Raw genomic sequence first — 57304 nt, forward strand, 5'->3', positions numbered from 1 at the left:
TCCAGCCCCGCCACGCCGTGTAGCAAGAAGTTGCTCACCCATTTGTTGACACTTGTGCGGCTGACTTTGAGAAAGCGGGCAATGTCAGTTCTGGAATGACCTTCTTGAAAGTGTGCTAACGCCAGGAATCGCATGCGTTTCCTGGCGTTGGTTTCTGCCTTGGCGAGGGCCAAGAAATCGATTGGATCGGACATACTGAGTACAGTGAAACCAGAATAGAGCAATTAGATCACATCTTTAATCTGATTGGTATGACCAGTTTTTGCAGCGCTTCGAGTTCGCGCTGGGCTTCCAGCAACTCGGCCTGGGACTCCTCCAGCTTGGACTGCTTCTTGGCAATCTTGTCCGGCTTGCCCGATACCCGTGCGCTCTGCAACTCGGCCAGCCGCTCTTCCACTTCTTCCCTCTGCTTGACCACCTTGCGTTGCTGCTCCTCAAGGAGCCCAGCATCGGTACAATGGGCCTCCAGGTTGCGCAGTGCCCGCTCAAGGCCGGCTACCTGCTCCTGGTTGTTGTGCGCCCTGGCGAACGCAAGCTGATCCGTCACGGCCTGCTGTCTGGCCTTGCAGCCGATGTTTTCACTACCATAGGCTTGTCCGGCCAACAACAATAAGCCTATTCCGGCGATCTTCCACATAACAACCTCTTTGTTCTGTCATACTGGATGGCCGTCCATGAGACCTGACTCCCTGTGTGAGGTCAAGACACACGGGGCCGGGCTACGACAGAGTGTGCTCTGCATCATGCCGGGCCGCTTTCGCCAAAGCTACAATGGCCCTTTCAATCAGGAGAGCCACATGACCCAACACATTCTCATCATTGCCAACGGCGCCCCCTATGGCAGCGAGTCCCTGTTCAATGCTCTGCGCCTCGGCATCGCCCTCAAAGAGGAGGCGAAGGTAGACCTCAACCTCTTCCTGATGTCGGATGCCGTCACTGCGGCTCTGGCCGGGCAGGCTCCGGCCGAGGGCTACAACCTGCGCCAGATGCTGGAGATACTGCTGGCTCAGGGCACCCGGATCCGGCTTTGCAAGAGCTGCACCGATGCGCGCGGCATCACCCCGCTGCCCCTTGTCGAGGGCATAGAGATAGGCACCCTCCCCTTGCTGGCTCAATGGACTCTGGCCGCCGACAAGGTGCTGACCTTCTAGCCGTCAGGGCCCGGCCCGGACCAGCGCAGTGCGCGAGGTCCGGGTACTCAGACCATAGAGCATCAGGATCACCAGGCAGAGCAGCGCCATCAGGGCATAAAGCCAGCTCCCGCCCCAGTGGGCCAGCACCTAGCCTCCCAGCAAGGCCCCCATGGCCACCCCGAGTCCGGAGATGGAGGCCGCCCCGAAATAGCTCCCCTTCAAATGACCAGCGGGCAGTCAGGTGCAGCAGGGGGAACTGCAGCATCACTATGGTCAGCGCGTTGGTCGTCACCAGCCAGCCGATGAGCCGCTCCACCTCCGGCGTCCCCGCGCGGGTCAGATACTGGATGAGGGGCGACTCGAACTGGGCATAGACCAGCATCAGCAGCAGATTGGCCATGATCAGCAGCAGAAACCCCCTGTCTTGCCAGAGCACCCGCAGCACGGCGCGCATGCCGGGCCCGGCCGCCTGGCTGGTGTGGCAACCTGCCAGCCTGAACCCGATGACAAAGACGATGCCAAGCAGCAGATAGCTGGCACTGAGCAACAGGAAGGTCTCCTGACGCGCGCTCAGGCCATAGGTGACGCCGAGCAGAGGACCGATGGCCGCCCCCAGGTTGAGCAGGAAATAACGCAGGTGCAGCGCCAGCTCACGGGCTTTGGGCTCGGCCAGATTGTCGGCCATCAGTGCCTTGCCCGGTGAGTCGATGAGTCCGTAGGAGAGTCCGCTGCCGATCACTCCGAGTGCCAGCCAGCCCACCTGATGGGAGAGGCCGAGCAGGGCCACACTGGCGGCGGAAACCAGGCAGCCGAACAGCAGGATGTTGCGCCGCCCCCATTTGTCCGAGAGCCAGCCGCCATAGAAGCTGACAAGAGTGGAAAGCGCCGCCGTGGCCCCCAGGATCAGGCCTATCAGGGTCGCCGAAAGTCCGTAGTCACGGTAGAGCAGGATCGAGAGAAAGGGCCAGACCATGAAGAAGGTGGTACGCACCATGAAAGTGCCCAGGATGACGATCCAGACCAGGGAAGGAAACTGCCTGAGGTAGGCCCATGACATGCTGCAATTCCTTTTGCCAACGAAGCGGGGTCGTCCCTTATATCAAGGGGCGCCAAAAGGAACAAGGAGACAATCTGCGCCATGCCGGGCGACAGGCACAAAAAAGCCGACCCAAGGGTCGGCTCTTTCACATACGGCAGCCTTATTCGGCAGCCGGCTCTTCGACGGCAACGGCAGCAGGAGCAGCAGGAGCAGCAGCCGCTTCGGTCGGTGCGTTCGCTTCCTTGATGGAGAGACGTACACGGCCCTGACGGTCCACTTCCAGTACCTTCACCTTCACCACGTCACCGATTTTCAGGAAGTCGGCCACGTTCTGCACGCGGGCATCGGTGATCTGGGAGATGTGCACCAGACCGTCTTTACCCGGCAGGATGTTGACGAAGGCGCCGAAGTCAGCCAGGCGCACGACCTTGCCTTCGTAGATGCGGTTCACTTCGATCTCGGCGGTGATGGCCTCGATGCGGCGGATCGCTTCCATGGCGGCTTCGTTGGCCACGGCGGAGATGCGAACGGTACCGTCATCATCCAGCTCGATGTTGGTGCCGGTCTCTTCGGTCAGTGCACGGATCACGGAACCACCCTTGCCGATCACGTCCTTGATCTTCTCAGGATTGATCTTGATGGTGTGGATGCGCGGTGCGAAATCGGAGATCTGGGCACGGGGAGCCTGGATAGCTTCGTCCATCACTTTCAGGATGTGCAGACGAGCGCCACGAGCTTGCTTCAGCGCAATCTCCATGATCTCTTTGGTGATGCCTTCGATCTTGATGTCCATCTGCAGCGCGGTCACACCTTCGCTGGTACCGGCTACCTTGAAGTCCATGTCGCCCAGGTGATCTTCGTCACCCAGGATGTCGGACAGCACGACGAAACCTTCTTCTTCCTTCACCAGACCCATGGCGATACCGGCAACGGAGGCCTTGATCGGCACACCGGCATCCATCAGCGCCAGGGAGGAACCACAGACAGACGCCATGGAGGAGGAGCCGTTGGATTCGGTGATTTCAGAGACCACGCGCACCACGTACGGGAACTCGGCGGCGCTCGGCATCACGGCAGCAACGCCGCGCTTGGCCAGACGGCCGTGACCGATCTCACGACGCTTCGGGCTGCCCATCATGCCGGTCTCGCCGACGCAGTAGGGCGGGAAGTTGTAGTGCAGCATGAAGCGATCGGCGCGATTGCCGGTCAGCTCGTCGATGTTCTGGGCGTCACGCTCGGTACCCAGCGTGGCGACCACGATGGCCTGGGTTTCACCACGTGTGAACAGGGCAGAACCGTGGGCACGGGGCAGGATGCCGGTACCGACAGAGAGGGCGCGGATCATTTCCGGATCGCGACCGTCGATACGCGGCTCACCACGTACGACGCGACCACGGACGATGCGGCTCTCCAGGCTGTGGAACTCTTCGCCGATCTTCTTGGCATCTTCTTCCACGCCGGATGCGATGACTTGCTCGACCACGCGGCCCTTGATGGCAGCGATGGTTTCGTAACGAACAGCCTTCTCGGTGATACGGTAGGCTTCACCCAGTTCAGCTGTGGCCAGTTCGGCAACTTTGGCTTTCAGCGCTTCGTTGACGGCAGGCGGGGTCCAGTCCCAGGGCTTGGTACCGACGTCGGCAGCGAATTCATTGATGGCGTTGATCACGGTCTGCATCTGCTCGTGACCGTAGACCACGGCGCCCAGCATCACCTCTTCGGAGAGGATGGCCGCTTCGGATTCCACCATCAGCACCGCATTGGCAGTACCGGCAACCACCAGATCCAGATCGCTCTGGGGCAGTTCGGTGGTGGTCGGGTTCAGCACGTACTGGCCGTTCATGTAACCCACGCGGGCTGCACCGATCGGGCCGCCGAACGGGATACCGGAGATGGCCAGGGCCGCGGAGGCACCGATCATGGCAACGATGTCGGGAGAAACGGCCGGGTTCACGGACATGACGGTGGCAACCACCTGAACCTCATTGAGGAAGCCTTCCGGGAACAGCGGACGGATGGGACGGTCGATCAGACGGGAGATGAGGGTCTCACCCTCGCTCGGACGGCCTTCACGACGGAAGAAACCACCCGGGATACGACCAGCAGCATAGGTACGCTCCTGATAGTTGACGGTCAGCGGGAAGAAATCACGGCCGTGATCGGCCTCTTTCTTGCCAACGACAGTCACGAAGACACAGGTATCGTCCATGCTGACCATGACGGCCGCAGTGGCTTGACGGGCCATCACACCGGTTTCCAGTGTGACGGTGTGTTGACCGTACTGGAATGACTTTACAATAGGATTCACGTGAATTTCCTTTTAACAATTTGGCGCTTTAAATTCGCGTGCAAGTATACTTGATTCGCATCAAAAGGTAAGCGCGGACGTCAATTCTGTGAGGCAGGCAACGGCCTGCATCCTGTTTGAAACGGGCAATAAAAAAGGGGAACCTCGCGGTTCCCCTTTTTTGCGAAATCTGATGGTCGATTAACGACGCAGACCCAGCTTGGCGATCAGAGCAGCGTAACGCTGAACGTCTTTACGCTTCAGGTAGTCCAGCAGCTTACGACGCTGGGAAACCATGCGCAGCAGACCGCGACGACCGTGGTGATCCTTGGCGTGCTCCTTGAAGTGACCTTGCAGATGGTTGATCTGGGCAGTCAGCAGGGCAACTTGCACTTCGGGGGAACCGGTGTCGTTGGCGCCACGAGCGTTGTCGGCAACGATTTGAGCTTTGATCTCAGCATTTAGAGACATGGTATTACTCCAGTAGAGTGTTTAAAGGTTCACAGCCAATCTCTAATTCAGCCGTGAAATGAGGGCGGTATCATAATCGTCCCCGCCCCTTTTCGCAACGGGAAAGACGCGTGACAGACCGATACCGCCTGAGGATCACTCCTCGTCGTGGTAGCGAACAAGACGCTTGGGCGCCACGCGCCCCTCGTCATCGATCTCGCCAACCCCGATGAATTCGCGCTCCGGGCCAACCGTCATGCGGACCTGGCCGCTTTGGGGGCTACCTGCGACCTGCACGGCCTGACCCTGGTTCACATAGGCGGCCACGGCGACCAGCATGTTCACCTCGGGCAGAGAGGCCACGGCGGTGTCCATCGGCAGCAACAGGGGATCCAGCTGCTCCCGTGGCGGAATGCTTTCGGCCTTGGCCTGCTCGAAGATACACTCGAGCTGCTCCAGGGTCAGCATCCGCTCGTAGGGGTAGCTCGCCACCTGGGTGCGACGCAGCTGGGTGACGTGAGCGCCACAGCCCAGCACTTCCCCCAGATCGTCCACCAGGGAGCGGATATAGGTACCCTTGCTGCAATGCACTTCCAGCTTCACCTCGTCCCCCTCGAAGCCGAGCAGCTTGAGTTCGAAGATGGTGATGGGACGGGCTTCCCGCTCGATCTCGATCCCTTCACGGGCATATTCGTAGAGCGGGCGGCCGTTGTGCTTGAGGGCGGAGTACATGGACGGCACCTGCATTATGGGGCCGCGGAACTGGTCCAGCGCCTCGATCAGGGTGCCCACCGCCACGTTCACCGGGCGGGTGGAAACCACCTCGCCGTCGGAGTCGCTGGTATTGGTGCGCTCGCCCAGCTTGGCGGTCACCTCATAGCGCTTGTCCGCTTCCAGCAGATACTGGGAGAACTTGGTGGCCTCCCCGAGGCAGATCGGCAACATGCCGGTGGCCAGGGGGTCCAGGGCGCCGGTATGGCCAGCCTTGGCGGCGTTGTAGATCCGCTTGACCTTCTGCAACACATCGTTGGAAGTCAGGCCGGTCGGTTTGTCCAGCAGCAGGATGCCGTGTACGTCACGGCCTTTGAAACGACGTCTACGAGACATCTCAGGCGTTATCCTCAGTCGTGTCATCCGGTGCGGATTGCTCTTCGTCACGACCGGCTTCAGTCATGCGACGCTTGTCTTCACGCACAGTGTTGGTCACCAGGTTGGAGAGGCGCATCCCCTCGACCAGGGTCTGGTCGTAGTAGAAACGCAGCTCGGGCACCACCCGCAGACGCATGGCGCTACCCAGCAGGCTGCGGATGTAACCGGCAGCCTCGGTCAGGCCCTTGAGCCCTTCCTTGATGCGCTCGGCGTCATTCTCCAGTTGCAAGAAGGTGACATAAACCTTGGCATAGTTGAGGTCCTTGGAGACCTCCACGTCGGAGACGGTCACCATGCCGATGCGCGGGTCTTTCACCTCGCGCTGCAGGATCAGCGCGATTTCACGCTGGATCTGCTGTCCGACCCGACGGGTCCGGCTGAATTCTCTGGCCATATTCTATCCTGCGATAAAAGGGGGCCGCGGCCCCCTATTTTGTCTAACTCTCGGCTTACAGAGTCCGTTGGATTTCAACGGTCTCGTACACCTCGATCTGGTCGCCTTCGCGCACGTCGTTGTAGTTCTTGACCGCGATACCACACTCGTAGCCGTTGCGAACTTCGTTGACGTCATCCTTGAAGCGGCGCAGGGATTCCAGCTCGCCTTCATAGATAACCACGTTGTCACGCAGAACGCGAATGCGGTTGGAACGCTTGACCACACCTTCGGTGACCATACAGCCAGCAACGGCGCCGAACTTCGGCGACTTGAAGACGCTACGCACTTCAGCCAGACCGATGATCTCCTGACGATACTCAGGAGCCAGCTTGCCGCTCATGGCCTGCTTCACTTCGTCGATCAGGTCATAGATGACGGAGTAGTAACGCAGATCCAGGCTCTCGGATTCGATGACCTTGCGCGCAGAAGCGTCGGCACGGACGTTGAAGCCCACCAGGATGGCGCTGGAAGCCGCGGCCAGGGTCGCGTCGGTTTCGGTGATGCCACCTACGCCGGAACCCACGATCTTCACCTTCACTTCGTCGGTGGAGAGTTTGACCAGCGCATCGCAGATCGCTTCCACAGAGCCTTGTACATCGGCCTTGATCACCACGTTCACTTCGGACACTTCGCCCTCGGTCATGTTGGCAAACATGTTTTCCAGCTTGGCCTTCTGCTGGCGGGCCAGCTTGACTTCGCGGAACTTGCCCTGACGGTAGAGCGCCACTTCACGGGCTTTCTTCTCGTCACGCACGACCGTGGCTTCGTCACCGGCAGAGGGAACGCCGGACAGGCCGAGGATTTCCACTGGCAGAGAGGGACCTGCTTCCTTGATCTCGCGACCCAGTTCGTCACGCATGGCGCGAACCCGGCCGTATTCGAGACCACACAGAACGATGTCGCCCTGACGCAGAGTACCTTCCTGTACCAGCACGGTGGCAACCGGACCACGACCTTTATCCAGGAAGGATTCGATCACGACGCCGTTGGCCATGCCGTCAACCACCGCTTTCAGCTCCAGGACTTCGGCCTGGATCAGGATGGCTTCCAGCAGGTCGTCGATGCCTTCGCCAGACTTGGCGGAGACGTGCACGAACTGGCAATCGCCACCCCAGTCTTCGGACATGACGTTGTAACGGGCCAGCTCGGTCTTGACGCGATCCGGATCCGCTTCAGGCTTGTCGATCTTGTTCACCGCAACAACCAGCGGCACACCGGCCGCCTTGGCGTGCTGGATAGCTTCGATGGTTTGCGGCATCACACCGTCGTCAGCTGCAACAACCAGAACAACGATGTCGGTCGCCTTGGCACCACGAGCACGCATGGAGGTAAACGCCGCGTGACCCGGGGTATCCAGGAAGGTGATCATCCCGCTGTCGGTCTGGACGTGGTACGCACCGATGTGCTGGGTAATGCCACCGGCTTCGCCCGCCGCGACCTTGGCTTTACGGATGTAGTCCAGCAGCGAGGTCTTGCCGTGGTCGACGTGACCCATGATGGTCACGACCGGCGCACGCGGCTTGGCTTCGGAGGTCTCGTCACGATCGGACAGTACCGCCTCTTCCAGCTCGTTCTCACGGCGCAGCACTACCTTGTGACCCATCTCCTCGGCGACCAGCTGAGCGGTCTCCTGGTCGATCACCTGGTTGATGGTGGCCATGGCACCCATCTTCATCATCACCTTGATGACTTCAACGCCCTTGACGGCCATCTTGTTGGCGAGCTCCGCCACTGTGATGGTCTCGCCGATGACGACGTCACGGTTGACCACGGCAGCCGGCTTGTTGAAGCCGTGTTTCATGGCGTTCGGCATGGCCATCTTGCCACGCTTGCCTTTGCGGGCACGCGGATCGCGGGAGTTGCGGTCATTGCGGTCGTCTTCGCGACGGCCGACTTTCTTCGGCGCCTTGGCAGCGGCAGCCGTGCGACGGCTGGTCTCTTCCTTACGATCCAACTCATCTTCGGCCGCTTGCGCGTGCTTGTTGGTGGTCAGATGGTAATCGCTGCTCTCTTTGGCGCGAGCCGCTTCTTCTTCAGCCCAGCGGGCCGCATTCTGTTCCGCCATGATGCGAGCCTCTTCGGCTTTCTTCGCGGCGAGTTCTTCAGCTTTTTGCAAAGCTGTCTGTTCCTGTTGGCGCTTCAGTTCTTCTGCTTCGCGCTTGGCCATCTTTTCTGCCTCTTGCTGAGCTGTGCTACCGGCTGCTTTGGCGGGCTGTTGAGCCTGTCGAGCCTTCTGTTGTGCCTCGATCCGCGCCTTTTCCTCAGCTTCACGACGAGCCTGCTCAGCCTCACGGCGAGCCTTCTCTTCAGCGTCGAGGCGGGCCTTCTCTTCGGCCTCGCGACGAGCTTTTTCTTCTGCTTCCAAACGCGCTGTTTCCTCGGCTTCCGCCTGGCGCTGTTCATCTTCCAGCGCCGAGCGTCTTACATAGGTGCGAGACTTGCGCACTTCTACCTGCACTTCCTTGTTCTTGCCACCAGTCCCCTGAACACTCAGAGTGCTCTTGGTCTTGCGCTGCAAGGTCATGCGAGCAGGTGCGGTGACCTCGTCACCTCCATGCTGTTTCTTCAGATGTGCCAGCAGAGTCTGTTTCTCAGACTCGCTGACCATGTCGTCGGCCTTGCTCTTCACGATGCCGGCATCGACAAACTGCTGGAGAAGACGATCAACCGGCGTGTCGATGTCAGTGGCAAGTTGCTTAACTGATACTTCTGCCATTCATTTTCCTCCGTTTGACCTTATTCAGACTGCTCTTCTCCGAACCAACAGATATTGCGAGCAGCCATAATGAGCTCACCAGCCTTCTCGGCGGTCAACTCTTCGATGTCGGCAAGGTCATCGATACCTTGCTCTGCCAAATCTTCCAGGGTGCCGACACCGCGAGCGGCCAGGGCATAGGCCATTTCACGACCGAGGCCGGAGAGATTGAGCAGTTCTTCGGAAGGCTCGACGCCTTCAAAGGATTCTTCTTTGGCCAGGGCCTTGGTGGTCAGGGCATCCTTGGCACGCTTGCGCAGCTCTTCGACCATGTCTTCATCCAGACCGTCGATGGCCAGCAGCTCGTTGACCGGGACGAAGGCGATCTCTTCCAGAGTGGAGAAGCCCTCTTCCATCAGCAGGCCGGCGAAATCGTCGTCGATATCTAGGGTGCTGGTGAACAGCGTCAGGATGCGGTCGTTCTCGGCCTGGTGCTTGGCACGCATGTCCTCGACGGTCATCACGTTCAGTTCCCAACCGGTCAGCTGGGAGGCCAGACGCACGTTCTGACCGTTGCGGCCGATGGCCTGGGCCAGGTTGGCGGCTTCCACGGCGATGTCCATGGTGTGGTTGTCTTCATCAACGATGATGGAAGCCACATCGGCTGGCGCCATGGCGTTGATCACGTATTGGGCCGGGTTGTCATCGTACAGCACGATGTCGGCACGCTCACCGCTCAGCTCGGCGGAGACGGCCTGAACGCGGGCACCACGCATGCCGATACAGGCACCGATCGGGTCGATACGACGATCGTTGGTCTTGACCGCGATCTTGGCGCGGGAACCCGGATCACGGGCGGCGCCCATGATTTCGATCATCTCTTCGCCGATTTCCGGCACTTCGATGCGGAACAGCTCTTTCAGGAAGTCCGGGCTGGAGCGGCTGACGAACAGCTGGGAACCACGGGCTTCCGGACGCACGGCGTAGAGCAGGCCACGGATACGGTCGCCGGGACGGAAGGTCTCACGGGGCAGCATGTCGTCACGGAAGATCACGGCTTCGGCATTGCTGCCCAGATCCAGGATCACGTTGTCGCGGTTGCTCTTCTTGACCACGCCGCTGATGATGGTGCCTTCCTTGTCCTTGAACTGGTCAACGACCTGGGAACGCTCAGCCTCGCGCACTTTCTGCACGATGACCTGCTTGGCGGTCTGGGTGGTGATACGGTCGAAGGTCACAGAGTCAATCTGGTCTTCAACATAGTCGCCGATCTGGATATCCGGCTGCTCGATCTGAGCGGCTTCGAGAGTGATTTCCCCGTACGGGTTCTCCATGGAAGCCTGATCGGCCACCACGACCCAACGGCGATAGGTGTCATAGTCACCGGTCTTGCGATCGATCTCGACACGCACTTCAATCTCGCCTTCGTATTTTTTCTTGGTCGCAGTCGCCAGCGCAGTCTCCAGAGCCTGGAAAATCTTCTCGCGGGGGACAGCCTTCTCGTTGGACACAGCGTCAACGACCAGCAAAATCTCTTTATTCATATCCGATAGCCTCGTTAACCAAAGTTCGGCACTATGTTCGCTTTTTGGATATTGGTGAAAGCCAACACCTCGTCCTTACCATCTACCGTCAGAGTGATCATGTCCCCCTGCACGGCTTTGATTACGCCTTTGAACTTGCGGCGGTTGTTTGTTGCCATCCGAAGCGTTACCGCCGCCTCCTGGCCAACGTATTTTTCGAACTGGGCGACCTTGAACAGTGGACGATCCAAACCCGGGGAAGACACCTCAAGGTAGTACTCCTCGGTGATGGGATCTTCGACATCCATGATGGCGCCGACCTGGCGGCTCACCTCGGCACAGTCTTCCACCGTCACGCCTTGCTCCGAGTCGATGAAAACGCGCAAGGTCGAGTGCTTACCCGCACGGATAAACTCGATACCCCACAGTTCAAAACCCAAGGCAACGACCGGAGCCTCGAGCAGATCGGTCAAACGTTGTTCCAACGTAGCCAAAGTCACCCTCCGAAAAACGAAAAAAGGGCATATAGCCCAGATAGAAATAGATTCAGAGTAAATTGCACATAACAAAAAGCCCCGATGTCAAATCGGGGCTTGGCGCTTTACCCTGATTGTCGCCTCGCAGCGACCGCCTTCCTGAGCGTAGGAAATGCGTGAAATTTGGTTGCGGGGGCCGGATTTGAACCGACGACCTTCGGGTTATGAGCCCGACGAGCTACCATGCTGCTCCACCCCGCGTCCGAAATCGTGCGAGATTATAGCCACTTCACTCTCGTGAGACAAGACTCAGCGGCTATAACATCCCGGTTACCCGGGTTCACTACTTAATTGGTGCCGTGGGCGGGACTCGAACCCGCACACCCTAGAGCACTACCCCCTCAAGATAGCGTGTCTACCAATTCCACCACCACGGCAAAACTCTTATTCGGGAACGTCAGTATCTTTCTTCACTGGCGCTTTGCTCTGCTCAACTTGTTGAGTCTGTTGCAGATTTTCCCATTCACTACCCTGTTTGACCTTGTTGCTGGACATGGAACCCAGAACCAGACTAATCAAGAAAAACAGAGTAGCCAAAATCGCTGTTGTGCGGGTCAGGAAGCTGCCTGAACCACCGGAGCCGAATACAGTATTCGATGCCCCTGCGCCGAAGGAGGCGCCCATATCAGCGCCTTTACCTTGCTGAATCATCACCAGACCAATCAGAGCCAGCGATACCAGAAGATAAACGACCAAAAGAATCTCGTACATTTAACTTGCACCCTTTGCCGCTTCAACTATTCCTAAAAACGCCTCGCCATCAAGACTTGCTCTGCCTATCAGACCGCCATCAATATCGGGCTGCGCAAACAAATCTTGTGCATTGGCCGGTGTCACGCTCCCACCATAGATGATTCTAACTTTCTCACCTATTACCGGAGTATCCTCCGCCAAGCGACCGCGAATAAAGGAATGAACCTCTTGTGCCTGCTCGGGTGTGGCGCATTTACCTGTACCTACAGCCCAGATTGGCTCGTAGGCGATGATAGCATTATCGAAAGCCATCGCGCCATTTTTCTCTATGACGATATCCAGTTCCTCAGCAATCACCTCAAAGGTTCGTCTTGCCTGCCTCGCCGCTCCTGACTCACCCAGACAAAGTATGGGTATCAGACCTGCTGCTCTGACTGCCGCAAACTTCTCTGCGACGATGAAACTGGTCTCACCAAAGAGACGCCTGCGCTCGGAGTGGCCAACAAGTACATATCGGCAACCTGCCTCGACCAGCATCTCACACGAGATTTCACCCGTATAAGCGCCTTGCCTGTGCTGGCTCACGTTCTGAGCCCCCAACTTCACCCTCCCCTGCTCACCGAGCAGTTCGGCCGTGAAACCGAGATGCACATGGGATGGACACAAGACCACATCTACGTCTTCATCAATGCACTCTGTGCACTGACTCGTAAACTGCTCTAACTGCGACCTACTACCGTGTAACTTCCAGTTGGCTGCTACAAACGGCTTGCGATGTCCCATCGGCAACTCCCTTGCGAAAGCGGGGCTGATAATATCCAGAGGATGCTCAGCTGACAAGTGCTATTTTCAAATTTTCTAATCGTTTGAACAAGATACAACCAAGGCGACTAAAAAGCCGCCTGGTTGTTCATTAAAACGCCGATTCGACCTGTTTGGCGATGCGCTCTGCCATATCGCGCACCTGCTGTTCGTATTCACCTTCGACCATGACCCGGATCAGGGGCTCGGTGCCAGATTTGCGCAACAGCACCCGGCCACGGCCGGCCAGTTCCTGCTCCACTGCCGCCACTTCCTGCTGAACGACACTGGAGGTCAGCGGATCCTTGCCTTCGGCGAAGCGCACATTGACCAGTACTTGCGGGAACTTGCTCATGCCCGAACGCAATTTGGCCAGCGGCATCTCGGCACTGCGCATGGCCATCAGCACCTGCAGGGCGGCGACGATACCATCCCCCGTGGTGGTCTGATCCAGGCAGATGATGTGACCGGAGTTTTCGCCTCCGATGCGCCAGCCCTTCTCGTTCATCATCTCAAGCACGTAGCGGTCACCCACCTTGGCACGGGCAAAGGGGATGCCCAGGGTCTGAAGTGCCAGCTCCAGTCCCATGTTGGCCATCAGGGTGCCCACAACACCGCCCTTGAGGCGGCCATGGCGCAGGGCATCCCGGGCGATGATGTAGAGGATCTCATCCCCGTCGATGATGTAACCTGTGCTGTCCACCATCACCAGACGGTCGCCGTCACCATCGAAAGCGACGCCGAGATCGGCTTTGCACTCCTGGACCTTGGCGGCCAGCGCCTCCGGTGCGGTGGAACCGACGCCGTCATTGATGTTGAGCCCATCCGGGCTGCAGCCGATGGCGATGACTTCGGCACCCAGCTCGCGGAAGACGGAAGGGGCGATGTGATAGGTGGCGCCATGACCGCAATCCACCACCATTCTCAGCCCTTCCAGGCTCAGATTGGAGGGGAAGGTGCTCTTGCAGAATTCGATGTAACGACCGGCCGCATCATCGATGCGCAGCGCCTTGCCAAGCTCCGCGGACTCTACACACTTGAGTTCGTTGTCGAGCTCGGCTTCGATGGCCAGCTCGACATCATCGGGTAGCTTAGTGCCGTCGGCGGAGAAGAACTTGATACCGTTGTCGTAATAGGGGTTGTGGGATGCACTGATGACGATGCCGGCTTCGGCACGGAAGGTGCGAGTCAGGTAGGCAACCGCCGGGGTGGGCATGGGTCCCATCAATATGGCTTTGAGACCGGCGGCGGAGAGCCCCGCCTCCAGTGCCGACTCCAGCATGTAACCGGAGATACGGGTATCCTTGCCGATCAGCACCTTCTTGGTCCCTTTCTTGGAGAGCACCTTGCCGGCGGCCCAGCCCAGTTTCATGACGAAATCCGGGGTGATCGGGTATTCACCCACCTTGCCGCGCACGCCGTCGGTGCCGAAGTACTTTCTGGTCATTGTCTGTTTCTCGTTTTTCTATTTGGATATGAAATCTTGTCCCGTCATGGTCATCCAGCCTGTACGCAAGACATCCATGGTGGCCCGCACGTCGTGCACCCGGATGATCCTGGCGCCATGTTGCAACCCGATCAGGGCACAGGCCAGACTACCAGCCAACCGCTCGGCTACCGGGCGGTCAAGCAGGTTGCCTATCATAGACTTTCGTGACATGCCCACCAAGAGCGGAAGTTGGTAATCGAGCAGTGACGCCTGCTGTGCCAGCAGCTGATAGTTGTGCGCCAGCGTCTTGCCAAAGCCATAGCCTGGATCCAGTACCAGATGCTCACGCGGGATACCGGCCCCCAGACAAGCGGCAATCCGCTCGTCAAAGAAGGCTCTCACCTCCCCCAGCAAATCGTCATAGTGCGGCTCCACCTGCATGGTACGGGGCTGCCCCTGCATGTGCATGAGGCATACCGGTACGCCAGCCTCGGCCGCCGCGCCCAGCGCTCCCGGCTCTTGCAGAGCGCGGACATCATTGATGAGGTGACCACCTGCAGCACAACCCTCCCGCATGACAATAGCCTTGGAGGTATCGAGGGAGATCATCACATCCAGCTCGGAGACCATGCGCTCCACCACGGGGATGACCCTGTCCAGCTCCTCCTGCTCGCTCACGTCGGGGGCGCCCGGGCGGGTCGACTCGCCACCTATATCGATAAGGGTGGCCCCATCGGCCACCATGTCGCGGGCATGACCCAACGCCAGATCGATCTGCTTGAAGCGGCCACCATCTGAAAAGGAGTCCGGCGTCACATTGAGAATGCCCATGACATGGGGACGGTCGAGAGAAAGGGTACGTCCCTTGCTGATTAACTGCATTGCTTCAACTACCTCCAACAAGAGCGGCAAACTCTTCGTGCAAAGAAAAACCCCGGGCAAGCCCGCAATGCTGTTCACTTAAGAGAATTTGAGTTCCAGTCCACGTAGTATCAGGGCTAAAAAATGAGGGAGGCATGATGCCTCCCTCTTTCTATTGCAAGCCACGCTGGATAAAGGCTGAAGGAACATCGACTGGAAACAGCCTTGCTCCCCCAACTCAAGTCGCATTTATGAATAATTAGTCAAAAATGTGCTTATCTGAACAGCATTGCGGGCAAGCCCGGGGTTTGTATCATGACAACTTATTTGGCCGGGACATCGTTCGCCTTGTCGATGTCACTCAGAGGTGCACTGCCCTCTTCAGCCGGCGCCTTGGCCTCCGGCTCGTTGTTCACGCTGGCACCACCTTGCGGGGTGTCACCGTGCTCATCATGCCAGTTGCTGGGAGCACGGACCTCGCGACGCGCCATCAGATCATCGATCTGCTTGGCATCGATGGTCTCGTACTTCATCAATGCATCTTTCATGGTGTGCAGCACATCCATGTTGTCCAGCAGGATCTGCTTGGCACGATCGTAGTTGCGATCGATGACCTGCTTGACCTCTGCATCGATGATGCGGGCGGTATCGTCAGACATGTGCTTGGCCTTGGCCATGCTGCGGCCGAGGAAGACTTCACCGTCCTCTTCTGCGTAAAGCATGGGGCCGAGACGCTCGGACATGCCCCACTGGGTCACCATCTTGCGGGCGATGTCGGTGGCACGTTCGATGTCGTTGGATGCACCGGTCGATACCTTCTCGGCACCGTAGATCAGCTCTTCCGCCAGACGACCGCCATACAGGCTGGAGATCATGGACTCCAGATGCTGCTTGGAGTGGCTCCAGCGGTCCTGTTCCGGCAGGTACATGGTCACACCCAGCGCACGGCCGCGCGGAATGATGGAGACCTTGTAGACAGGGTCATGATCCGGCACCACGCGACCAATGATGGCGTGACCCGCTTCATGATAGGCCGTCATCTCCTTCTCGGACTCTTTCATCACCATGGAGCGACGTTCCGCCCCCATCATGATCTTGTCCTTCGCCTTTTCGAACTCCAGCATGGAGACCACTCGGCGGCTCTCGCGAGCAGAGAAGAGGGCAGCCTCGTTCACCAGGTTGGCCAGATCGGCACCGGAGAAACCAGGGGTACCACGGGCAATCAGCGCCGGATTGACGTCATCCGCCAGCGGTACCTTGCGCATGTGCACTTTCAGGATCTGCTCACGACCGCGAACATCCGGCAAGCCGACCACGACCTGGCGGTCGAAACGACCTGGACGCAGCAGCGCAGGATCCAGTACGTCGGGACGGTTGGTGGCGGCGATGACGATGATGCCTTCATTGCCTTCAAAACCATCCATTTCAACCAGCATCTGGTTCAGGGTCTGCTCACGTTCGTCGTGACCACCACCCAGACCGGCGCCACGCTGGCGACCGACCGCATCGATCTCATCAATGAAGATGATGCAGGGGGAGGATTTCTTGGCCTGTTCGAACATGTCACGCACCCGGGAGGCACCGACACCCACGAACATTTCCACGAAGTCCGAACCTGAAATGGTGAAGAACGGCACCTTGGCCTCGCCTGCAATGGCTTTGGCCAGCAGGGTCTTACCGGTACCGGGAGGACCTACCAACAGGACGCCGGTCGGGATCTTGCCACCCAGCTTCTGGAATTTGGTCGGGTCACGCAGATAGTCGACCAGCTCCTTGACCTCTTCCTTTGCCTCGTCACAACCGGCTACGTCGGCAAAGGTAGTTTTGATCTGATCTTCGCTCATCAGGCGAGCCTTGCTCTTGCCGAACGACATGGCACCCTTGCCGCCGCCGCCCTGCATCTGACGCATGAAGAAGACCCAGACACCGATCAGCAACAGCATCGGGAACCAGGAGATGAAGATGGACGTGATCAGAGATGGTTCTTCCGGCTTCTCACCCATCACTTTGACGTTATGGTTGAGCATGTCGTTGAGCAGTTGGGGATCCGGCGCAGGAATGATGGTGGTGAAACGTTCACCGGTGCGCTTGACGCCATTGATGACCTTGCCATCCATCCGCACTTCACGGATCTGCTCCTGGGTCACTTCTTTCACGAAGCTGGAATAGTCCAGCTGGCGACTGGTGGTATCGCTGGGGCTGAAGCTATTGAACACCGACATCAGCACGACGGCGATGACCAGCCACAGGATTAGGTTTTTCGCCATGTCACTCAAATCAATGACCTCGCAGACTGACAGTTAACGATGAGGGTTAGGGTACTACAGTTTAAAACCGGTAGCCACAATGTAGACTTCTCGTGAACGGGCACGGGACGAGTCTGGTTTTCGAATCTTGACGACAGAGAAAAGTCTACGTATTTCATTGAGATAGGCATCAAACCCCTCCCCCTGGAACACCTTGACTACAAAACTGCCATTACTGCTAAGGACCTGATTGCACATGTCCAGCGCCAGTTCCACCAGGTACATGGCACGGGCTTGATCCACCTGCTGGGTACCGCTCATGTTGGGCGCCATGTCGGACATGACGACATCCACCTTATCGGGGCCGACTCGCTCCAGCAAGGCGCCGAGTACAGTTTCCTCCCGAAAGTCCCCTTGCAGGAAATCGACACCGGCAATGGAATCCATCGGCAAAATATCACACGCAATGACGCGCCCCTTGTCACCGACCTGGTCGATAGCAAATTGGGACCAGCCACCGGGAGCAGCCCCCAGGTCCACTACCGTCATCCCCGGCTTGAGCAGCCGGTCTTTGCCCTGGATCTCGTCGATCTTGAAAACGGCGCGAGAGCGCAGTCCCAACTTCTGGGCTTTCTTGACGTATTGGTCGTCGAAATGTTCTTTTAACCAGCGGGTTGAACTGGGGGAACGTTTTTTCTGGGTCATGATTGTCGACTTTAAAAAACCACAAGGGTTATTAGTATTAAGGGCTAAGTGGGGGTAGAATACGCCCCTTTCAACCCTGACTTATGAAGAAATTGCCATGATTCTCAACAATAAACAGAAACAGTACCTCAAGGGCCTGGCCCACAGTCTGAAGCCGGTCGTCCTGCTGGGACAACACGGTCTGACCGAAGGGGTGCTGGCCGAGATCGATCTGGCGCTGAACCACCACGAGCTGATCAAGGTTAAGGTTGCGTCTGAAGATCGTGAGATGAAACAGCTGGTGATGGATGCCATCGTTCGCGAGACCGGCGCCATCAAGGTACAGAGCATGGGCCATGTACTGACCATCTACCGTCAGGCCAAAGAGCCCAAGATCCAGTTGCCGCGCAAGTAACAGGAAAGAGCATTCGCTCTTTCCTTCATTTCCCTTCTTCCCAAGTCGCTTGCCAAAATAGTTGCCAGGCCCTTAACCTGCGATGAATAGCCGTGGACACCCACTATGGACAAGCATCAGCTCCTCACCGATGAAGAACTGGCCATGCTGCGGGACCTGGGAAACGATGAAGACATTGCCACCAGCCAATACCTACGCGGCACCCTGCCCCTTCCTCTCCAAAGCCTGTTGCAGCGAGCCAAGCCCCTGACACTCGAAGCCCGCATCGCCGGCTACCAATTGCGTTTCCCGCTCCACTGCACCCAGGCAGAGGAGGGCCACGCCGAGCTGCGCATCGCCGCGCCGACCATTACCGAGCTGGGTTCGCCCCATCTGCGCGCCTGGCGACTCGACGAAAAGGCCGTGCTTTGCACCGAAGACGCGGAGTACGAGGTATACAGCCTCTCCCTTGGAGGTCTCATCGTGGCCGGCTTGCCGGACGCCTTTGCCAAGGGAGATCCACTTGGCGGATACCTTCGCATCGAGGATCTCCCTCCCTTGGCCATGACAGGCACCCTCGTCAGGCACGTGGATGCCAATCCACATCGCCATGACTGGGCCGTCCAGTTCCGGCTGGGCAAGGAGGATCAGGAACAATTGCGGGACTGGCTCTTCCAGCGCCACCAGGACGCCTTCGTCCAGGCCTATCAGGGTGACTAAAGACAACAGGGGAGCCCGGCTCCCCTGTCTCTTTCCCCGACGTTCAATCAGAGATAGGCAACTTCCAGGATCTCGTACTCCACATCGCCACCCGGCGTCTTGACGATGGCAACGTCATCCACTTCCTTGCCGATCAGGGCTCGGGCAATGGGGGAGTTCACGGAAATCATGTTCTGCTTGATGTCCGCCTCGTCGTCTCCCACGATGCGGTAGATCACTTCCTCTTCCGTTTCACTTTTGAGCAGGGTCACGGTTGCGCCGAAGATGACACGGCCATTGTTGGCAATCTTGGTGACATCGATAATCTGGGCATTGGAGAGCTTGCCTTCGATTTCCTGAATGCGGCCTTCACAGAAACCCTGCTGCTCGCGGGCGGCATGGTATTCGGCATTTTCTTTCAGATCGCCATGTTCACGGGCATCAGCAATCGCTTCGATAATCTGGGGACGCAGCTCGGTCTTGAGATAATCGAGCTCTTGACGCAGCTTTTCAGCGCCGCGAACAGTCATCGGAGTATGATTCATAGTCGAAACCTGGGTTGCTTTATAAAGAGAAGCTGCGGCAATCAAAAGAGAGCCGCAGCTGTCGGTTCGGATGGGGCATCTTAATATGAAGCCGCCACAAAATCCATGTCAGCCCCTGCGAGCGGGATCCCGCTTTGGGCCAGCGTTACTTGGATTCCGAGACGCCAAGCGGAGCCGACACCGTCGGTTTGCCCTGCATGATGGCGATCTCGACACGTCGGTTCATGCGCCGATTCTCCGGGCTGTTGTTGGGCACCAGCGGCTGGGAATCCGCCATCCCTTGCACCACCAGACGATTGCCGTCAAAACCGGGCACCTTGATCATCTGGTGGGCAACCGCCACCGCCCGCTGGGATGAAAGCTCCCAGTTGGACTGAAACAACTCGTCCTCGGTGGCCACATTGTCGGTGTGGCCGGAGACGGTGATCTCCCCCGGCACATCCTTGAGCAGCGCAGCCACCTTGCGGATCACCGGCCAGAACTGGGGTTGCAGGAAGGCGGATCCCGCCGGGAACGCCGCTTTCTCGCGAATGCGAATGATGATCTGCTGACCCAGCGCCTCTATCTCGATGGCCCCATCCTGGATCTGGGCCTGCATCTGCTCCGCCAGTGCCTTGGCCAGGGTGTTGGACTGTTCCTGCGCCTTCTGGGCCTCCTGGGCGGTATCGCCACCGCTCTGCTGGCCTTCGGTCTTGTCATGTCCACCCGCCTTGTCCGCATCCCCAGGCTGGAAATCCAGCTCGGTCTGGGTCATGTCGATGGTCTGCTGCATGATGGTGTCAATAGGGGTCGGCTCGGGGCGACCAGGACGAAACTCCTGGGCGATGACCGAGGTTCCCTTGGGGATATCCTTGACCTCCAGGATGTTCTGCACCACGAACGCCTTCTCCATGGAACCGGCGATCTGCTTGAACTTCTGCACATCCATCTCGGCAAAGGAGAGCAAGAGCACGAAGAAGCACATCAGCAGAGACATGAGATCCGCGAACGTTCCCATGTAACCGGGCAATCCGGGAGGCGGGCACTTGCACTTTGCCATCTGTGCGCTCCTATTCGGTCCCGTTGTTGCGTTTGGACTGATTCAGGTAGTTCTGCAACATGGCCTGGATCACCCTCGGGTTCTGTCCATCCTGGATCCCCATGATGGCGTCGAGGATCAGGGTGCGACTCAACTGTTCCTCGCCACTGCGCAGTTCCAGCTTGTCCGCGATGGGGATGGCAATCATGTTGGCCTCGATGGCGCCATACAGGGTCGTCAGCAAGGCCACCGCCATGGCCGGACCGATGGATTTGGGGTCGCTCATGTTGGCCAGCATGGCCACCAACCCCACCAGGGTACCGATCATGCCCATGGCCGGACCGAGATCCCCCAGGGAGCGGAACACCTTGATGGCCGTGGCGTGACGCTCGGACGTCAGTTCGATGTCCTTCTCCATCACCGCACGCACCACGTCGGCATCATGGCCGTCCACCAGCATGTCGATGCCCTTCTTCATGAAGGTATTGGGGATCTCCGCCGCCTCCAGAGCCAGAAAGCCCCCCTTGCGGGCCGCATCCGCCAGTTCCACCGCCTTGGTGATGAGATCGTCGAGCTTGTCCCCCTTGTACATGAAGGCCTTGCCCGCGACCTTGAAGGCCATCAGAAACTGGCCGAGGTTGAATTTCATCATGCAGATGAACACGGACCCCAGTATGGTGATGTAGACCGATGGCATGTCCACATACATGCTCATGGGGCCGCCCAGCAACATGCCGTACACCACGACCCCGAACCCCAGCACTAAGCCTATCAGACTCCCTAAATCCACATCCCTACTCCTGTCGCCGAACGTGCCGTCTAATTATATTGCGTTGAATTTTCTGCTATTGCGTCCCCGGCAGCAAGCCCGGTACACCGCAATCGCCGATCGGCAATGCGTGGTTGCATGCCCGTTCTTATCGGCCAGGGTCAGGATAGTTTGAGGACGCCGCGTTTTTCTGCCTCCCCCCTGTGGCCGGTCGATGTTAAGATGAGCCGTTTTTTTCAATCCCCGAGGATGGACATGGCCAGTAAAAAAATCGACCGTCTGAGTTTTGATGCCACCCTGGAAGAGCTGGAAACCATAGTGCATCAACTCGAACAGGGCTCGCTCCCCCTCGAGGAGGCACTCAAACAATTCGAACAGGGCATCCATCTGGTGCGTGCCGGCCAGCAGAAGCTGGAACAGGCCGAACAGAAGATCCAGATCCTCCTGACCCAGGCCGATGGCAGCGAGCAAGCGGTCCCCTTTCGAGCAGAACAAGGAGAGGAGTGAGTGACCCTGGACGATTTCTCCCGCCTGCATCGGCGCCGCATCGACGATTGCCTCTCGGCACAGCTTGACGCCCTGCCCGCCATGGCGCCACGTTTGCGGGACGCGATGAAATACGGCCTGCTGCTCGGTGGAAAACGGGTGCGCCCCTTCCTGGTCTATGCCGTTGGCGAGATGCTGGGCGTCAAGAGCGAACTGCTGGATGGCCCCGCCGCCGCCGTGGAGTGCATTCACGCATACTCCCTCCTGCACGACGACTTGCCCGCCATGGACGACGACGACCTGCGTCGTGGTCAGCCCACCGTACACAAGGCCTTCGATGAAGGCACAGCCATCCTGGCGGGCGATGCCCTGCAGACCCTGGCGTTTTCCATTCTGGCCGACCACCCCATGCCCGATACATTGATGGCCAACCGGGTGCGGATGCTGAGTGCCCTGGCCCGCGCGTCCGGCTATCTCGGCATGTGCGGCGGTCAGGCACTGGATCTGGACGCCGAAGGGCGCCGGATCAGCCTCGCCGAGCTGGAGCAGGTGCACCGCCACAAGACCGGGGCCCTCATCGAGTGCGCCGTGACCCTCGGCGCCCTGTGCAAGGCTGACGTGGACCCCGCCACCCTCACCGCCCTGCAAACCTATGCCGCCGCCATCGGACTCGCCTTCCAGGTGCAGGACGACATCCTCGACATCACGGGCGATACTGCCACCCTGGGCAAGCCGCAAGGCTCGGATCTGGCGCTGGAAAAGAGTACCTATCCGGCCCTGCTCGGACTCGACAATGCCCGTGAGCTGGCTCGCGAACTGCATGACAAGGCCTTAACAGCCCTGCAATCCTTGCCCTACAATACCGACATTCTGGAAGCGTTTGCCGATTACATCATCGAGCGAACCCACTAAACGCTGGATAACAGTAACAATATGAGCGTTGATATTAGCGATTTCCCCAACCTGGCCCTCGCAGACACGCCGGTCGATTTGCGATCCCTCCCCTTCGAGCGGCTGCCCGTGGTGTGCAACGAGCTGCGCGAGTATCTGCTGCGCTCGGTGAGCCGCTCCAGCGGCCACTTCGCCTCCGGCCTTGGCACCGTCGAGCTGACGGTTGCCCTGCACTATGTCTACAACACCCCCTTCGATCGGCTGGTGTGGGACGTAGGCCACCAGGCCTATCCCCACAAGATCCTGACCGGACGACGGGAGCGCATTCACACCATTCGCCAGAAAGATGGCCTGCACCCCTTCCCCTGGCGGGAAGAGAGCGAGTACGACGTGCTCAGCGTGGGCCACTCCAGCACCTCCATCGGGGCAGCGCTCGGCATGGCGGTGGCGGCCGAGAGCGAAGGGCTTGGCCGCAAGGTGGTCGCGGTCATCGGTGATGGCGCCATCACCGCCGGCATGGCCTTCGAGGCCCTCAATCACGCCGGCGATGTCCACAAGGACATGCTGGTGGTGCTCAACGACAACGAGATGTCCATCTCCGAGAACGTGGGAGCCCTGAACAATCACCTCGCCAGGCTGATGTCCGGCAAGCTCTACACCACCATTCGCGAGGGAGGCAAGAAGGTGCTGGCGGGTCTGCCGCCGGTCAAGGAGCTCGCCAAGCGGGCCGAGGAGCACCTCAAGGGCATGGTGGTGCCCGGCACCCTGTTCGAGGAGTTCGGCTTCAACTACATCGGCCCCATCGACGGTCACGACATCCATGCCCTGGTCGAAACCCTGCGCAACATGCGCAACCTCAAGGGTCCCCAGCTGCTGCACGTCAAGACCAAGAAGGGCAAGGGCTACGAGCCGGCGGAAAAAGATCCCATCGGCTATCACGCCGTCCCCAAATTCAACCCGGATGACTGTGCCCTGCCCAAGAGCGCCGGTGGCAAACCCACCTTCTCCGCCATCTTCGGTCAGTGGCTGTGCGATATCGCCGCCAAGGATGAGCGCGTGGTCGGTATCACCCCCGCCATGCGCGAAGGCTCCGGTCTGGTGAAATTCAGCCAGCAATATCCGGATCGCTACTTCGACGTGGCCATCGCCGAGCAACATGCGGTCACCTTCGCCGCCGGTCTCGCCATCGCCGACCAGAAACCCGTGGTCGCCATCTATTCGAGCTTCCTGCAGCGGGCCTACGACCAGCTGATCCACGACGTGGCGCTGCAGAACCTGCCGGTGCTCTTCGCCATCGACCGGGCCGGTCTGGTGGGGGCCGACGGCCCGACCCATCAGGGGGCGTTCGACATCAGCTTCCTGCGCACCGTGCCCAACATGGTGGTGATGACCCCGTCCGACGAGAACGAGTGCCGCCAGATGCTCTACACCGGCTATCTGTGCAACGGACCAGTGGCGGTGCGCTACCCCCGTGGTAGCGGCACCGGTATCCAGGCCGAGAGCGAGATGCAGGCCCTGCCCCTCGGCAAGGGACGTGTCGTTCGCGAGGGCAAGGGGACCGCCATCCTGGCGTTCGGCACCCTGCTGCAACAGGCCAGAGCAGCCGCAGAGGCGCTGGATGCCACCCTGGTGGACATGCGCTTCGTCAAACCCATGGACGAGGCGCTGGTGCTCTCTCTGGCCGCCTCCCACGATCAGTTCGTCACCCTCGAGGACAACGCCATCATGGGCGGTGCAGGCTCTGCGGTGAACGAGCTGCTGATGGGCTGCAAGCAGTGCAAACCGGTGCTCAACCTCGGCCTGCCGGATCGCTTCATCGAGCAGGGCACCCAGGATGAGATCTACGCCCTGCTGGGGCTGGACAGCGTGGGCATTCAGACCCGCATCGAGAGCTGGCTGCAGGCCTGACAAGGGTTATTGCAAGTAATAAAAAGGGCGCCTTATGGCCAATGCTGTTCAGATAAGCACTTTTTTGACTGATTATTCATAAATTGGATTTGAGTTGAGGGGGCAAGGCTGTGTCCAGTCGATCTTCCTCCAGTCTTTATCCAGCGGGGCTTGCAATAGAAAGAGGGAGGCATCATGCCTCCCTCGCTTTTTTGTCCTGATACTACGTGGACTGGAACTCAAATTCTCTTAAGTGAACAGCATTGCGCCTTATGGCGCCTTTTTTTTGTTATTCACTGTGCCAGACCAACCCTGCTCACACACTGTCGCGAGAAGGCCGTCAACAAGGTTACAAGCCGCTCAGGAACCGAGACATACATGAGCACTCCTGATTCCACATAAGTGAGCAGCACATGAACCTTGATCACGGCCTCGCAGCCAGTTCGTGGATAGGTTTATCAGCCCTTGTAGATCTTCGGGTTGAACACATCCCGCAGCCAGTCACCCAGCAGGTTGATCACCAGCACCAGCACCACCAGGCAGAGGCCCGGGAAGGCAGTGATCCACCAGGATCCGGAGAAGATGTAGTTGAAGCCCACACTGATGAGCGACCCCAGGGACGGTTGATCAACCGGCATCCCCAGGCCCAGGAAGGAGAGGGCCGCCTCGCTCATGATGGCGTTCGCCACCTGCACGGTGGAGATGACCAGGATGGGTGACAGGCAGTTCGGCAGAATATGGCGGAACATGATGCGCGGGGCGCGGAACCCCATCACCTGAGCTGCTTCCACATACTCCTTCTTCTTCTCCGCCAGCACGGAGGCGCGTACCGTCCGGGCATACTGGGGCCACTCGGCGATACCGATGATCACCACCAGCATCAGGATGGCGAACTTCGAGTAGAACTCGGAGCCAAAGGTCGCCTGGAAGATGGCGGAGATGATGATCGCCACCATCATGGTGGAGAACGACAGCTGCACATCGGCAAAGCGCATCAGCAGGTTGTCGATGCGACCACCAAAGTAACCGGCCATCAGACCGATGACGATACCGAGCACCAGCTGCAGCCCCACCGCGAACAGACCAATGGTCAGCGAGATGCGGGCGCCATAGAGGATGGTGCTCCAGATGTCGCGTCCCTGGTTGTCGGTCCCGAGCCAGAAGCGGGCCTCGCCCCCTTCCAGCCAGGAGGGGGGCAGCTCCGCATCCATCAGATCGAAGCTGGTCTGGTCATAGACGTTGTGCGGTGCGATCCAGGGTGCCAGCAGAGCCGCCAGCACGAAGACCACAAACACCGCGAAGCTGAACATGGCTACCTTGTCCCGCAGGAAGTAGTAGACGATGTCGGAATTTTTGAAGCGTGCCCAACGGCTTGGGCTTGCAGTTACAGCGTTAGTCATCTGTTACCCCTTGGCGGTCAGGTTGACGGTCGGGTTGATCAACCCGTAGAGCAGGTCGACCAGGGTATTGGTCACCACGAAAATGAGGCCGACGAAGATGACGTAGGCGGTGATCAGCGGCGTATCGACCCGGTGGATCGCCTCAAGGAACAGGAAGCCGGTCCCCGGCCACTGGAACACGCTCTCGGTCAGGATGGTGTAGGCCACCATGGTCCCGATCTGCACACCGCCCACCGTGATGACCGGCAGCATGGTGTTCTTCAGGGCGTGCTGGTAGTAGACCTTGTTGTTGTCCAGCCCCTTGGCACGGGCAAACTTGACGTACTCGGAGGAGAGCTGCTCCAGCATCTCCGAGCGCACCAGCCGGATGAACAGCGGCAGCATGATGGACGAGAGGGAGACCGCAGGCAGCACCAGGTGCAGGATACCGTCCCAGGTAAAGAATCCCGACTCCCAGCCCAGCAGGTTGTAAGTCTCGCCACGGCCATAGGCCGGCAGCCAGCCCAGCTGGATGGAGAAGAGGTACATCAGCATGATGGCGGTCAGGAAGACCGGGATCGAGATGCCGATGCTGCTCACCGCCATGATGAGCTTGGTCAGGAAACTGCGCGGTCTTATCGCCGAATAAACCCCCAGCGGAATGGAGACCACGACGATGATGAGCGCGGCGGCAAACACCAGCTCAAGGGTAGCCACCAGCTTGTCGAGGATAACCTCGAGGGCTGGTCGCTTGAAGAAATAGGAAGTGCCCAGATCCCCGTGTACCGCGTTCTTCAAGAAGCGGCTGTATTTCACGAGGAAGGGATCATTGAGTCCCATCTTGTCGCGCAGCTCCTGGCGCACGGACTCGGAGACGGATTGTCCCACCAGCTCGCGCAGCGGATCCCCCAGGTTGTCCTGGATGGAGAAGGCGACCAGGCTGATGACGAACATCACTATCACGGCCTGATAGAACCGTTTCAGCAGGAATGTAAACATGCTTGTCCTTCTACGTGGCCTGTGTCTTGGCACAGGCTTCTGTTAATGGCGGGGCAACCATGGGTGCCCCGCCGGGTCCTTCCTTAAACGCTTCGCTTACTTGTTGACCACCAGGTCACCCAGATAAGGGAAGTTCATCACGTTGACCACCGGCTTGATGTCGACGTTCTTCTTGGCACCGTAGGCCAGGTCTTCCCAGTGCAGCGGCACATAGGCAGCGTCGTCGATCAGCATGGCTTCCACCTTCTGCAGGATGGCGGCACGCTTGGCAGGATCGGTCTCGGTGTTGGCTTCCATCACCATCTTGTCAGCTTCTGCGTTGGCATAACCGCCGCAGTTGTACTGACCCATGCCGGTCTTGGCATCCTTGGTGAAGGTCAGGAACTCGAAGAAGTTCGCACTGTCTTCGGTGTCGGAGTGCCAGCCGATCAGCTGCATGTCAGCGGCGCACTTGTCAAACTCCGGCCAGTACTGGGCCACCGGCATGGTCTTCAGATCCACCTTGATGTTGATCTTGGACAGCATGGCGGAGACGGCCTGGGCAATCTTGACGTCGTTGACGTAGCGGGCAGCCGGGGAGATGAAGCTCATCTTGAAGCCCTTCTCGTAACCGGCTTCCTTCATCAGCTCCTTGGCCTTGGCCAGATCATACTGGGGCTTGAGCGCCTCGTTGTAGCCTGCGTAGCCTTTCGGGCTCAGCTGGCCGGCCGGGGTACCGAAGCCCTTGTTGATCTTGTCAACGATGCCCACCTGGTTGATGGCGTAGTTGATCGCCTGACGCACGCGCTTGTCTTTCAGCGCCGGGTTGGTGTTCTGGTTCAGCTCGATGATGATGGCACGGGTACCGGACAGGGTGACCAGCTGGGAATCCTTGCCGTTCTTCACGCGCTCCAGATCGTTCGGGGCAACCGGGTAGATCATGTCCACGTCGCCGCCCAGCAGGGCTGCAACACGGGTGGCGTCTTCCTTGATCGGTACCACGGTCAGGTTTTCGACGTTGCCCTTGGAGGCCTTGTCCCAGTAGTTGGCGTTGCGCACGTATTCCAGCTTCACGCCCTGCTCGCGGAACTTGACGCTGAACGGACCGGTACCGGAGACATTGGTGGAGGCGAAGGAGTCACCGTTCTTCACGATCTCGGCCTTGTCCTTGCCCGCCTCGGTCTTGCCGCTATAGAACTTGGAGTCCATCGGGAAGATGTAGGTGACGGTCTGCAGTACCAGCGGGAACGGCTTGGCGGTGACGAGATCCACGGTGAAATCATCCACCTTCTTGGCTTCGGCGATGGGGTCGAAGATCGCCTTGAAGTCCGGGGAGGCCTTCAGACGGTTGACGGTCCATACCACGTCATCGGCGGTGAAGTCGTTGCCGGAGTGGAACTTCACACCCTTGCGCAGGTGGAAACGGACGGTCTTGTCGTCGATGCGCTCATACTTCTCGGCCAGACGCGGCTCGAACTGCAGATCCTGGGTGTAACGCATCAGGGGGTCAAACACCAGGTGAGACATCTCCAGGGTCTGACCGGAGAGCTGCTCCTGCGGGTCCAGCGAGGTGGCGTCGGACGCGACGGCGACCTTGATGTCGGCAGCAGAAACGTTGAACGCGAGACCAGCGGCGAACAGCGCCATGGCGATCTTGGATAATCCTTTCTTCATGTCTTTCTCCATGCTTTTGGCTTTTTATTGACAGACAAACCGGCGAACCGGTGCTTTCCTAGCTTGCGATTTCCAGCCCCTCGCGGGACATTCCCTTGAATTCCGGCATGAGGGAGATCAGCTTGCGGCTGTACTCATGCTCGGCATTGGTGAACAGTTTCTCGGTCTCGGCCACTTCCACCAGATGACCGTGCTGCATCACACCGATGCGGTCGCACATCTGGCGGATGACCGGCAGATCGTGACTGATGAACAGCATGGTGAGCCCAAGCTCCTGTTGCAAGTCTTTGAGCAGGTTGAGGATCTGGGCCTGCACCGAGACATCCAGCGCCGAGGTGGGCTCGTCGCAGATGAGGAAGCGCGGGCGGGTCGCCAGGGCGCGGGCAATGGAGATGCGCTGGCGCTGACCACCGGAGAACTCATGGGGATACTTGACCCCGGCGCCGCGGCCCAGGCCCACGTGATCCAGCAGGTCCCCGACGATCTGCTCTATCTGCCGCTCGCTCTCGGCGAGGCGGTGGAAGCGGATCGGCTCGGCGATGATGTCACGCACCTTCATGCGCGGGTTCATCGAAGAGTACGGGTTCTGGAACACCATCTGCATCTGGCGGCGCAGGGGGCGACGCTCGTGTTCCCCTTTCAGGGCGGTGAGATCGATCCCCTCGAAGACAATCTTGCCGGTGTCGGGCGGATAGAGCCCGGTGATGGCACGGGCGATGGTGGACTTGCCGGAGCCCGACTCCCCCACCAGACCGAAGGTCTCACCCTCGAAGATCTCGAAGCTGATGTTGTTGCAGGCGCGCACGTACTGGCGGCGGCTCGGGAAGATGGAATCCTTGGTGACGAACTTCAGATCCACGTTCTCCACCCGCAACAGCGCGCCTTCATAGGTGCGCTCGTCCTGACTCTGGCCGAGCCAGTGGGTCTTGAGATCGATGCTGGTATCCGCCGCACCGGCATCCTCGATATAGGAGACCAGGGGGAAGCGCACCAGCTTCACATCCGAGCGGGGAACCGCCGAGATGAGGCTGCGGGTATAGGGGTGATTGGGGCGGCCCAGCACCTGTTCGGTGGTGCCGAACTCCACCAGATCGCCGCGGTACATCACCGCCACCTTGTCGGTGACGTTGGAGACCACCCCCATGTCATGGGTCACCAGCATGCAGCCGACCTGGCGCTCTTTGCACAGGTTGCGGATGAGCTGGAGGATCTGATCCTGGATGGAGACGTCCAGCGCCGTGGTCGGCTCATCGGCGATGATGAGCTCGGGATCCCCGGAGAGGGCGATGGCGATCACCACCCGCTGGCGCATGCCACCGGAGAACTGGTGAGGATACTGCTTGATGCGCACATCCGGGTTCGGGATCCCCACCGCCCCCATCAGCTCGAGGGCCTTGGCAAAGGCCGCCTCGCGAGACAGGTCGGTGTTGGCGAGGATGGTCTCCACCAGCTGCTGCTCCACGGTGAACAGCGGGTTGAGGGAGGTCATGGGATCCTGGAAGATGAAACCGATGCGCGAGCCGCGAATGGCCCGCATCTCGTTCTGGCTCTTGCCGGAGATGAGCTCGCCGTTGAGGTAGATGTCACCACGGGCGATGCGACCGGGCGGGCTCAACAGATCGATGACGGCGTTGCCGATGGTGGATTTGCCAGCGCCGGACTCACCGACGACGCCGACGATCTCGCCCTTTTCAACAGAAAAAGAGAGATCCTTGACCGCGGCAAGCACCCCGTAGCGGGAGGGGTACTCGATCCGCAAGTTCTTTACTTCAAGCAAGGACATGGTTACCTCTGCGGGGGACATCCGTCCCAAATAATTCGTCCGTAAATCAGCCGCAGATGCTGGTTGTGCCTTGGTACTGCTCGAGAGCCGTTGTTGTGTAATTAACGCTCAATCAATGAGGCAGCCAAACCAGCGATCCGGGCGGGTTTTTTGCATTTTTTTGGAATAACCCGCGAGTAAATTAGTCGGTTTGCCCGCGGGTGTAAATGATCCAGTTATACAATTTCGCAATACTTTGCCCAGAGAATGCCGACACCCTGGGGTTAAAATGTCGATAAAAGTCACATTACCAGAGATTACGCTGGCAATGCGAGACCATCAACCAATTATGTTTCAACAAAATAGCAACAAACCATCTTATTCACTATCAGCATTATGCTGGCCAGCTTCGAATGAGTAGTGAATATTTATGTGAAATGATTTTTTGACGGCAGCATATCTGGAGTAAGGAAAAATAGGCAGAGCTAAATAGGGACAATGCAGAAGGATCAACCTGGGCCACAGGCCCGCCGGCACGGCAAGCCGGGAGGGATTGCATACAAAAAAACGCAGGCCCCTCAGGGCCTGCGTGTGCGGTATATCCGACCTCTTTGCAAGAGGAGATGAGTGAAAAAACAACGAGACGGGCGTTCGGGAGCCGCCTCCCCTCACCAGTGGGCAAGCAGTTGCATGCAGGCCAGGGCAAACAGGCCGGCGATGAGATCGTCCAGCATGATGCCAAGCCCGCCGTGAATGCGGCGATCGAACCAGGAGATGGGCCAGGGCTTGAGCACGTCGAACAGGCGAAACAGCACGAAACCCGCCAGCACCCACTCCCAGCCGGCCGGGGCCGCAATCATGGTGACCCCGAATCCGATGACCTCGTCCCAGACGATAGCCCCGTGATCCGGCATCCCGATGGCGTCGGTGGCGCTCTGGCAGATGCGGATGCCCGCCACGAAACCCACCACCAGCAGGACGATGAACCAGGAGGTCGGCAGCCCGCTCACCAACAGATAGAGCGGGATGGCTGCCAGGGTCCCCATGGTGCCCGGCGCCTTGGGGGAGAGGCCGGAGCCAAACCCAACCGCAAGGAAGTGGAGCGGGTTTTTAAGGTTCAGCCGCGTCAGTTCGGGCTTTATCTTGAAAGACATCATGCGAAGTGATCCCAGCCCTTGAGGTGCAGTTCGACGGGTTGTTCGTCCTGCAGGTAGTCGATGCCAGGCTCCCCGGCCAGGATGCGACCGATGCGGGTGAACTTCACGCCACAATTGGCCAGCGCCGTGTCCAGGGCGCCGTGATGCTCCTGGGGCACGGTGAAGCAGAGCTCGTAGTCGTCGCCCCCGGCCAGGGCCAGCTGCCAGGCATCCATGGCCGGCACCGCATCCTGCAACACGGGGGAGAGGGGCAGCAGATCGAGATCGATCTGGGCCCGCACGCCGGACGCCTTGAGGATGTGGCCGAGATCAGACGCCAGGCCGTCGGAGAGATCCAGGGCGCTGCTGGCCAGCCCGCGCAGGGCCTGACCGGCCAGGATGCGGGGATGGGGATGGTCGAGGCGCGGCAGCACGGCCGCCAGCTGGTTCTCGTTGAGGGTGCGCTTGCCCAGCAGGTGGGAGAGCGCCAGGGCGGCATCCCCCAGGGTACCGGTCACGTAGACCCCGTCACCGGCCTTGGCGCCGCTGCGCATCAGGGCGCGACCTGCCGGGACCGATCCTTTCACCGAGACGGTGATGGAGAGGGGCCCGCGGGTCATGTCTCCCCCCACCAGCGCCACGTTGTAGTACTCGGCGAGCTCGAGGAACCCTTCGGCGAAACCGGCGACCCAGCGCTCGTTGATGGCGGGCAGGGTCAGGGCCAGGGAGACCCAGCGCGGCTCGGCCCCCATGGCGGCCAGATCGGAGAGATTGACCGCCAGCGCCTTGTAGCCGAGATCCACCGGATCCATGTCGGGGAAGAAGTGCACGCCGCTCACCAGGGTGTCCGTGCTCACCGCCAACTGGGCGTCGGGGGGCAGGGTCAGCAGGGCACAGTCATCTCCAGGGCCCATCACCACGTCCTTGCGGGCGTGGGGGGCCTTGAAGTACTTCTCAATCAGCTCAAATTCACCCATACAGTAAAAAGCCAGCAATAAGCTGGCTCCTCTCTTAATTGCTGACGGACAGCAGGATCAACGCTTGGGCAGCGTCTTGATCACCTTGTCCAGGACGCCGTTGACAAACTTGTGGCTGTCATCGGCGGCGAAGGCTTTGGCCAGCTCGATCGCTTCGTTGATCACCACGCGTGGCGGCACATCTTCACGACGGGTCAGCTCGTAGGTCGCCAGACGCAGGATCGCCTTGTCCACCATGTCCACTTCTTCCAGCGGACGGGAGAGGAAAGGCGCGAACACCTTGTCCAGCTCGTTGCAGTGGACCGCTACCCCGAACAGCAGATCGCGGAAATAGTTCAGGTCCACACCCTTGGTGTCCTGATCGATCTTGAACTGCTCTTCGATGTCGCCCACGTTGGCCTGGGTCATCTGCCACTGGTAGATGGCCTGGGTGGCGCAATGGCGGGCCTTACGGCGCTCGGACGGTTTCAATGCATTTCTCCTCGTTACACGTCCAGTTGTTTCAGGACGTTGATCATTTCGAGCGCGCTCAGTGCAGCCTCTGCACCCTTGTTACCCGCCTTGGTACCGGCGCGTTCGATGGCTTGTTCAATGTTTTCGGTGGTCAGCACGCCGAAGGCAACGGGAATGTCGTATTCCATCATCACCTGGGCCAGACCCTTGCCGTTCTCGCTCGCTACCAGTTCGAAGTGGTAGGTACCGCCGCGGATGACGGTGCCGAGTGCGACGATGGCGTCGTATTGACCGCTCTTGGCCAGCTTCTTGGCCGCCAGGGGAATTTCGACGGCCCCCGGTACGCGCACCAGGGTCAGATTGCTCTCCTGGACCTGACCTTGACGCTTCAGCACGTCCAGCGCGCCGTTCACCAGGCTGTCATTGATGAAGCTGTTGAAACGGGCAACGACAATAGCAACACGCGCCTCGGGAGCGGCGATATTTCCTTCGATAATCTTCATTGGAAATCCTGTCTCTGTGCAATCAATTAGGGGCCGGGCTCAAAAGTGCACGCATTCTAGCACAACAGAGCCGCGACAAAAACCATGGCCGCAACGGGCGGCCATGGTGATGAATTCAACCATACGCAGCGCTTACTCGCCGACGTACTCCACCACTTCCAGACCAAAGCCACCGAGGGCATGGTACTTCTTGGGGGAGCTCAACAGGCGCATCTTGCCGACCCCCAGCGCCTTGAGGATCTGGGAACCGACCCCGACCCGGCGCGAGGTGCCCTGCCACTTGGCCCCTTCCGGTGCCAGCCCCTTGTCGGCGGCTTCAAAACCCTTGACCCTGGCCAGCAGCTCGGCGCCATGGGCTTCCGCCCCCAGGATCACCAGCACCCCGCCCTCGTCGGCGATGCGGGCCATGGATTTGGGCAGCGGCCAGCTGCGGGCGCTGTGGCGGTCGGTGAGCAGCAGATCGCTCAGCACGTCGTGCAGGTGCACCCGTACCAGGGTCGGCTGGTCGGCCTTCACGTCCCCTTTCTTCAGGGCGAAGTGCACCTGGTTGTCGATGGTGTCGCGGAAGGTGACGAGGTCGAACTCGCCGTATTCGGTGGGCAACTTGCACTCGGCCACTTTCTCTACCGTGGTCTCGTGCTGGTTGCGGTATTCGATAAGGTCGGCGATGGTTCCGAGCTTGATGCCGTGCTGCTCGGCGAAGATCTCGAGATCCGGGCGCCGGGCCATGGTGCCGTCTTCGTTGAGGATCTCGACGATGACGGAGGCAGGCTCGAAGCCGGCCAGCCGGGCCAGATCGCAGCCCGCTTCGGTGTGGCCGGCGCGGGTCAGCACACCGCCATCCTGCGCCATCAGCGGGAAGATGTGGCCGGGCTGCACCAGATCGGCGGCCTTGGCATGGGGCGCCACCGCGGCCTGTACAGTGACGGCGCGGTCGGCGGCGGAGATGCCAGTGGTCACCCCTTCCGCCGCCTCGATGGAGACGGTGAAGGCGGTGGAGAACTGGGCATTGTTGCGATCGACCATCAGCGGCAGCGCCAGCTGCTTGCAGCGATCCCGGGTCAGGGTCAGGCAGATGAGGCCACGACCGTAGCGCGCCATGAAGTTGATGTCTTCCGGGCGGACACAGGAGGCGGCCATGATCAGGTCCCCTTCGTTCTCCCTGTCTTCGTCATCCATCAGGATCACCATCTTGCCAGCCTTGATATCGGCAATGATTTCCTGGGTCGTGCTCAGCGCCATGGGCTACTCCATCAACATGCTTGGGGATTGAGCCAGTCGGCTCGACTTGATACTGCGTATTGTGCTCTAGATGGGGGCACGCGGCCCCGTTTCAATCCGCGCGGGATCACAGAACCGCGTTTTCCCGTCAAAACGGCTCACAAGAATCCGGACTGGGCCAGCTTTTCCAGGGTCAGGGTAGAGGCACTGCTCTCCTCGCGCTTGCCCGTCATCAGCCGCTCCAGATAGCGGGCTATCTGGTCCACCTCGAGATTGACCCGGTAGCCGGGTTTCCAGCGGGCGATGGTGGTCTCCTGGGCGGTGTGGGGCACAATGGTCAGCCGGAACAGATCCCCCTGAACCGCATTGACGGTGAGGCTGATGCCATCCACCGCAATGGAGCCCTTCTCGGCGATGTAGCGCGAGAGCTCCCCCGGCGCCTTGATCCAGTATTCGATGGCGCGGCCGCTGGACGATTTGCTCTTCACCTCGCCGATGCCGTCCACGTGGCCGGAGACCAGGTGGCCGCCGAGGCGGGAAGTGGGCATCAACGCCTTCTCGAGGTTGACCGGATCTCCCACCTTGGCGGCAGAAAAACCGGTGCGGGAGAGGGTTTCCAGGGAGACGTCGGCGGTGTAGCTGTGATCCCCGAGCGCCACCACGGTGAGACAGACGCCGTTGGTGGCGATGGAGTCGCCCAGCTTGACGTCACTGAAGTCCAGGGTCGGCGCGTGCACGGTGAGGGCCATGTCCTCCCCCTGGCGACGCAGCTCGGCCAGGGTTCCCACCGCTTCGATAATTCCGGTAAACATGCAGATCACCTTGCTGATGACGGGGGCGACGGATGCCCCCGTGAACATTGAAAAATCAGGCTATTTTCGCAGTGATGCGAATATCCTGGCCAAGCATGCGCACATCCTTGAGGTTGAGTTTGGGGGCCTGGAACAGCCGGGTCAGCCCCGGCAGATGGAACAGGCCGCGCCCCTCATCCCCCATCAGTTTGGGCGCCTGATAGAGCACAAGCTCGTCCACCAGCCCCTTCTCCAGCAGGGCGCCGCACAGCCGTGGCCCCGCCTCCACCAGTACCGAGTTGACGTTCTGTTTGGCCAGCAGCATGAACAGACTGACCAGATCCAGCTTGCCATCCAGCAGCGGCACTTCCAACTGCTGCACCCAGGCGGGCCACTCACCGGATGCCTTGTGGCGGGCCAGCAGTACCGGGCTCTCGCTCTGGAACAGGGGCAGATCCGGGGTGAGCCGGTTTTGCGAATCCACGATGACCCGCAGTGGCTGGCGCAGGGTCTCTTTGGGATAGACCGCCTTGACCGAGGGGGGCAGATCGTCCCAGCGCACGGTGAGGGAGGCGCCATCCGCCAGCACGGTTTCGGCGCTGGAGAGGACTGCATCGTGACGGGCCCGCAGCCGCTGCACGTCCCGGCGCGCCTCCGGAGAGGTGATCCACTGGCTCTCGCCACTCGCCATGGCGGTGCGACCATCCAGGCTCGCCCCCAGCTTGACCGTCACCAGCGGAAACGCGGTGCGCATCCGCTTGAAGAAACCGGGATTGAGGGCCTCGGCTTCCGCGGCCAGCAGGCCGAAATCGGTCTTGATCCCCGCCTCGGAGAGCATCCGCAGGCCGCGCCCGCCCACCTGGGGATTGGGATCCACCATGGCAGCCACCACCCGGGTCACCCCGGCCTTGATGAGCGCCTCGGCGCAGGGCGGCGTGCGACCATGATGGGAGCAGGGCTCCAGGGTCACATAGGCGGTGGCACCGCGGGCCTCTTCCCCTGCCGCGTGCAGGGCATAGACCTCGGCATGGGGCTCACCGGCCCGCTTGTGCCAGCCCTCCCCCACCACCACGCCGGCCTTCACCAGCACGGCGCCGACGCAGGGGTTGGGAGCCGTGGTGTAACGGCCGCGCCGGGCCAGTTCGAGGGCCCGGCTCATCCATTGGTAATCGTCTTGACTAAACATCCGGGCTCCTGTGTCCAGCAACCTGTCCCCCGTGGCACGGCCATCCGATGGGACAAGAAAATAGGGTGTACGCGCTTGCAGCACGCCTTATCGGGCAGATCGGCCATGGCATCTGACGCCATGGCGACGGGCACACACATCGCAGGATGCGGCCGCACGCCCTCATACTTTTTCACCAGTGCAACGATGCGCTATCTGGATGTCTCACTGGTGTAACAACTGGCGCTGCCGCAACGGCAGCCCCTCTCTTATTCACATAAGGAGCGACAGGCCGACGTTACTTCTCCAGCTTGGCGATCTCTTCCCCGAATTCGCGAATGTCTTCAAAGCTGCGGTAGACGGAGGCAAAGCGGATGTAGGCCACCTTGTCCAGGCTCTTGAGCTCATCCATCACCAGATTGCCCACCAGCTGGGAGGCCACCTCCCGCTCACCGGTGGCCCGCAGGCGGGACTTGATGTGGTTGACCGCCTTCTCGATGGCCTCCATGCTCACCGGCCGCTTCTCCAGCGCCCGCAGAATGCCGGCACGCAGCTTGTCTTCGTTGAAGGGCTCGCGGGAGCCGTTGGACTTGATGACGCGGGGCATGACCAGTTCGGCCATTTCGAAGGTGGTAAAACGCTCGTGACAGAGCAGGCATTCGCGACGGCGGCGCACCTGATGGCCCTCGGCCACCAGACGGGAATCGATCACCTTGGTATCAACGGCACTACAGAAAGGGCAATGCATCTGACCTCCGGCGTGGATGAAAATGGGCGCGGGCCCCGGGGGCTGGCGCTAGGCCGGCCAGTGTAACACGGCCATCCAGAACCGGTAAAAGCCCATGAAAACAAGGGACAACCAGCCAGACCTTCGGGCAGGACTCAGTCGTCATAGGGCAACGCCTCGGGGTCGCAATCCTGGTAATCGGGGGCAGGATCCGCCGCGAACCGGCGAGCAGCCACATGGCTGTGACCCAGCATCAGCGCCTTGCCCACCCGGTGCATGCCATCCATCACCCGGCCGGCGCTGTCCAGCAGGATGGGATAGGCGAGATCCGCCGCCATCATGAGCTGGCAATGCGCCACCACGCTGTGCACCGTGGGCGTGGCGTCGCCATGGCCGTACCAGGTCGCGGTCAAGCTCGGCAATCTCGCCGAGTGCCACCGCCTGCACCGGCAGGTTGCGGCTCAGCCGGATCAAGCGGCGCACATCCCAGGCCAGCAGCCCCTGTTCGCTGGCGCGAAAGTGGTACTGGGTTCGAACCGTCTGCCGCAGTGACGCCTCCAGCGCGTCCTCTTCCATGTCATCGCACATGATCACCTCTGTCTCATCTTGCCAGACGCTGCAAAAAACAATGCCACCCGAGGGTGGCATTGGTCTTCAACCTGAAGGTCAGGCTGATTATGCGTAGACCGGGAAGCGGCGGCAGATGTCCAGCACCTTCTCGCGCACGGTCGCCAGCACTTCTTCGTTGTCGTGGCTGTCCAGCACGTCGCAGATCCAGTTGGCCAACTGGATGGACTCGGCTTCCTTGAAGCCGCGGCGGGTGATGGCCGGGGTGCCGATACGCACGCCGGAGGTCACGAACGGGGAACGCGGGTCGTTCGGTACCGAGTTCTTGTTGACGGTGATGTTGGCCTTGCCGAGGGCTGCATCGGCATCTTTGCCAGTCAGCTCGCGACCGATCAGGTCAACCAGCATCAGATGGTTGTCGGTACCGCCGGAGACGATCTTGTAGCCGCGCTCGATAAAGGTCGCCGCCATGGCCTTGGCGTTCTTCACGACCTGGGCCTGGTAGGTCTTGAACTCGGGCTCCAGCGCTTCCTTGAAGGCCACTGCCTTGCCGGCGATGACGTGCATCAGCGGGCCGCCCTGACCACCCGGGAAGACGGCGGAGTTCAGCTTCTTGTACAGATCTTCGTCGTCGGCGGCGGAGAGGATCAGACCACCGCGCGGACCGGCCAGGGTCTTGTGGGTGGTGGAGGTGACCACGTGGGCGTGGGGCACCGGGTTCGGGTAGACGCCAGCGGCAATCAGACCGGCCACGTGGGCCATGTCCACGAACAGGTAGGCACCGATCTTGTCGGCGATTTCGCGCATGCGGGCCCAGTCGACGATGCCGGAGTAGGCGGAGAAGCCGCCGATCATCATCTTCGGCTTGTGCTCAACGGCCAGGCGCTCCATCTCGTCGTAGTCGATCTTGCCGGACTCGTCGATGCCGTAGGGGATGATGTTGTACAGCTTGCCGGAGAAGTTGACGGGGGAGCCGTGGGTCAGGTGACCGCCGTGGGCCAGGTTCATGCCGAGGACGGTGTCGCCCGGTTGCAGCAGGGCCATGTAGACGGCGCTGTTGGCCTGGGAGCCGGAGTGCGGCTGCACGTTGGCGTAGGTGGCACCGAACAGCTCTTTGGCGCGCTCGATGGCCAGGGTTTCAACCACATCCACATACTCGCAACCGCCGTAGTAACGCTTGGCCGGGTAGCCTTCGGCGTACTTGTTGGTCAACTGGGAGCCCTGGGCTTCCATGACGCGGGGGCTGGTGTAGTTCTCGGACGCAATCAGCTCGATGTGCTCTTCCTGACGACGGGTCTCGTCTGTGATGGCCTGCCACAGCTCTGGATCATAGCCGGCGATGGTCATGTCACGTTTCAACATCCGTTTATCTCCTGAAAATCGTTTGCGCGATAGGTGAAGTGGGCCCGCGCATTGTAACGTGAGCTGGATCAAAGAGACAGTCCAACCACCCAAAAAATTGTTTATAAAATGTAAAATACGTCGCAAATCTCGAAATCCGCATGGCCTCCAGGTTCGAGCCATCCGGCACTCACCCAGCGGTTCCCGATTCGCCCCTCTCCCCCGCGCAGGCCGCAAAACCGGGGCCAGATCAAGGTTGCAGCGGTTATTAACAGATAACATTTTATTGAGCGTCGCATCCGCCCGGCCCGATGCGGCACACGCCATGCGTTTTCATCCCGGACCACAAGGGGAAACACCATGATGGATCACCTGATGCTGTTCTTGATTGTCGCGGTCTTCGCTCTCTTCTACTGGGTCTATTACACCGGCAGCCGCAAGGGGGCCTGCGTCACCCGCTGGGAGTCGCTGCCCACCCGGGAGCAATACCTGGCGGCCCACCCCGGCGCCACCGATGGCGACATCGTCTTTTGCATTCATTGCGGTCACCACCAGCAGCTGGAAGTCGGTCTGGTGCACCAGCTGGATTACCGGCGCCAGCACATCTGCCCCCGCTGCAAGCAGGAGCTCTATCGCAACGCGGAATAGCCCCTGAGAGCGGGCGCCACGGGATTGCTTATGCCGGCGGCAGGTGCCGCGCCTGCCACGACTCTAGACCGGCCATCGCCTCGTCAAAGTACATGGGCAGCCGTGCCGGGTCACCGCCCCCCTCCTCCACGGCGGCGCACTGCGCCGCGAAGGTGCCCAGCCCGAGCGCCAGGGCGCTCCCCTTGAGCTTGTGGGCCAACGCCCGCCGCGCCTCCCCCTCGCTGCTTGCCAGTTCGGCCACCAGGGCCGCCCCCTGGGAGGCAAACAGTCCGATCAGCTGGCGGATGCGCGGGCCGCCCAGCAGGGCCAGATCCGCCTCCAGTATCGGGTTCGCCGCCTCCGGAGCACTCCCGGAGTCGCCCGGCACGTCCGGCATCTCCCCCCCGTCTTCCCCCTGATACAGCCGGTCGATGGCCGCGGCCAGGGCCGCCAGCCGTACCGGCTTGCCGACAAAGTCGGCGAACCCGGCGGTGAGGCAGGTGCGCACGTCCTCGGGGTACATCTGGGCGGAGATGGCGATGGCGGGCAGGCCGCAGCCATGCTCCTCCTCGCTGATGGCCACCAGATCCTCGCGCAGGGTCGGGCCATCCATGTCCGGCAGGTTGATGTCGAGCAGGGCCAGCTCGAAGGGACGCTCGGTCACCCGCGCCAGCGCGCTGCGCCCGTCCTCGGCCAGGGTGACCCGGTGGCCGAGGCGCGTCAGCATGCCCTGGGCCACCAGCCGGTTGATCTCGTTGTCCTCCACCAGCAGGATCTCCCGCGGCTGGCCGAGGCGCACCGGCTGGGCGCTGGCCGGCAGCTGGGCTGCCGAGCGCTGCAGCGGCAGGCTGAAGCTGAATTCACACCCCTGCCCCGGTTCGCTGGAGAGCGTGAGCTCTCCCCCCATGGCGGCCACCAGCCGGCGGCTGATGGCAAGCCCGAGCCCCGTCCCCCCCTGATGCCCCATGTCCCGCTTGCGCTGGTGGAAGGCCTCGAACACCGCCTCCTGCTCCCCGGACGGGATGCCGGGGCCCGTGTCTTTCACCACGAAACGGATGCAGGGCTCGGCGCAGGGACCCGCACAGGCGAGCGGCGCCACCACCAGGGTGATGCGCCCCTCACCGGTGAACTTGACCGCATTGCCAAGAAGGTTTGCGAGCACCTGGCGCAGCTTGCCCAGATCCCCCTCCACCACGGGGGGGAGCGAGGGGGCGAACTCCAGCACCAGCGTCACCCCTTTCGCGTCGGCCCTCGGCCCGAACAGGGCGATCAGCTCCTCGGCCAGCGGGCGCAGGGAGAAGGGCTCGCGGCGCGCCTCCACATGGCCCGCCTCGATCTTGGAGTAGTCGAGAATGTCGTTGAGGATCTCCAGCAGGGATTCACCGCTCTGCTCGATGGCGGCCAGGTAGCGCTGCTGGGTCTCGCTAAGATGGGTATCCTCCAGCAGGGTGAGGCCGCCGAGGATGCCGTTCATGGGGGTGCGAATTTCGTGGCTCATGGTGGCGAGGAACACCGACTTGGCCCGGTTGGCCTGCTCCGCCTCGGCGCGAGCCAGCCGCTGTTTCTCCACCTCCTCGTTGAGGCGCGCATTGGCGTGGCTGAGCTGCTCCGTGCGCTCCTCGACCCGCGACTCCAGCTCCCGCTGGTAGCGGCCAAGCTCGATGGCGTTGTCGCGAAACACCTGCAGCGCCCGCCCCAGCTCAGCCAGCTCGTCGCGCCCCGCCTCCCCGACCGGCGTCAGGGGCGCCAGATCCCCCCTGGCCAACCGGCTCATCCCGGCGACCGCATGCTGCAACGGCCAGACGATGCGACCATAAACCATGCGCCACATCAGCAGGATGAGCAGCACCAGGGTAAGCAGGCCGATCACCATCAGGGCCTGCTCCAGCAGCTTGAGGCGCTGGCTCAGAGCCTGCTGGCTCTCTCCCAGAGAGTCCTGGGCCTGGTTCACCAGGGTGCCGACCTCGCGGTTGAGGCTCTCCATCAGGGCCTCGTTGGCGGCGGCTAGCACCCGCAGCGCCTCCCCCTTGCCGAGCCAGTCGCTGCGCAGCTGCACCAGTCGGTCGCTCTGCTCCAGCACGGTCAGCGCCTGCTCCACCGCCTGGCGACGGGCCGGATCCGTCACCGCCCCGGCGCGCAGCCGCAGGATGGCCAGCTCACGACGCACCTCCTGCAGCAGGGTCAGCAGCCCGGCCTGCCGGTCGCTGCGCCAGATCTCCTCGATGCGCTGCTGCTGCATCAGGGTGCGGTGGCGCAGCTCCGTCATCTGCTCCAGCCAGTCGAGATCCTGCTCCAGCAGCCGATCGATCGCCCCATCTGCTGGGCGCCCCTGCAGCGAATAGAGAGAGCCGAGCCCGGCCACCATCACGGTTTCGGCGTTCTCCACCTGGCTCCTGGCCAGCTCCGCTACCTGACCGGCGGCCGTCACCAGCCGGGAGCGCAACGCGCCTCCTTCGGCCATCAGCGTGAGCCGCTCTCCCACCAGCCAGCCCTGCTGGCCCAGGTTGCCGATGATGGTCTGGCTGAGGCGATGCAGCTCGTCAGACGCCGCCTTGCCGCCACCATGGCCCAGTTGCTCCAGCACGTGCTGCATCTGCTGCCCCTGCAGGGTGAGCAACCGCCCCTGATGCTCCCGCTCCCCCTCGCTGGTCGCGGAGGCCAGCAGGTGGGAGGAGCTCTGGATCTCGCCGCCGAGCCGCGCCAGGGTGCGGGCCAGCTCCTGATCCGCCAGGGTCTGCTGCACCCCCTGCTCCAGCTGGCGCAGGTGGCTGAGGCCGAACCACCCCAGCAGGGAGGCCCCCAGGGTCAGCAGCGCCATCAGGGAGAAGGCCAGCAACAGCTTGCCGCCCAGGCCGGAAAAGATTCTCACGGGAAGTACCTTGGTTGTGGTCGACTTTGACCGGATAATATGGCCCCACACTTTAACAAAACCCCCGGCCATGCGAAGCGTCTGTCTCTCCCTGTTGCTCATCCTGCTCCCGGCCTGCGTCCTCGCCTTCGAGGTGGATCACTGGCCGGACGGTGCCTTCGGCGGCAAGCCGGCCCGTTTGAACTGGCAAGGGCCCGTCCCCGTTACGCGCCCACTGACCCTGTGCGCCCTCTATCCCCACCTGCGCGACGCCTACTGGCTGTCGGTCAATCAGGGCATGGTGGAGGAGGCAAAACGGCTCGGCGTGACGCTGCGCATCCACGAGGCGGGGGGCTACGGCGCCCTTGCCGAACAGCGCCAGCAGTTGCAGCAGTGCGTGAGCGAGGGGAGCGATGCCATCCTGCTCGGCGCGGTGAGCTACGACGGGCTGGACGAGGCGATCGGCGCCAGCCCGCTGCCGGTGTTCGGCCTGGTCAACGATCTGCCCGCCGGACTGGTCAAGGCCAAGGTGGGGGTCTCCTGGTATCAGATGGGCTGGCAAATTGGCCACTGGCTGGCACTGCGCCACCCTGCCGGCAGCCCGCCGGTGACGGTGGCGCTCTTTCCCGGCCCGCAGGCGAGTGGCGGCAACAACTTCGTCGAGCCCGGCTTTGCTGCAGCCATCCAGGGCAGCGCCATCAGGCTGGTGACCACGGCGCGCGGTGACAACAGCCGCGAGATCCAGCGCACCCTGGTGCAGCAGACCCTGGCCCGCCACCCCGACCTCGACTATCTGGTGGGGGGCGCCATCGCCGCCGAGGTGGCGGTCAACGAGCTGGCGCAGCGCCAACTCGATCGTCCCAAAGTGCTGAGCACCTACTTCAGCCACGGGGTGCAGCGCGGCCTGCGCCGGGGCAAGGTTCTGGCCGCCAACAGCGACCAGATGCGCCAGCAGGGGCGCCTCGCACTGGCCCAGGCAGTCTGCCTGCTGCAAAGTCCCGAGGCCGGCGAGCAGCAGTGCCCGCGGGTGATGGGGCCCCCCATCCTGACCCTGGAGGCCCCCCTGGCCAATCCCGCCGATTCGCTGTCCGATGGCACCTTTCGCCCCGTCTACCGGGTCGGCGTCGACGCCAGCGGCAACTAACCAAGCACTCAAGGAGATAGAGATGAACACATTGCATGCGAGCTGCCTGTGCGGCGCCGTGGCCCTGACCCTGCCAGATCAGTTCGACTACATGGGCAACTGCCATTGCTCCGAATGCCGCAAGTTTTCCGGGGCGGACTACGCCTCCGTCGGCGGGCTGGATGGCGACAAGGTGGCCATCGTGAAGGGGAGCGAGGCCATCAGCCGCTACCAGAAATCGGACGAGACCAGCCTCGCCTTCTGCCGTCACTGCGGCTCCAGCCTGTTCAGCCAGAAGCGCAGCACGGGCAAGATCAATCTACGGCTGGGGATACTGGACGAGGCGCCGAGCCAGACGCCCGCGTTTCACATCTTCGTCGGCTCCAAGGCCCCCTGGCACCAGATAGGGGACGACTGCCCGCAGTTCGACACCCGGCCATCGGCCTGAGCGCCTCGCAAAGCTGAGGATCAGGCGGCCAGCTCGCCGGCGAACAGGTAGCCTTCCCCGTGTACGGTGACGAACAGTTGCGGGTCACGGGGGTCTTGCTCCATCTTGCCGCGCAGGCGGCGGATCAGCACGTCTATGGTGCGATCGCTCGGGCCGTCGCCCCGGTGGCTGGTGAGGGCCAGGATCCGCTCCCGGCTCAGCACCCGCCCGGCGTTGGCGATGAAGGCCACCAGCACCTCATATTCTGCCTTGGTCAGGCGCACCGGCACCCCGTCACGGCTGAGCTGGCGGCGGGGAATGTCGAAGCGCCAGGGGCCGAAGCGCACCGCATCGTCGGCCACCGCCGGCTCACTCGGCTGGGCTGCGGCCAACGAAATGCGCCACAGCAGGTTCTTGACCCGCACCAGCAATTCCCTGAGCTCAAACGGCTTGGTGACATAGTCGTCGGCCCCCATCTCGAGACCCACTATCCGGTCCACCGCATCGCTGCGGCCAGTCACCAGGATGATCCCCACCGTGCTGCGGGCGCGCAGCTCGCGGGTCAGCAGCAGGCCATCCTCCCCCGGCAGGTTGATGTCCAGCATCACCAGGGCCACCTCCTGCGCTGCTAGCACGGCCCGCATCTCCTGGCCGTTCTCGACCGCGGTCACCCGATAGCCCTCCCGCTCGAAATAGCCGGTCAGCTTCTCGCGGGTCACGGCATCGTCTTCAACAACCAGAATGTGGTGGCTCATGGGCAGGGTCCGCAGGGTTCGACAGAGTTCAACATGGGAGGATTATTCTATTCATAATTTTTCATAAATACCCCTATTTCGTTAATTTTCGGCGGCAGCCCTGTTCACAACGCCTCCCTATCATGGCCTCCATCAAAAAAGTGATGTGAGAGAACATGATGAAAAAACTGTGGCATTTCCTGCGCACCCCCAGCCGCCGCTGGTCGGTACTGGCGCTGGTGCTGGCGGGCGTCGGGGTCACCCTGGCCGGCAGCGTCGGCCTGCACTACGGCTTCGAGAAGACCAGTACCCTCGAGTTCTGCATCTCCTGCCATACCATGAAGGACACCGTCTACCCCGAGTACAAGGAGTCCATCCACTTCAAGAATGCCTCCGGCGTCCAGGCCATCTGTACCGACTGCCATCAGCCGAAGGACTTCGTCGGCAAGGTCGCCCGCAAGATGGAGGCGGCCAACGACCTCTATCAGCAGTACATAGGCCACAGCATCGACACCCAGGAGAAGTTTGAAGACAGGCGTCTGCACCTGGCCGAGAAGGTGTGGGCCCGCATGAGCAGCCAGAACTCCAAGACCTGCAAGTCCTGCCACAGCTACGACAACATGGACCACGCCAAACAGTCCCCCGCCGCCGCCCTGGCGATGAAGGATGCCGCCGCCAAGAACATGAACTGCATCGAGTGCCACAAGGGCATTGCCCACGAGCTGCCGAACATGGCGGGCGGCTTCCGTGCCACCTACGCCACCCTGGCAAGCGATGCGCAAGAGGCACCGGCCGCCGAGACCCTCTACACCCTGGGCGAGAAGGATCTCTACGAAAGCGAAGAGAGTACCGAGCCGGTCGGCAAGCTGCTGCCCGCCTCCCGCATCGACGTCGTGGCCCGCAGCGGCGATCGCCTCAAGGTGACCATCGAAGGCTGGCGCGAAACCGAAGGCAAGGGCCGGGTGCTGAGCGAGTACATGGGCAAGCGGGTCTTCGTGGCCACCATCCGTGACGAGCTCAGGGCCAACGAGCAGATCCTGAAACAGGAGACCGACAGCGCCACCCATATCAAGTGGGAACAGGTACAGGTGCAGGCCTGGGTCGATGGCAAGGGCCTCGAATCCTCCCTCAAACCGATCTGGGATTATGCCGGCGAGATGTACAAGTCCACCTGCAACTCCTGCCACGCGGCGCCGGATCCGGCTCACTTCACCGCCAACGGCTGGATCTCGGGTCTCAAGGCCATGTCCGCCTACTACCGCCTGAGCAAGGAAGAGGAGCGCACCCTGCTCAAGTACCTGCAAAACCATGCCGCCGATACCGGTGGTCAGGGCAGCCACTAATTCCGGATTCGAGAAAGGAATAACAAGATGATCAATATTTCCCGTCGTGGTTTTCTGGGTGGCTTGCTGGCCAGCGGTGCCAGCGCCCTGATCGGCCCCTCCCTGCTCGGTCGCGCCGTGATGGCCGCCGAGTCCGGCGACAAACTGGTGCAGTCCGGCTCCCACTGGGGTGCCTTCCGCGCCCGTGTGGTGGGCGGCCGCTGGGTCGAGACCCTGCCGTTCGAGCATGACAAGCATCCGACCGAGATGCTCAAGGCCCTGAGTGAAGTGGTCTACAACCCCTCCCGCATCCGCTACCCCATGGTGCGTCTGGACTGGCTGCTCAAGGGCCACCAGTCCGACACCCACGAGCGCGGCCAGAACCGCTTCGTGCGGGTAACCTGGTCCCAGGCGCTGGACTTCTTCTATCACGAGCTGGAACGGGTGCAGAAGACCCATGGCCCGAGCGCCCTCTACGCCGGTCACTCCGGCTGGCAGTCGGTCGGCAAGCTGCACTCCGCCGGCGCCATGCTGGGCCGCGCCATGAATCTGCACGGTACCTATCTGGCCAAGGCCGGTGACTACTCCACCGGCGCCGCCCAGGTGATCCTGCCCCACGTGGCGGGCGCCATGGAGGTGTACGAGCAGCAGACTTCCTGGCCCCTGGTGCTGGAGCACAGCAAGACCATCGTCATCTGGGGTTCCGATCCCATCAAGAACCTGCAGGTGGGCTGGCTGGTGCCTGATCACAGCGTCTACGACTACTGGGCCCAGCTGAAAGAGAAAGTGGCCAGGGGAGAGATCAGGGTCATCAGCGTCGACCCGGTCAAGTCCAAGACCCAGAAGTACCTCAATTGCGATCAGGTGACCCTGAACCCGCAGACCGACGTGCCCCTGATGCTGGGTATCGCCCATACCCTCTACAGCGAGAAGCGTCACGACGAGGCCTTCCTCAAGAACTACACCACCGGCTTTGACAAGTTCCTGCCCTATCTGCTGGGCACCAAGGATGGTCAGGTGAAGGATGCAGAGTGGGCTTCCGCCATCTGTGGCGTGCCTGCCGAGACCATTCGCGAGCTGGCACGCACCATGGCCAGCGGCCGCACCCAGCTCATCGGCGGCTGGTGCGTGCAGCGTATGCACCACGGCGAACAGTACGCCTGGATGCTGGTGGTCCTGGCCTCCATGCTGGGCCAGATCGGCCTGCCGGGGGGCGGCTACGGGTTTGGCTGGCACTATAACGGCGCCGGTACCATCACCAGCACAGGCCCCATCATGTCCGGTTTCAGCTCCGTCATTCCCGGGGTCAAGCCACTGCACGACGGCGACTGGAAGGGCTACTCCAAATTCATCCCGGTGGCCCGTTTCGTCGACTGCATCCTGAACCCGGGCAAGCGCATCGCCTTCAACGGTCAGACCATCACCTACCCCCAGATGAAGATGGCGGTGTTCTGTGGTAACAACCCGTTCCACCACCAGCAGGATCGCAACAAGATGATCGCCGCCTGGCGCAAGCTGGAAACCGTGGTGAGCGTGGATCACCAGTGGACCGCCAGCTGCCGCTTCGCCGATATCGTGCTGCCGGCCACCACCACCTACGAGCGGGATGACATCGAGCAGTGGGGTTCCCACTCCAACGCCGGCATCCTGGCCATGCACAAGGTGGTCGAGCCGCTGTTCGAGGCGCGCGACGACTACGACATCTTCGCCGATCTGTGCCGTCGCTTCGATCGCGAGGCCGAGTTCACCGGTGGCAAGACCAAGCTGGAGTGGATCCAGAGCATCTATGACGACGCACGCCTGCAGGGCCGCGGCATCGGCATCCGCCTGCCCCGCTTCAGCCAGTTCTGGCACGGTGAAGGTTTCGTCAGCTTCCCGGCTGGCCAGCCCTGGGTACGTCACGAGTCGTTCCGCAAGGAGCCGGATCTGGAGCCGCTGGGCACCCCGTCCGGCCTCATCGAGATCTACTCCAAGACCATCGCCGACTACGGCTACGCGGATTGCCCGGGCCACCCGGTCTGGATCGAGCCTTACGAGCGCTCCCACGGCGGGCCGGGCAGCCAGCAGTTCCCGCTGCACCTGCAATCCTGTCACCCGGACAAGCGCCTGCACAGCCAGCTCTGCTCCTCCGATGCCTACCGCGCTACCTACACGGTGCAGGGGCGCGAACCTGTCTACATGAACCCGCAGGACGCCAAAGCGCGCGGGCTCAAGGACGGGGATCTGGTGCGGGTCTTCAACGGCCGCGGTCAGGTGCTGGCCGGTCTGGTGGTAAGCGATGACTACGCCCCCGGCGTGGTGCGCATCCAGGAAGGGGCCTGGTACGGCCCGCAGGAGGGCGGCAAGGTGGGGACTCTCTGTACCTATGGTGATCCCAACGTGCTGACTGCGGACATCGGATCCTCCAGCCTGGCCCAGGCCACCACGGCCCACACCGCCCTGGTGGAGATCGAGAAATTCCACGGACAGGTGCCGGCCGTCACCGCCTTCGGAGCGCCGGAATCCGCCAAGGGCATCGATCCCATGTTCCCGGCACTCTGACCCCGAAGGGACTAAAGTCCCCCTTGAGTTTCCTTTATTTTTAAAGTCGTTAGAATCGGGAGCCTCTATGGCTCCCGATTGTCATCCACGGAGGAAAAATGCAGGAATTTATGGCTACCAGCGAACGCCGGGCCGAGCTTTACTGGTGGTTTTCCACCCTGTTCGCTGCCGAACTCAGTGATGCACAGATTGCTGAATACGACACCTATGACGTGCGCAGCTTCTTGAAGAGCCTCTCTACCCTGGACCCCATGCGCGAGGCCGTGGCCGAACTCAACGATGCCATCGCCCGCCTGCTGGTGCGCCCGGATCGCCAGCTGGAGCTGGCCGCCGACTTCGCCGGCCTGTTTCTGGTGGATCCCAAGCAGGGCGCCCTGCCCTACGAGTCGCTCTATCGCGGCGAGGGCAAGCTGCTGATGCAGGCCCCCATGGCCGAGATGCAGGCGCGCCTCGATCGCCTGGGCATCAATGTCAGCGACAAGTACAAGGAGCCTGCCGATCACCTGGCCATCGAGCTGGATCTGATGGGCAACCTCATCATCCGCGCCGCCGAGGCGACCACCGCCGCCCAGCGCGAAACCTGGCTCGGCGAGCAGGAGTCCCTGCTGCACGGCCACCTGCTCGGCTGGTTCGACAAGTTCGAGGCCGCCTGCCGCGCCGCCGACCAGTTTGGCTTCTACGGCGCCAGTGCCCGGCTGCTGGGGGTATTCCTCAAGATGGATGCCAACTACCTCAGCCTGGTCAAACCGGCGCAAGCCGCCGACTAAGCCCGGCATGAAGACAGCCCTGCTCCTGATCGCATGCTGGCTGCTGGCCCTGATCCCGCTGGATCAGGGCATTACTCCCCTCGCCGCGCTGCTGCTGAACCCGGATCGGGCACTCTACGGCACCGCCCAGCTCACCGGCTTCGCCGGCATACTGCTGACCCTCTATCTTGCCAATCTGGGCGTCGAGGTGGTGCTTCGCCGCCGCTTCCAGATAGCGGGCATGCTGGCCCTGCTGGCTTCCTGGATCGACTTCATCAACAGCAGCGGCACGGAGAGTCACTGGTTGCTGCTCTACGCCATGGCCCTGCCTTTCCACCTGGTAGGCTGGCTGGTCTTCGTGCGAGGCCTTCAGGCATTTGGTCGCCAGAAAGGCTGATATCCTGTTGATTTCACGCCATTCCCCCACTTTCTTTCCCTCCTGAAACTTCATGCCATACTGACACAGTCGCGCAAATGATAAAAAAATCAATTCAGGAGCCTATATGGAAAGAGTGCTACCCGAATCGGTTCAGACACTGCATCTGTCAGGCCCGCTCACCATCCACGAATTGCAGCAGTTGTTCGATCAGGCTCCTTTTGGCATTGCCATGTTCGATCGTGAATTCAGATGCCGCGAGGTCAACGCAAGCTTTGCCCAGCTGAGCGGGCTCGCCAGGTCGGATCACCCCGGCAAGACCCTGTTTGAGATCAGCCCGGCCCGTGCCCCCATGCTGGCTCCCCTGCTGCAGCAGCTGCTTCATGGAGCACAGCGGGTCGAGCTGGAGCTGGATGACACGGGCGCCCCCCATCCCGCGTCCTCGACACGCTGGCACCTGAGCTGCGGCCCGGTGCTGGATGACGACGGCATCTTCAACGGCCTCTTCCTCATCACCCGGGATCTGCCCCTGATGCCTGCCGCCCACCCCACACTGGCGGTATCTGCCCCGGAGCTGTCCGGCCATCAGGTGCAGCAGCTGTCCCAGATGGAGGCACGGCTGCAGCACCTCTCCTATCACGATCCCCTCACCGATCTTGGCAATCGCAGCCTGCTGCAGGAGCGCCTCACCCTGGAGATCGAGATGGCCCGCCTGAACCGGCACACTCTGGCGCTGCTGTTCATCGATCTCGACGGTTTCAAACTCATCAACGACAACCTGGGGCAGAGCGCCGGTGATCAGCTGCTCAAGCTGTCGGCGGATCGCATCCGCCATTGCCTGCGCACCGGGGACGTCGCCATCCGGTTGGGGGCCGACGAGTTTCTGGTGCTGCTCCCCGACATGGGGAAACGGGAAGAGCTGGTGTGGTTGATCGAGCGGTTGCAGCAGAGGCTGCACGAGCCGGCCGACATCGGGCAGGAGCGGGTGAGACTCTCCGCCAGCATCGGCATCTCCCTCTATCCGGAACATGGCTATACCCCTGACAGCCTCATCAGTGCGGCAGACAATGCCATGCACGAGGCCAAGCGCCGTGGTCGCAACGGCTATCTGTTCCACTCCCCGGACATGACGATACAGACCAGAGAACGCATGGCCCTGGAGCAGGGGCTGCTCAAGGCCATGGAGCAGCAGCAGTTTCGTCTGCTGTACCAGCCCATGACAGATCTTGCCGATGGCAGCCTCAGCGGTCTCGAGGCCCTGGTGCGCTGGCAGCACCCCTGCATGGGCATCATCTCACCGGCTCGCTTCATCCCGGTGGCCGAGGAGTGCGGCCTCATCGAGCAGCTCGGTGCCTGGGTGATGCGCACCGCCTGCCAGCAAGGCCAGAAGTGGCTGGCAGAAGGCTTCGCGGTCCCTCGGCTCTCCGTCAACGTGTCGGTCAGGGAGATGCGCTCCCCCGACTACGTGGAGAGGGTCACCGCCATCCTGGCCGAGACCGGCTTCCCCGCCGAACGGCTGGAGATAGAGGTCACCGAGAGCATCATCCAGAGCGTTGATCACAGCCTGCGCCTCTTTACCCGCCTCAAGGCGCTGGGGGTACAGATCGCCATCGACGACTTTGGAACCGGCTTTTCCTCCTTGAGCCTGCTCAAGAGCCTGCCCATCGATCGCATCAAGATAGACAGGGCCTTCGTCCAGGCGTTGCCCGACGACAAGCACAGCCGCGAGCTGTGCCGTACCATAGTCCAGCTAGCCACCTCCCTCGGCATGGCCGTTACGGCGGAAGGGATAGAAACCCAGCCCCAGCGCCAGTTCCTGCAATCCCTGCGTTGCGAGGAGGGACAGGGCTACCTGTTCAGCCATCCCCTGCCAGAACCCCAGCTGCCTTCCCTGCTCCCCGTCCGCCATTGAGCCTTGGCCGCGCCACCACGAAAGCAAAGAAGGGAGCCCATGGCTCCCTTCTTTGCTCTCAACGTGTCCTCTCACCTGCTATCTTCGTCGCTATCCAAAAGTCTAATTGCCCTCGGGAACCAAAGGTATAAGTTGTTACTCAATCATTAAGAAAATGTATTCACAGGAGTGAGAGATGAGCGAGAGCAAGGTCTACCCGGTCAAGGCCCACATCGGCAACGGCGCCCTGCTGGACAAGGAAGGTTATGAAGCCATGTATCAGGCGTCGGTGCAGGATCCGGACGCCTTCTGGGGGGAGCAGGGCAAGATCCTCGACTGGATGACCCCCTACACCCGCGTCAAGAACACCTCCTACGATCCGGGCCACGTCTCCATCAAGTGGTATGAGGATGGCCTGCTCAACGTCTCGGCCAACTGCCTGGATCGCCATCTGAGCGAGCGCGGCGACAAGGTCGCCATCATCTGGGAAGGGGACAACCCGGCCGAAGATCGCAAGATCACCTATCGCGAACTGCACGCCGAAGTGTGCAAGTTTGCCAACGTGCTCAAAGCCCAGGGGGTCAAGCGTGGCCACATGGTCTGCCTTTATATGCCCATGGTGCCGGAGGCGGCCATCGCCATGCTGGCCTGTACCCGCATCGGGGCCGTGCACAGCATCGTCTTCGGCGGCTTCTCGCCGGAGGCGCTCTCGGGCCGCATCATCGACTCCGGCGCCTCCGTCGTCATCACCGCCGACGAGGGGTTGCGAGGCGGTCGCCCCATCCCCCTCAAGAAGAACGTGGATGAGGCCCTTACCCACCCGGATACCAAGGTCAGCAAGGTGATCGTCCTCAAGCGCACCGGTGGCAACGTGGCCTGGCACGATCACAGAGACATCTGGTGGCATGATGCGGTCAACGCCGCCAGCCCGGATTGTCCGCCCGAAGCCATGGGCGCCGAAGATCCCCTGTTCGTGCTCTACACCTCCGGCTCCACCGGCAAACCCAAGGGTGTGCTGCACACCACGGGCGGCTATCTGGTCTATGCCGCCCTCACCTTCAAATACGTGTTCGATTACCACGAAGAGGACATCTACTGGTGTACCGCCGACGTGGGCTGGGTAACCGGTCACTCCTATCTGGTCTACGGGCCACTGGCCAACGGTGCCACCACCGTCATGTTCGAAGGGGTGCCCAATTACCCGGCCACCAACCGCATGAGTCAGGTGGTGGACAAACACCAGGTCACCATCCTCTATACCGCCCCCACCGCCATTCGCGCACTGATGGCCAAGGGCAAGGAGGCTGTCGAAGGCACTTCCCGCACCAGCCTGCGCATCATGGGGTCGGTGGGTGAACCCATCAACCCGGAAGCCTGGGAGTGGTACTACCGCACCATCGGCGACGAGCGCTGCCCCATCGTCGACACCTGGTGGCAGACCGAGACCGGCGGCATCCTCATCACTCCGCTGCCCGGCGTCACCGCGCTCAAGCCCGGCTCGGCCACCCGTCCCTTCTTCGGAGTACAGCCTGCTTTGGTGGACAACCTGGGTGAGCCGCTGGAGGGCGCCACCGAGGGCAACCTGGTGATCACCGACTCCTGGCCCGGCCAGATGCGTACCGTGTTCGGCGATCACGAGCGCTTCGAGCAGACCTACTTCTCCACCTTCCCGGGTCGCTACTTCACCGGCGACGGTGCCCGTCGCGACGAGGACGGCTACTACTGGATCACCGGCCGGGTGGATGATGTACTCAACGTCTCCGGCCACCGCATGGGCACCGCCGAAATCGAGTCCGCTCTGGTGGCCCATCCGAAGATCGCCGAAGCGGCGGTGGTGGGTGTTCCCCACGAGATCAAGGGACAGGGCATCTACGCCTATGTCACCCTGATCGCCGGGGAAGAGCCGAGCCGCGAGCTGCACAAGGAAGTGAAGGAGTGGGTGCGCAAGGAGATTGGCGCCATCGCGACCCCGGACGTGATCCACTGGGCCGAGGGGCTGCCCAAGACCCGATCCGGCAAGATCATGCGGCGTATCTTGCGCAAGATCGCCACCGGCGAAACCGACAGCCTGGGGGATATCTCCACCCTGGCGGATCCGGGGGTCGTGGACAAGCTGATCCGCGAGAAGTCGGAAGCGGCGTGAGTCTCTTCCACACGTAAACAGAGCCGGCCACGTGCCGGCTTTGTTGTCTTCGGGATCCGGACAGAGCAGAGTTCGGTGGCAGGCAGGGCTTGCGGGCAAACCAGGCCAATAAATAGCCAGATGTAGAGATTAGACCAGTAAAATGCTGCTAATTTTCACGAAATCAATATAATTGCGAAATCTGTGTGTCAGGGCACACCGATTTGTGCAAAAATTGGCTAGATTTTTAGTAGTCCAAAGATAGCTGATAGATAGCAGCATAATCATCGAGGATGTACTCAATATGTCGCAACATCACCGAATCCTCCTGCTTAACGGCCCCAATCTGAATCTGCTGGGCAAGCGGGAACCGGGAATCTACGGCAGCAAGACGCTCGATGAGATCGTCGCCGATCTGACGCGCAGCGCCAGCGAACTCGGTGTCACCCTGGAACATCTGCAATCCAATGCCGAGCACGAGCTGATCGGCCGCATCCATCAGGCCATGGGCCAGGTGGATTTCATCATCATCAATCCCGCCGCCTTCACCCATACCAGCGTTGCCCTGCGCGATGCCCTGCTGGGTGTGGCCATCCCCTTTATCGAGGTTCACCTGTCAAACGTTCATGCCAGGGAGCCCTTCCGTCATCACTCCTATCTGTCTGATGTCGCCAAGGGGGTGATCTGCGGGTTGGGTGCCGATGGTTACCAATTCGCTTTAACCGCGGCCGTGCATCAGTTGCGCGCGGCTTGATAATCACTGATCAGATAAAGAAGAAAGAGAATGCTAATGGATATCCGCAAAATCAAGAAGCTGATTGAACTGGTTGAAGAGTCCGGCATCGCCGAGCTGGAAATCTCCGAAGGGGAAGAGTCCGTTCGCATCAGCCGTAATTTCTCCGGCCAGGTTAGCGTTGCCCCGCAGATGATCATGCCCCAGGCCGCAGCTCAGGTTGCCGCACCGGTTGCCGCTGCTCCGGCAGCAGCCGCTGCACCTGCTGCCGATGCCGCCCCGAGCGGTCATCTGATGCGCTCCCCCATGGTGGGCTCCTTCTACCGCTCCTCCAGCCCGGAAGCCAAGCCGTTCGTGGAAGTCGGTCAGCACGTCAATGTCGGCGACACCCTGTGCATCGTCGAAGCCATGAAAATGATGAACCAAATCGAGTCTGACAAGGCCGGCGTGATCAAAGCGATCCTGGTTGAAAATGGTCAGGCCGTCGAGTTTGACGAGCCGCTGTTCATCATCGAATAAGGGAAAATGCCACCCATGTTGGACAAAGTAGTCATCGCCAACCGCGGTGAAATTGCCCTGCGGATCCTGCGCGCCTGCAAAGAGCTCGGGATCAAGACAGTGGCCGTTCACTCCACTGCCGATCGGGAGCTCAAGCATGTGCTCCTGGCGGACGAAACCATCTGCATCGGCAAACCTGCCAGCGGTGAGTCCTACCTCAATGTGCCGGCCATCATCGCCGCCGCCGAGGTGACCGGTGCCGTCGCCATCCACCCGGGCTACGGCTTCCTCTCCGAGAATGCCGACTTCGCCGAAGTGGTCGAGAAATCCGGCTTCATCTTCATCGGTCCGCGCGCCGAGACCATTCGCCTGATGGGTGACAAGGTCTCCGCCATCGAGGCGATGAAGAAGGCGGGCGTGCCCTGCGTACCCGGCTCCGACGGCCCGGTGGACAACGATGCCAAGCGCAACGCCGCCATCGCCAAGCGGATCGGGTATCCGGTGATCATCAAGGCCGCCGGTGGCGGTGGTGGTCGCGGCATGCGCGTGGTGCGCAACGAGGCCGAACTGGCCTCCGCCATCGCGCTGACCAAATCCGAAGCGGGCCAGTTCTTCAAGAACGACATGGTCTACATGGAGAAGTACCTGGAGAACCCGCGCCACATCGAGATCCAGGTGCTGGCTGACGGTCAGGGTACCGCCCTCTATCTGGGTGAGCGGGACTGCTCCATGCAGCGCCGTCACCAGAAGGTCGTGGAAGAGGCGCCGGCCCCCGGCATCACCGACGAGATGCGCAAGTTCATCGGTGAGCGCTGTGTGCGCGCCTGTCTCGAGATCGGCTACCGCGGTGCGGGTACCTTCGAGTTCCTGTACGAGAACGGCGAGTTCTATTTCATCGAGATGAACACCCGTATCCAGGTGGAGCATCCGGTCACCGAGATGGTCACCGGCGTCGACCTCATCAAGGAGCAGCTGCGCATTGCCGCCGGTCAGCCCCTGTCGATCACCCAGCAGGACATCCGCATCCGTGGCCACGCCATCGAGTGCCGGATCAATGCCGAAGATCCGGCCACCTTCCTGCCCTCTCCCGGTCTCATCCAGCGCTTCCACGCGCCGGGCGGCCTGGGCGTGCGCTGGGAATCCCACATCTATGCGGGTTACAAGGTCCCCCCCTACTACGACTCCATGATCGGCAAGCTGATCTGCTACGGGGAGAACCGCGACGTGGCCATCGCCCGCATGCGTCACTCCCTCGACGAGCTGGTGGTGGAAGGGATCAAGACCAACATCGCCCTGCAAAAAGAGATCATGAAGGACGAAAACTTCCAGCACGGTGGCACTAACATCCACTACCTGCACAAGAAGTTGGGTCTGTAATGGCTTGAGGCCCGACCCATTGAGCACGGTGGCAGCACAGAACAGCCACCACCTGCACAAGAAGTCGGGTCTGTAATGGCTTGAGGCCCGACCCATTGAGCACGGTGGCAACACAGAACAGCCACTACCTGCACAAGAAGTCGGGTCTGCAAAGACCCCTTTCATCGGGAAATTGCACGATCCACCCGGATCGCCAACGTAAAAAAGGGCCATGGCGACATGGCCCTTTTTTGTTATTCTTGCGCCCCGCTCACTCGTCGGAGGCCACAGTGAACCGTTTCGCACTCGCCCGTCGGGAAGCAGCCTTCTGCCTGCTGCTGACCCTGCTCTACTTTGTCGCCTGGTATGGCTCGGCTTATTTCATCCCCGAGGATCTCGAGCTGTGGGACCTGCCTCTCTGGTTCCTGCTCAGTTGCATCCTGATGCCCCTGCTGTTCATCGGCCTCTGCGCCCTCATGGTGGATCGCCTGTTCGTCGATATTCCCCTGGATAGCGAGGTACCACCCCATGAATCTTGAGCTGATGCTGCCGCTCTGCATCTACCTGGTGCTGGTACTGGGGGTCGGTTTCTGGGCCAGTCGCCACCGGACCGGCGGCAACTTCATGCAGGAGTA

At 61.1% G+C, this 57304-nt stretch carries 52 protein-coding genes, 2 tRNA genes and 4 pseudogenes (1 of these 58 cut by a window edge); 21 read left to right on the forward strand and 37 right to left on the reverse strand.

Annotated features, from left to right (window positions below):
• Together OKC30_RS02720 and OKC30_RS02725 are read right to left on the reverse strand one after the other, a co-directional pair.
• Positions 1–194 (reverse strand): helix-turn-helix domain-containing protein (locus OKC30_RS02720; RefSeq protein WP_270809557.1); only part of this gene is annotated, 194 nt, incomplete at its 3' end.
• 35 nt (positions 195–229) lie between these two features.
• Positions 230–637 carry a DUF1090 domain-containing protein gene (locus OKC30_RS02725; protein ID WP_160837293.1) on the reverse strand — a complete coding sequence of 136 codons (408 nt, stop codon included), beginning with the start codon at positions 635–637 and terminating at the stop codon, positions 230–232.
• A 160-nt stretch (positions 638–797) separates the two neighbouring features.
• Between OKC30_RS02725 and OKC30_RS02730 the strand changes: the two genes are divergently transcribed.
• On the forward strand, positions 798–1151 hold the full coding sequence (locus tag OKC30_RS02730; RefSeq protein ID WP_043153224.1) for a DsrE/DsrF/TusD sulfur relay family protein: 354 nt from the start codon (positions 798–800) through the stop codon (positions 1149–1151).
• A 3-nt stretch (positions 1152–1154) separates the two neighbouring features.
• Here OKC30_RS02730 and OKC30_RS02735 read toward each other — a convergent pair.
• From OKC30_RS02735 to rlmE, 16 genes and pseudogenes are all read right to left on the reverse strand, one after another.
• Positions 1155–2190 (reverse strand): annotated as a pseudogene (locus OKC30_RS02735) (MFS transporter).
• Between the two features lie 142 nt (positions 2191–2332).
• Positions 2333–4480 carry a polyribonucleotide nucleotidyltransferase gene (gene pnp / locus OKC30_RS02740; protein ID WP_160837295.1) on the reverse strand — a complete coding sequence of 716 codons (2148 nt, stop codon included), beginning with the start codon at positions 4478–4480 and terminating at the stop codon, positions 2333–2335.
• Positions 4481–4660: 180 nt separating this feature from the next.
• Positions 4661–4930, reverse strand: coding sequence for a 30S ribosomal protein S15 (gene rpsO / locus OKC30_RS02745; RefSeq protein ID WP_010675364.1), 270 nt, complete (start codon positions 4928–4930; stop codon positions 4661–4663).
• Between the two features lie 135 nt (positions 4931–5065).
• Positions 5066–6016, reverse strand: coding sequence for a tRNA pseudouridine(55) synthase TruB (gene truB / locus OKC30_RS02750; RefSeq protein WP_010675365.1), 951 nt, complete (start codon positions 6014–6016; stop codon positions 5066–5068).
• A 1-nt stretch (position 6017) separates the two neighbouring features.
• A complete protein-coding gene (gene rbfA / locus OKC30_RS02755) occupies positions 6018–6452 on the reverse strand; it encodes a 30S ribosome-binding factor RbfA (RefSeq protein WP_010675366.1) in 435 nt (144 codons plus the stop codon).
• A 55-nt stretch (positions 6453–6507) separates the two neighbouring features.
• Positions 6508–9210 (reverse strand): translation initiation factor IF-2, encoded by a 2703-nt coding sequence (gene infB, locus OKC30_RS02760; RefSeq protein ID WP_043153231.1) that lies wholly within the window; start codon positions 9208–9210, stop codon positions 6508–6510.
• 20 nt (positions 9211–9230) lie between these two features.
• Positions 9231–10733 (reverse strand): transcription termination factor NusA, encoded by a 1503-nt coding sequence (gene nusA / locus OKC30_RS02765; protein WP_039040286.1) that lies wholly within the window; start codon positions 10731–10733, stop codon positions 9231–9233.
• A gap of 14 nt (positions 10734–10747) precedes the next feature.
• Positions 10748–11206 carry a ribosome maturation factor RimP gene (gene rimP, locus OKC30_RS02770; RefSeq protein WP_010675370.1) on the reverse strand — a complete coding sequence of 153 codons (459 nt, stop codon included), beginning with the start codon at positions 11204–11206 and terminating at the stop codon, positions 10748–10750.
• A 166-nt stretch (positions 11207–11372) separates the two neighbouring features.
• Positions 11373–11449: transfer RNA gene (locus tag OKC30_RS02775), tRNA-Met, on the reverse strand.
• Between the two features lie 91 nt (positions 11450–11540).
• A tRNA-Leu gene (locus OKC30_RS02780) sits at positions 11541–11625 on the reverse strand.
• A 7-nt stretch (positions 11626–11632) separates the two neighbouring features.
• Positions 11633–11959 carry a preprotein translocase subunit SecG gene (gene secG / locus OKC30_RS02785; protein WP_010633113.1) on the reverse strand — a complete coding sequence of 109 codons (327 nt, stop codon included), beginning with the start codon at positions 11957–11959 and terminating at the stop codon, positions 11633–11635.
• A complete protein-coding gene (tpiA, locus tag OKC30_RS02790) occupies positions 11960–12724 on the reverse strand; it encodes a triose-phosphate isomerase (protein ID WP_039040288.1) in 765 nt (254 codons plus the stop codon).
• A 130-nt stretch (positions 12725–12854) separates the two neighbouring features.
• Entirely contained in the window at positions 12855–14189 is a 1335-nt protein-coding gene (glmM, locus tag OKC30_RS02795) for a phosphoglucosamine mutase (RefSeq protein ID WP_160837297.1), read from the reverse strand.
• Positions 14190–14207: 18 nt separating this feature from the next.
• Positions 14208–15053 (reverse strand): dihydropteroate synthase, encoded by an 846-nt coding sequence (gene folP, locus OKC30_RS02800; protein WP_113977507.1) that lies wholly within the window; start codon positions 15051–15053, stop codon positions 14208–14210.
• 302 nt (positions 15054–15355) lie between these two features.
• A complete protein-coding gene (gene ftsH, locus OKC30_RS02805; RefSeq protein WP_104455437.1) occupies positions 15356–17308 on the reverse strand; it encodes an ATP-dependent zinc metalloprotease FtsH in 1953 nt (650 codons plus the stop codon).
• Positions 17309–17353: 45 nt separating this feature from the next.
• Positions 17354–17983: a 23S rRNA (uridine(2552)-2'-O)-methyltransferase RlmE gene (gene rlmE, locus OKC30_RS02810; protein ID WP_010675375.1), complete on the reverse strand. Its 630-nt coding sequence runs from the start codon at positions 17981–17983 to the stop codon at positions 17354–17356.
• 97 nt (positions 17984–18080) lie between these two features.
• On the opposite strand from rlmE, the gene yhbY reads away from it, so the two are divergent.
• Together yhbY and OKC30_RS02820 are read left to right on the forward strand one after the other, a co-directional pair.
• A complete protein-coding gene (gene yhbY, locus OKC30_RS02815) occupies positions 18081–18377 on the forward strand; it encodes a ribosome assembly RNA-binding protein YhbY (protein ID WP_010675376.1) in 297 nt (98 codons plus the stop codon).
• Between the two features lie 105 nt (positions 18378–18482).
• On the forward strand, positions 18483–19076 hold the full coding sequence (locus OKC30_RS02820; protein ID WP_109112129.1) for a PilZ domain-containing protein: 594 nt from the start codon (positions 18483–18485) through the stop codon (positions 19074–19076).
• A gap of 47 nt (positions 19077–19123) precedes the next feature.
• On the opposite strand, the gene greA is transcribed toward OKC30_RS02820, so the two are convergent.
• From greA to pomA, 3 genes are all read right to left on the reverse strand, one after another.
• Positions 19124–19600, reverse strand: coding sequence for a transcription elongation factor GreA (gene greA / locus OKC30_RS02825; protein ID WP_045525791.1), 477 nt, complete (start codon positions 19598–19600; stop codon positions 19124–19126).
• A gap of 145 nt (positions 19601–19745) precedes the next feature.
• Positions 19746–20639 (reverse strand): flagellar motor protein MotB, encoded by an 894-nt coding sequence (locus tag OKC30_RS02830; RefSeq protein WP_270809558.1) that lies wholly within the window; start codon positions 20637–20639, stop codon positions 19746–19748.
• Positions 20640–20649: 10 nt separating this feature from the next.
• Entirely contained in the window at positions 20650–21408 is a 759-nt protein-coding gene (gene pomA / locus OKC30_RS02835; RefSeq protein WP_029314770.1) for a flagellar motor protein PomA, read from the reverse strand.
• A 234-nt stretch (positions 21409–21642) separates the two neighbouring features.
• On the opposite strand from pomA, the gene xseB reads away from it, so the two are divergent.
• From xseB to dxs, 3 genes are read left to right on the forward strand one after another with little or no spacing between them, the layout of a single operon-like run.
• Positions 21643–21894 carry an exodeoxyribonuclease VII small subunit gene (gene xseB, locus OKC30_RS02840; protein ID WP_010675381.1) on the forward strand — a complete coding sequence of 84 codons (252 nt, stop codon included), beginning with the start codon at positions 21643–21645 and terminating at the stop codon, positions 21892–21894.
• Positions 21895–22785 (forward strand): (2E,6E)-farnesyl diphosphate synthase, encoded by an 891-nt coding sequence (gene ispA, locus OKC30_RS02845; protein ID WP_160837299.1) that lies wholly within the window; start codon positions 21895–21897, stop codon positions 22783–22785. It abuts the gene before it with no gap.
• Between the two features lie 21 nt (positions 22786–22806).
• A complete protein-coding gene (dxs, locus tag OKC30_RS02850) occupies positions 22807–24672 on the forward strand; it encodes a 1-deoxy-D-xylulose-5-phosphate synthase (protein ID WP_010675383.1) in 1866 nt (621 codons plus the stop codon).
• A 437-nt stretch (positions 24673–25109) separates the two neighbouring features.
• Here the strand turns inward: dxs and OKC30_RS02855 are convergent, their stop codons facing one another.
• The 14 genes and pseudogenes from OKC30_RS02855 to glyA form a co-directional block, all read right to left on the reverse strand.
• The gene (locus OKC30_RS02855; protein WP_029314771.1) at positions 25110–26051 is read right to left on the reverse strand and encodes an ABC transporter permease; all 942 of its coding nucleotides are present in this window, start codon (positions 26049–26051) and stop codon (positions 25110–25112) included.
• A 3-nt stretch (positions 26052–26054) separates the two neighbouring features.
• On the reverse strand, positions 26055–27029 hold the full coding sequence (locus tag OKC30_RS02860) for an ABC transporter permease (RefSeq protein WP_010675385.1): 975 nt from the start codon (positions 27027–27029) through the stop codon (positions 26055–26057).
• Between the two features lie 96 nt (positions 27030–27125).
• Complete coding sequence (locus OKC30_RS02865) at positions 27126–28682, reverse strand: ABC transporter substrate-binding protein (protein WP_010675386.1); 1557 nt, start codon at positions 28680–28682, stop codon at positions 27126–27128.
• A 58-nt stretch (positions 28683–28740) separates the two neighbouring features.
• Complete coding sequence (locus OKC30_RS02870; protein ID WP_010675387.1) at positions 28741–30465, reverse strand: dipeptide ABC transporter ATP-binding protein; 1725 nt, start codon at positions 30463–30465, stop codon at positions 28741–28743.
• Positions 30466–31112: 647 nt separating this feature from the next.
• A complete protein-coding gene (locus OKC30_RS02875; RefSeq protein ID WP_043153244.1) occupies positions 31113–31601 on the reverse strand; it encodes a phosphatidylglycerophosphatase A family protein in 489 nt (162 codons plus the stop codon).
• Positions 31598–32557, reverse strand: coding sequence for a thiamine-phosphate kinase (gene thiL, locus OKC30_RS02880; protein ID WP_160837303.1), 960 nt, complete (start codon positions 32555–32557; stop codon positions 31598–31600). Before thiL ends, OKC30_RS02875 begins: the two co-directional genes overlap by 4 nt.
• A 57-nt stretch (positions 32558–32614) precedes the next feature.
• A complete protein-coding gene (gene nusB, locus OKC30_RS02885) occupies positions 32615–33028 on the reverse strand; it encodes a transcription antitermination factor NusB (protein ID WP_010675390.1) in 414 nt (137 codons plus the stop codon).
• A gap of 14 nt (positions 33029–33042) precedes the next feature.
• Positions 33043–33513 carry a 6,7-dimethyl-8-ribityllumazine synthase gene (gene ribH / locus OKC30_RS02890; protein ID WP_010675391.1) on the reverse strand — a complete coding sequence of 157 codons (471 nt, stop codon included), beginning with the start codon at positions 33511–33513 and terminating at the stop codon, positions 33043–33045.
• Between the two features lie 132 nt (positions 33514–33645).
• Positions 33646–34755: a bifunctional 3,4-dihydroxy-2-butanone-4-phosphate synthase/GTP cyclohydrolase II gene (gene ribBA / locus OKC30_RS02895; protein WP_039040299.1), complete on the reverse strand. Its 1110-nt coding sequence runs from the start codon at positions 34753–34755 to the stop codon at positions 33646–33648.
• A gap of 137 nt (positions 34756–34892) precedes the next feature.
• On the reverse strand, positions 34893–35546 hold the full coding sequence (locus OKC30_RS02900; RefSeq protein ID WP_039040359.1) for a riboflavin synthase: 654 nt from the start codon (positions 35544–35546) through the stop codon (positions 34893–34895).
• A gap of 55 nt (positions 35547–35601) precedes the next feature.
• Positions 35602–36711: a bifunctional diaminohydroxyphosphoribosylaminopyrimidine deaminase/5-amino-6-(5-phosphoribosylamino)uracil reductase RibD gene (gene ribD / locus OKC30_RS02905; RefSeq protein ID WP_160837305.1), complete on the reverse strand. Its 1110-nt coding sequence runs from the start codon at positions 36709–36711 to the stop codon at positions 35602–35604.
• 277 nt (positions 36712–36988) lie between these two features.
• Positions 36989–37438, reverse strand: coding sequence for a transcriptional regulator NrdR (gene nrdR / locus OKC30_RS02910; RefSeq protein WP_010675395.1), 450 nt, complete (start codon positions 37436–37438; stop codon positions 36989–36991).
• A 134-nt stretch (positions 37439–37572) separates the two neighbouring features.
• Positions 37573–38005 (reverse strand): annotated as a pseudogene (locus tag OKC30_RS02915) (hypothetical protein).
• Positions 38006–38092: 87 nt separating this feature from the next.
• Positions 38093–39346: a serine hydroxymethyltransferase gene (glyA, locus tag OKC30_RS02920; RefSeq protein ID WP_010675397.1), complete on the reverse strand. Its 1254-nt coding sequence runs from the start codon at positions 39344–39346 to the stop codon at positions 38093–38095.
• Between the two features lie 339 nt (positions 39347–39685).
• Between glyA and OKC30_RS02925 the strand changes: the two genes are divergently transcribed.
• Positions 39686–39973 carry a hypothetical protein gene (locus OKC30_RS02925; RefSeq protein ID WP_160837307.1) on the forward strand — a complete coding sequence of 96 codons (288 nt, stop codon included), beginning with the start codon at positions 39686–39688 and terminating at the stop codon, positions 39971–39973.
• A gap of 28 nt (positions 39974–40001) precedes the next feature.
• On the opposite strand, the gene torS is transcribed toward OKC30_RS02925, so the two are convergent.
• Positions 40002–42821 (reverse strand): TMAO reductase system sensor histidine kinase/response regulator TorS, encoded by a 2820-nt coding sequence (torS, locus tag OKC30_RS02930; protein WP_270698052.1) that lies wholly within the window; start codon positions 42819–42821, stop codon positions 40002–40004.
• 70 nt (positions 42822–42891) lie between these two features.
• Between torS and torT the strand changes: the two genes are divergently transcribed.
• Positions 42892–43944, forward strand: a complete 1053-nt coding sequence (gene torT, locus OKC30_RS02935; protein ID WP_160838484.1) for a TMAO reductase system periplasmic protein TorT — start codon at positions 42892–42894, stop codon at positions 43942–43944.
• A gap of 22 nt (positions 43945–43966) precedes the next feature.
• Entirely contained in the window at positions 43967–44371 is a 405-nt protein-coding gene (locus OKC30_RS02940) for a GFA family protein (protein WP_160838482.1), read from the forward strand.
• Positions 44372–44391: 20 nt separating this feature from the next.
• On the opposite strand, the gene torR is transcribed toward OKC30_RS02940, so the two are convergent.
• Positions 44392–45105 carry a two-component system response regulator TorR gene (gene torR / locus OKC30_RS02945; RefSeq protein ID WP_025201259.1) on the reverse strand — a complete coding sequence of 238 codons (714 nt, stop codon included), beginning with the start codon at positions 45103–45105 and terminating at the stop codon, positions 44392–44394.
• Between the two features lie 155 nt (positions 45106–45260).
• Between torR and torC the strand changes: the two genes are divergently transcribed.
• From torC to panF, 12 genes and pseudogenes are all read left to right on the forward strand, one after another.
• Positions 45261–46427, forward strand: a complete 1167-nt coding sequence (torC, locus tag OKC30_RS02950) for a pentaheme c-type cytochrome TorC (protein WP_160838480.1) — start codon at positions 45261–45263, stop codon at positions 46425–46427.
• A 27-nt stretch (positions 46428–46454) separates the two neighbouring features.
• The gene (gene torA, locus OKC30_RS02955; protein ID WP_160838478.1) at positions 46455–48947 is read left to right on the forward strand and encodes a trimethylamine-N-oxide reductase TorA; all 2493 of its coding nucleotides are present in this window, start codon (positions 46455–46457) and stop codon (positions 48945–48947) included.
• 98 nt (positions 48948–49045) lie between these two features.
• Entirely contained in the window at positions 49046–49714 is a 669-nt protein-coding gene (gene torD / locus OKC30_RS02960; protein ID WP_160838476.1) for a molecular chaperone TorD, read from the forward strand.
• A 7-nt stretch (positions 49715–49721) separates the two neighbouring features.
• Positions 49722–50090, forward strand: a complete 369-nt coding sequence (locus OKC30_RS02965) for a hypothetical protein (protein ID WP_043762278.1) — start codon at positions 49722–49724, stop codon at positions 50088–50090.
• Positions 50091–50196: 106 nt separating this feature from the next.
• A pseudogene (locus OKC30_RS21490) lies at positions 50197–50583 on the forward strand (PAS domain-containing protein); the annotation flags it as partial.
• Positions 50584–50679: 96 nt separating this feature from the next.
• Positions 50680–51981: pseudogene (locus tag OKC30_RS02970) on the forward strand (putative bifunctional diguanylate cyclase/phosphodiesterase); the annotation flags it as partial.
• Between the two features lie 175 nt (positions 51982–52156).
• On the forward strand, positions 52157–54103 hold the full coding sequence (gene acs / locus OKC30_RS02975) for an acetate--CoA ligase (protein ID WP_048207056.1): 1947 nt from the start codon (positions 52157–52159) through the stop codon (positions 54101–54103).
• Between the two features lie 283 nt (positions 54104–54386).
• Complete coding sequence (gene aroQ / locus OKC30_RS02980) at positions 54387–54836, forward strand: type II 3-dehydroquinate dehydratase (RefSeq protein ID WP_039040307.1); 450 nt, start codon at positions 54387–54389, stop codon at positions 54834–54836.
• A gap of 36 nt (positions 54837–54872) precedes the next feature.
• On the forward strand, positions 54873–55334 hold the full coding sequence (accB, locus tag OKC30_RS02985; RefSeq protein ID WP_010675405.1) for an acetyl-CoA carboxylase biotin carboxyl carrier protein: 462 nt from the start codon (positions 54873–54875) through the stop codon (positions 55332–55334).
• 15 nt (positions 55335–55349) lie between these two features.
• Positions 55350–56690 carry an acetyl-CoA carboxylase biotin carboxylase subunit gene (accC, locus tag OKC30_RS02990; protein ID WP_010675406.1) on the forward strand — a complete coding sequence of 447 codons (1341 nt, stop codon included), beginning with the start codon at positions 55350–55352 and terminating at the stop codon, positions 56688–56690.
• A gap of 269 nt (positions 56691–56959) precedes the next feature.
• On the forward strand, positions 56960–57208 hold the full coding sequence (locus OKC30_RS02995) for a YhdT family protein (protein ID WP_039040309.1): 249 nt from the start codon (positions 56960–56962) through the stop codon (positions 57206–57208).
• On the forward strand, positions 57198–57304 hold the 5' end (the start) of the coding sequence (gene panF / locus OKC30_RS03000; protein ID WP_160838472.1) for a sodium/pantothenate symporter. The gene runs 1351 nt beyond the window's last position; the window shows 107 of its 1458 coding nt (coding positions 1–107); the start codon lies at positions 57198–57200; its stop codon lies beyond the right edge, outside the window. Before OKC30_RS02995 ends, panF begins: the two co-directional genes overlap by 11 nt.

It is taken from the genome of Aeromonas sp. QDB18, assembly GCF_027705325.1.
Classification (GTDB): Bacteria; Pseudomonadota; Gammaproteobacteria; order Enterobacterales; family Aeromonadaceae; genus Aeromonas; species Aeromonas caviae.

What these genes read in the sequence shown, in the direction of transcription:
- OKC30_RS02725 (WP_160837293.1), bottom strand. Translation starts at nt 637, where the DNA reads ATGTGGAAGATCGCCGGAATAGGCTTATTGTTGTTGGCCGGACAAGCC.
- OKC30_RS02730 (WP_043153224.1), top strand. Translation starts at nt 798, where the DNA reads ATGACCCAACACATTCTCATCATTGCCAACGGCGCCCCCTATGGCAGC.
- rpsO (WP_010675364.1), bottom strand. Translation starts at nt 4,930, where the DNA reads ATGTCTCTAAATGCTGAGATCAAAGCTCAAATCGTTGCCGACAACGCT.
- truB (WP_010675365.1), bottom strand. Translation starts at nt 6,016, where the DNA reads ATGTCTCGTAGACGTCGTTTCAAAGGCCGTGACGTACACGGCATCCTG.
- rbfA (WP_010675366.1), bottom strand. Translation starts at nt 6,452, where the DNA reads ATGGCCAGAGAATTCAGCCGGACCCGTCGGGTCGGACAGCAGATCCAG.
- infB (WP_043153231.1), bottom strand. Translation starts at nt 9,210, where the DNA reads ATGGCAGAAGTATCAGTTAAGCAACTTGCCACTGACATCGACACGCCG.
- nusA (WP_039040286.1), bottom strand. Translation starts at nt 10,733, where the DNA reads ATGAATAAAGAGATTTTGCTGGTCGTTGACGCTGTGTCCAACGAGAAG.
- secG (WP_010633113.1), bottom strand. Translation starts at nt 11,959, where the DNA reads ATGTACGAGATTCTTTTGGTCGTTTATCTTCTGGTATCGCTGGCTCTG.
- tpiA (WP_039040288.1), bottom strand. Translation starts at nt 12,724, where the DNA reads ATGGGACATCGCAAGCCGTTTGTAGCAGCCAACTGGAAGTTACACGGT.
- glmM (WP_160837297.1), bottom strand. Translation starts at nt 14,189, where the DNA reads ATGACCAGAAAGTACTTCGGCACCGACGGCGTGCGCGGCAAGGTGGGT.
- folP (WP_113977507.1), bottom strand. Translation starts at nt 15,053, where the DNA reads ATGCAGTTAATCAGCAAGGGACGTACCCTTTCTCTCGACCGTCCCCAT.
- rlmE (WP_010675375.1), bottom strand. Translation starts at nt 17,983, where the DNA reads ATGACCCAGAAAAAACGTTCCCCCAGTTCAACCCGCTGGTTAAAAGAA.
- yhbY (WP_010675376.1), top strand. Translation starts at nt 18,081, where the DNA reads ATGATTCTCAACAATAAACAGAAACAGTACCTCAAGGGCCTGGCCCAC.
- OKC30_RS02820 (WP_109112129.1), top strand. Translation starts at nt 18,483, where the DNA reads ATGGACAAGCATCAGCTCCTCACCGATGAAGAACTGGCCATGCTGCGG.
- greA (WP_045525791.1), bottom strand. Translation starts at nt 19,600, where the DNA reads ATGAATCATACTCCGATGACTGTTCGCGGCGCTGAAAAGCTGCGTCAA.
- OKC30_RS02830 (WP_270809558.1), bottom strand. Translation starts at nt 20,639, where the DNA reads ATGGCAAAGTGCAAGTGCCCGCCTCCCGGATTGCCCGGTTACATGGGA.
- xseB (WP_010675381.1), top strand. Translation starts at nt 21,643, where the DNA reads ATGGCCAGTAAAAAAATCGACCGTCTGAGTTTTGATGCCACCCTGGAA.
- dxs (WP_010675383.1), top strand. Translation starts at nt 22,807, where the DNA reads ATGAGCGTTGATATTAGCGATTTCCCCAACCTGGCCCTCGCAGACACG.
- OKC30_RS02855 (WP_029314771.1), bottom strand. Translation starts at nt 26,051, where the DNA reads ATGACTAACGCTGTAACTGCAAGCCCAAGCCGTTGGGCACGCTTCAAA.
- OKC30_RS02860 (WP_010675385.1), bottom strand. Translation starts at nt 27,029, where the DNA reads ATGTTTACATTCCTGCTGAAACGGTTCTATCAGGCCGTGATAGTGATG.
- OKC30_RS02865 (WP_010675386.1), bottom strand. Translation starts at nt 28,682, where the DNA reads ATGAAGAAAGGATTATCCAAGATCGCCATGGCGCTGTTCGCCGCTGGT.
- OKC30_RS02870 (WP_010675387.1), bottom strand. Translation starts at nt 30,465, where the DNA reads ATGTCCTTGCTTGAAGTAAAGAACTTGCGGATCGAGTACCCCTCCCGC.
- OKC30_RS02875 (WP_043153244.1), bottom strand. Translation starts at nt 31,601, where the DNA reads ATGATGTCTTTCAAGATAAAGCCCGAACTGACGCGGCTGAACCTTAAA.
- thiL (WP_160837303.1), bottom strand. Translation starts at nt 32,557, where the DNA reads ATGGGTGAATTTGAGCTGATTGAGAAGTACTTCAAGGCCCCCCACGCC.
- ribH (WP_010675391.1), bottom strand. Translation starts at nt 33,513, where the DNA reads ATGAAGATTATCGAAGGAAATATCGCCGCTCCCGAGGCGCGTGTTGCT.
- ribBA (WP_039040299.1), bottom strand. Translation starts at nt 34,755, where the DNA reads ATGGCGCTGAGCACGACCCAGGAAATCATTGCCGATATCAAGGCTGGC.
- OKC30_RS02900 (WP_039040359.1), bottom strand. Translation starts at nt 35,546, where the DNA reads ATGTTTACCGGAATTATCGAAGCGGTGGGAACCCTGGCCGAGCTGCGT.
- ribD (WP_160837305.1), bottom strand. Translation starts at nt 36,711, where the DNA reads ATGTTTAGTCAAGACGATTACCAATGGATGAGCCGGGCCCTCGAACTG.
- nrdR (WP_010675395.1), bottom strand. Translation starts at nt 37,438, where the DNA reads ATGCATTGCCCTTTCTGTAGTGCCGTTGATACCAAGGTGATCGATTCC.
- glyA (WP_010675397.1), bottom strand. Translation starts at nt 39,346, where the DNA reads ATGTTGAAACGTGACATGACCATCGCCGGCTATGATCCAGAGCTGTGG.
- OKC30_RS02925 (WP_160837307.1), top strand. Translation starts at nt 39,686, where the DNA reads ATGATGGATCACCTGATGCTGTTCTTGATTGTCGCGGTCTTCGCTCTC.
- torT (WP_160838484.1), top strand. Translation starts at nt 42,892, where the DNA reads ATGCGAAGCGTCTGTCTCTCCCTGTTGCTCATCCTGCTCCCGGCCTGC.
- OKC30_RS02940 (WP_160838482.1), top strand. Translation starts at nt 43,967, where the DNA reads ATGAACACATTGCATGCGAGCTGCCTGTGCGGCGCCGTGGCCCTGACC.
- torR (WP_025201259.1), bottom strand. Translation starts at nt 45,105, where the DNA reads ATGAGCCACCACATTCTGGTTGTTGAAGACGATGCCGTGACCCGCGAG.
- torC (WP_160838480.1), top strand. Translation starts at nt 45,261, where the DNA reads ATGATGAAAAAACTGTGGCATTTCCTGCGCACCCCCAGCCGCCGCTGG.
- torA (WP_160838478.1), top strand. Translation starts at nt 46,455, where the DNA reads ATGATCAATATTTCCCGTCGTGGTTTTCTGGGTGGCTTGCTGGCCAGC.
- torD (WP_160838476.1), top strand. Translation starts at nt 49,046, where the DNA reads ATGCAGGAATTTATGGCTACCAGCGAACGCCGGGCCGAGCTTTACTGG.
- OKC30_RS02965 (WP_043762278.1), top strand. Translation starts at nt 49,722, where the DNA reads ATGAAGACAGCCCTGCTCCTGATCGCATGCTGGCTGCTGGCCCTGATC.
- acs (WP_048207056.1), top strand. Translation starts at nt 52,157, where the DNA reads ATGAGCGAGAGCAAGGTCTACCCGGTCAAGGCCCACATCGGCAACGGC.
- aroQ (WP_039040307.1), top strand. Translation starts at nt 54,387, where the DNA reads ATGTCGCAACATCACCGAATCCTCCTGCTTAACGGCCCCAATCTGAAT.
- accB (WP_010675405.1), top strand. Translation starts at nt 54,873, where the DNA reads ATGGATATCCGCAAAATCAAGAAGCTGATTGAACTGGTTGAAGAGTCC.
- accC (WP_010675406.1), top strand. Translation starts at nt 55,350, where the DNA reads ATGTTGGACAAAGTAGTCATCGCCAACCGCGGTGAAATTGCCCTGCGG.